This is a genomic window from Trinickia violacea (assembly GCF_005280735.1).
In the GTDB taxonomy this organism is placed as follows: domain Bacteria; phylum Pseudomonadota; class Gammaproteobacteria; order Burkholderiales; family Burkholderiaceae; genus Trinickia_A; species Trinickia_A violacea.
In genome coordinates, this window is sequence record NZ_CP040077.1 from 3,314,288 (window position 1) to 3,371,760 (window position 57,473).

The 57,473-nt window shown below is 62.1% G+C and carries 51 protein-coding genes and 2 pseudogenes (1 of these 53 cut by a window edge); 17 read left to right on the forward strand and 36 right to left on the reverse strand.

Annotated features, from left to right (window positions below; genetic code table 11):
• The first annotated feature begins 38 nt into the window (after positions 1-38).
• Positions 39-809, forward strand: a complete 771-nt coding sequence (locus tag FAZ95_RS15145) for an enoyl-CoA hydratase/isomerase family protein (protein ID WP_137333205.1) — start codon at positions 39-41, stop codon at positions 807-809.
• A gap of 57 nt (positions 810-866) precedes the next feature.
• Here FAZ95_RS15145 and FAZ95_RS15150 read toward each other — a convergent pair whose 3' ends face one another.
• The 5 genes from FAZ95_RS15150 to gloA form a co-directional block, all read right to left on the reverse strand.
• Positions 867-2,060 carry an acyl-CoA dehydrogenase family protein gene (locus FAZ95_RS15150; RefSeq protein ID WP_254699717.1) on the reverse strand — a complete coding sequence of 398 codons (1,194 nt, stop codon included), beginning with the start codon at positions 2,058-2,060 and terminating at the stop codon, positions 867-869.
• Entirely contained in the window at positions 2,057-3,244 is a 1,188-nt protein-coding gene (locus tag FAZ95_RS15155; RefSeq protein ID WP_137333206.1) for an acyl-CoA dehydrogenase family protein, read from the reverse strand. Before FAZ95_RS15155 ends, FAZ95_RS15150 begins: the two co-directional genes overlap by 4 nt.
• 113 nt (positions 3,245-3,357) lie before the next feature.
• Positions 3,358-4,467, reverse strand: coding sequence for an acyl-CoA dehydrogenase family protein (locus FAZ95_RS15160; protein WP_217497407.1), 1,110 nt, complete (start codon positions 4,465-4,467; stop codon positions 3,358-3,360).
• A 128-nt stretch (positions 4,468-4,595) separates the two neighbouring features.
• On the reverse strand, positions 4,596-5,984 hold the full coding sequence (locus FAZ95_RS15165; RefSeq protein WP_137333207.1) for an FAD-binding oxidoreductase: 1,389 nt from the start codon (positions 5,982-5,984) through the stop codon (positions 4,596-4,598).
• 6 nt (positions 5,985-5,990) lie between these two features.
• Positions 5,991-6,452: a lactoylglutathione lyase gene (gene gloA, locus FAZ95_RS15170; protein WP_137333208.1), complete on the reverse strand. Its 462-nt coding sequence runs from the start codon at positions 6,450-6,452 to the stop codon at positions 5,991-5,993.
• A 412-nt stretch (positions 6,453-6,864) separates the two neighbouring features.
• Here gloA and FAZ95_RS15175 point away from each other — a divergent pair, with 412 nt between their 5' ends.
• Genes FAZ95_RS15175 through FAZ95_RS15185 form a run of 3 tightly spaced genes read left to right on the forward strand, consistent with a single transcriptional unit; the run spans position 6,865 to position 10,075 of the window.
• A complete protein-coding gene (locus tag FAZ95_RS15175; RefSeq protein WP_254699718.1) occupies positions 6,865-7,989 on the forward strand; it encodes a phosphotransferase family protein in 1,125 nt (374 codons plus the stop codon).
• 15 nt (positions 7,990-8,004) lie between these two features.
• Positions 8,005-9,231: an acyl-CoA dehydrogenase family protein gene (locus FAZ95_RS15180; protein ID WP_137333210.1), complete on the forward strand. Its 1,227-nt coding sequence runs from the start codon at positions 8,005-8,007 to the stop codon at positions 9,229-9,231.
• 25 nt (positions 9,232-9,256) lie between these two features.
• Positions 9,257-10,075, forward strand: coding sequence for a tyrosine-protein phosphatase (locus FAZ95_RS15185; RefSeq protein ID WP_137333211.1), 819 nt, complete (start codon positions 9,257-9,259; stop codon positions 10,073-10,075).
• A gap of 75 nt (positions 10,076-10,150) precedes the next feature.
• On the opposite strand, the gene FAZ95_RS15190 is transcribed toward FAZ95_RS15185, so the two are convergent.
• Complete coding sequence (locus tag FAZ95_RS15190; RefSeq protein ID WP_137333212.1) at positions 10,151-10,939, reverse strand: SDR family NAD(P)-dependent oxidoreductase; 789 nt, start codon at positions 10,937-10,939, stop codon at positions 10,151-10,153.
• Between the two features lie 362 nt (positions 10,940-11,301).
• Between FAZ95_RS15190 and FAZ95_RS15195 the strand changes: the two genes are divergently transcribed.
• Positions 11,302-12,663 (forward strand): alpha/beta fold hydrolase, encoded by a 1,362-nt coding sequence (locus FAZ95_RS15195; RefSeq protein WP_137333213.1) that lies wholly within the window; start codon positions 11,302-11,304, stop codon positions 12,661-12,663.
• 170 nt (positions 12,664-12,833) lie between these two features.
• Here the strand turns inward: FAZ95_RS15195 and FAZ95_RS15200 are convergent, their stop codons facing one another.
• The 8 genes from FAZ95_RS15200 to badH all read right to left on the reverse strand — a co-directional run bounded on the left by FAZ95_RS15200 (position 12,834) and on the right by badH (position 21,426).
• Entirely contained in the window at positions 12,834-13,076 is a 243-nt protein-coding gene (locus tag FAZ95_RS15200; RefSeq protein WP_137333214.1) for a hypothetical protein, read from the reverse strand.
• A gap of 805 nt (positions 13,077-13,881) precedes the next feature.
• A complete protein-coding gene (locus FAZ95_RS15205) occupies positions 13,882-14,841 on the reverse strand; it encodes an electron transfer flavoprotein subunit alpha/FixB family protein (RefSeq protein WP_137333215.1) in 960 nt (319 codons plus the stop codon).
• Positions 14,842-14,857: 16 nt separating this feature from the next.
• Positions 14,858-15,607, reverse strand: coding sequence for an electron transfer flavoprotein subunit beta/FixA family protein (locus tag FAZ95_RS15210; protein ID WP_137333216.1), 750 nt, complete (start codon positions 15,605-15,607; stop codon positions 14,858-14,860).
• Between the two features lie 109 nt (positions 15,608-15,716).
• The gene (locus FAZ95_RS15215; RefSeq protein ID WP_137333217.1) at positions 15,717-16,886 is read right to left on the reverse strand and encodes an acyl-CoA dehydrogenase family protein; all 1,170 of its coding nucleotides are present in this window, start codon (positions 16,884-16,886) and stop codon (positions 15,717-15,719) included.
• Between the two features lie 38 nt (positions 16,887-16,924).
• Positions 16,925-18,583 carry a cyclohexanecarboxylate-CoA ligase gene (gene aliA / locus FAZ95_RS15220; RefSeq protein WP_137333218.1) on the reverse strand — a complete coding sequence of 553 codons (1,659 nt, stop codon included), beginning with the start codon at positions 18,581-18,583 and terminating at the stop codon, positions 16,925-16,927.
• Between the two features lie 48 nt (positions 18,584-18,631).
• A complete protein-coding gene (gene aliB, locus FAZ95_RS15225; protein WP_137333219.1) occupies positions 18,632-19,783 on the reverse strand; it encodes a cyclohexanecarboxyl-CoA dehydrogenase in 1,152 nt (383 codons plus the stop codon).
• A gap of 66 nt (positions 19,784-19,849) precedes the next feature.
• A complete protein-coding gene (gene badI, locus FAZ95_RS15230; RefSeq protein ID WP_137333220.1) occupies positions 19,850-20,632 on the reverse strand; it encodes a 2-ketocyclohexanecarboxyl-CoA hydrolase in 783 nt (260 codons plus the stop codon).
• A 26-nt stretch (positions 20,633-20,658) separates the two neighbouring features.
• Positions 20,659-21,426: a 2-hydroxycyclohexanecarboxyl-CoA dehydrogenase gene (badH, locus tag FAZ95_RS15235; protein ID WP_137333221.1), complete on the reverse strand. Its 768-nt coding sequence runs from the start codon at positions 21,424-21,426 to the stop codon at positions 20,659-20,661.
• A 221-nt stretch (positions 21,427-21,647) separates the two neighbouring features.
• Between badH and FAZ95_RS15240 the strand changes: the two genes are divergently transcribed.
• Positions 21,648-22,082, forward strand: coding sequence for a MarR family transcriptional regulator (locus FAZ95_RS15240; RefSeq protein ID WP_137334570.1), 435 nt, complete (start codon positions 21,648-21,650; stop codon positions 22,080-22,082).
• A 115-nt stretch (positions 22,083-22,197) separates the two neighbouring features.
• On the opposite strand, the gene FAZ95_RS15245 is transcribed toward FAZ95_RS15240, so the two are convergent.
• Positions 22,198-22,878 (reverse strand): energy transducer TonB, encoded by a 681-nt coding sequence (locus FAZ95_RS15245; RefSeq protein ID WP_217497408.1) that lies wholly within the window; start codon positions 22,876-22,878, stop codon positions 22,198-22,200.
• Between the two features lie 299 nt (positions 22,879-23,177).
• Between FAZ95_RS15245 and FAZ95_RS40070 the strand changes: the two are divergent.
• Positions 23,178-23,447, forward strand: a pseudogene (locus FAZ95_RS40070) (lipocalin family protein); the annotation flags it as partial.
• 137 nt (positions 23,448-23,584) lie between these two features.
• On the opposite strand, the gene FAZ95_RS15255 reads toward FAZ95_RS40070, so the two are convergent.
• A complete protein-coding gene (locus tag FAZ95_RS15255; RefSeq protein ID WP_137333224.1) occupies positions 23,585-25,126 on the reverse strand; it encodes a DHA2 family efflux MFS transporter permease subunit in 1,542 nt (513 codons plus the stop codon).
• A 119-nt stretch (positions 25,127-25,245) separates the two neighbouring features.
• Here FAZ95_RS15255 and FAZ95_RS15260 point away from each other — a divergent pair, with 119 nt between their 5' ends.
• Both FAZ95_RS15260 and FAZ95_RS15265 read left to right on the forward strand, forming a co-directional pair.
• Positions 25,246-25,707: a MarR family winged helix-turn-helix transcriptional regulator gene (locus FAZ95_RS15260; protein WP_137333225.1), complete on the forward strand. Its 462-nt coding sequence runs from the start codon at positions 25,246-25,248 to the stop codon at positions 25,705-25,707.
• Between the two features lie 212 nt (positions 25,708-25,919).
• Positions 25,920-26,780, forward strand: a complete 861-nt coding sequence (locus FAZ95_RS15265; protein WP_254699719.1) for a D-2-hydroxyacid dehydrogenase — start codon at positions 25,920-25,922, stop codon at positions 26,778-26,780.
• A gap of 312 nt (positions 26,781-27,092) precedes the next feature.
• Here the strand turns inward: FAZ95_RS15265 and FAZ95_RS15275 are convergent.
• Together FAZ95_RS15275 and prpR are read right to left on the reverse strand one after the other, a co-directional pair.
• Positions 27,093-27,242: pseudogene (locus FAZ95_RS15275) on the reverse strand (IS5/IS1182 family transposase); the annotation flags it as partial.
• 334 nt (positions 27,243-27,576) lie between these two features.
• Entirely contained in the window at positions 27,577-29,550 is a 1,974-nt protein-coding gene (prpR, locus tag FAZ95_RS15285) for a propionate catabolism operon regulatory protein PrpR (RefSeq protein ID WP_137333227.1), read from the reverse strand.
• A gap of 203 nt (positions 29,551-29,753) precedes the next feature.
• Between prpR and prpB the strand changes: the two genes are divergently transcribed.
• From prpB to panD, 6 genes are all read left to right on the forward strand, one after another.
• Positions 29,754-30,647: a methylisocitrate lyase gene (gene prpB, locus FAZ95_RS15290; protein WP_137333228.1), complete on the forward strand. Its 894-nt coding sequence runs from the start codon at positions 29,754-29,756 to the stop codon at positions 30,645-30,647.
• 28 nt (positions 30,648-30,675) lie between these two features.
• Entirely contained in the window at positions 30,676-31,845 is a 1,170-nt protein-coding gene (gene prpC, locus FAZ95_RS15295; RefSeq protein WP_137333229.1) for a bifunctional 2-methylcitrate synthase/citrate synthase, read from the forward strand.
• Between the two features lie 292 nt (positions 31,846-32,137).
• Positions 32,138-34,732: a Fe/S-dependent 2-methylisocitrate dehydratase AcnD gene (acnD, locus tag FAZ95_RS15300; protein ID WP_137333230.1), complete on the forward strand. Its 2,595-nt coding sequence runs from the start codon at positions 32,138-32,140 to the stop codon at positions 34,730-34,732.
• Between the two features lie 92 nt (positions 34,733-34,824).
• On the forward strand, positions 34,825-36,042 hold the full coding sequence (gene prpF, locus FAZ95_RS15305) for a 2-methylaconitate cis-trans isomerase PrpF (RefSeq protein ID WP_137333231.1): 1,218 nt from the start codon (positions 34,825-34,827) through the stop codon (positions 36,040-36,042).
• Between the two features lie 24 nt (positions 36,043-36,066).
• The gene (gene panC / locus FAZ95_RS15310) at positions 36,067-36,900 is read left to right on the forward strand and encodes a pantoate--beta-alanine ligase (protein WP_137333232.1); all 834 of its coding nucleotides are present in this window, start codon (positions 36,067-36,069) and stop codon (positions 36,898-36,900) included.
• 75 nt (positions 36,901-36,975) lie between these two features.
• Complete coding sequence (gene panD / locus FAZ95_RS15315; protein WP_137333233.1) at positions 36,976-37,359, forward strand: aspartate 1-decarboxylase; 384 nt, start codon at positions 36,976-36,978, stop codon at positions 37,357-37,359.
• A 325-nt stretch (positions 37,360-37,684) separates the two neighbouring features.
• Here the strand turns inward: panD and FAZ95_RS15320 are convergent, their stop codons facing one another.
• The 4 genes from FAZ95_RS15320 to FAZ95_RS15335 all read right to left on the reverse strand — a co-directional run bounded on the left by FAZ95_RS15320 (position 37,685) and on the right by FAZ95_RS15335 (position 41,755).
• Entirely contained in the window at positions 37,685-38,122 is a 438-nt protein-coding gene (locus tag FAZ95_RS15320; protein WP_137334571.1) for an SET domain-containing protein, read from the reverse strand.
• Positions 38,123-38,428: 306 nt separating this feature from the next.
• Positions 38,429-38,704 carry an HU family DNA-binding protein gene (locus FAZ95_RS15325; protein ID WP_137333234.1) on the reverse strand — a complete coding sequence of 92 codons (276 nt, stop codon included), beginning with the start codon at positions 38,702-38,704 and terminating at the stop codon, positions 38,429-38,431.
• Positions 38,705-39,761: 1,057 nt separating this feature from the next.
• Positions 39,762-41,321: a tripartite tricarboxylate transporter permease gene (locus tag FAZ95_RS15330; RefSeq protein ID WP_137333235.1), complete on the reverse strand. Its 1,560-nt coding sequence runs from the start codon at positions 41,319-41,321 to the stop codon at positions 39,762-39,764.
• An 8-nt stretch (positions 41,322-41,329) separates the two neighbouring features.
• Entirely contained in the window at positions 41,330-41,755 is a 426-nt protein-coding gene (locus FAZ95_RS15335) for a tripartite tricarboxylate transporter TctB family protein (protein ID WP_137333236.1), read from the reverse strand.
• A 450-nt stretch (positions 41,756-42,205) separates the two neighbouring features.
• On the opposite strand from FAZ95_RS15335, the gene FAZ95_RS15340 reads away from it, so the two are divergent.
• Entirely contained in the window at positions 42,206-43,855 is a 1,650-nt protein-coding gene (locus FAZ95_RS15340; protein WP_137333237.1) for a thiamine pyrophosphate-binding protein, read from the forward strand.
• A gap of 469 nt (positions 43,856-44,324) precedes the next feature.
• On the opposite strand, the gene FAZ95_RS15345 is transcribed toward FAZ95_RS15340, so the two are convergent.
• The 10 genes from FAZ95_RS15345 to FAZ95_RS15390 all read right to left on the reverse strand — a co-directional run bounded on the left by FAZ95_RS15345 (position 44,325) and on the right by FAZ95_RS15390 (position 52,810).
• Positions 44,325-45,281, reverse strand: coding sequence for a Bug family tripartite tricarboxylate transporter substrate binding protein (locus FAZ95_RS15345; protein WP_254699720.1), 957 nt, complete (start codon positions 45,279-45,281; stop codon positions 44,325-44,327).
• A gap of 137 nt (positions 45,282-45,418) precedes the next feature.
• Positions 45,419-47,149: an L-aspartate oxidase gene (locus tag FAZ95_RS15350; RefSeq protein WP_137333239.1), complete on the reverse strand. Its 1,731-nt coding sequence runs from the start codon at positions 47,147-47,149 to the stop codon at positions 45,419-45,421.
• Entirely contained in the window at positions 47,146-47,760 is a 615-nt protein-coding gene (locus FAZ95_RS15355; protein WP_137333240.1) for a fumarate hydratase C-terminal domain-containing protein, read from the reverse strand. The genes FAZ95_RS15350 and FAZ95_RS15355 overlap by 4 nt, the downstream gene beginning before the upstream one ends.
• 1 nt (position 47,761) lies before the next feature.
• Complete coding sequence (locus FAZ95_RS15360) at positions 47,762-48,637, reverse strand: fumarate hydratase (RefSeq protein WP_137334572.1); 876 nt, start codon at positions 48,635-48,637, stop codon at positions 47,762-47,764.
• A 69-nt stretch (positions 48,638-48,706) separates the two neighbouring features.
• Positions 48,707-49,060: a succinate dehydrogenase, cytochrome b556 subunit gene (gene sdhC, locus FAZ95_RS15365; protein ID WP_137333241.1), complete on the reverse strand. Its 354-nt coding sequence runs from the start codon at positions 49,058-49,060 to the stop codon at positions 48,707-48,709.
• A complete protein-coding gene (locus tag FAZ95_RS15370; protein ID WP_137333242.1) occupies positions 49,060-49,407 on the reverse strand; it encodes a succinate dehydrogenase/fumarate reductase transmembrane subunit in 348 nt (115 codons plus the stop codon). Before FAZ95_RS15370 ends, sdhC begins: the two co-directional genes overlap by 1 nt.
• On the reverse strand, positions 49,407-50,123 hold the full coding sequence (locus FAZ95_RS15375) for a succinate dehydrogenase/fumarate reductase iron-sulfur subunit (RefSeq protein WP_137333243.1): 717 nt from the start codon (positions 50,121-50,123) through the stop codon (positions 49,407-49,409). Before FAZ95_RS15375 ends, FAZ95_RS15370 begins: the two co-directional genes overlap by 1 nt.
• Before the next feature lie 115 nt (positions 50,124-50,238).
• Positions 50,239-51,513: a C4-dicarboxylate transporter DctA gene (gene dctA / locus FAZ95_RS15380; protein WP_137333244.1), complete on the reverse strand. Its 1,275-nt coding sequence runs from the start codon at positions 51,511-51,513 to the stop codon at positions 50,239-50,241.
• Positions 51,514-51,679: 166 nt separating this feature from the next.
• Positions 51,680-51,961 carry a UxaA family hydrolase gene (locus tag FAZ95_RS15385; RefSeq protein WP_137333245.1) on the reverse strand — a complete coding sequence of 94 codons (282 nt, stop codon included), beginning with the start codon at positions 51,959-51,961 and terminating at the stop codon, positions 51,680-51,682.
• A 57-nt stretch (positions 51,962-52,018) separates the two neighbouring features.
• On the reverse strand, positions 52,019-52,810 hold the full coding sequence (locus FAZ95_RS15390; protein WP_175425621.1) for a sulfite exporter TauE/SafE family protein: 792 nt from the start codon (positions 52,808-52,810) through the stop codon (positions 52,019-52,021).
• A gap of 105 nt (positions 52,811-52,915) precedes the next feature.
• Here FAZ95_RS15390 and FAZ95_RS15395 point away from each other — a divergent pair, with 105 nt between their 5' ends.
• Complete coding sequence (locus FAZ95_RS15395; protein WP_254699721.1) at positions 52,916-53,920, forward strand: LysR family transcriptional regulator; 1,005 nt, start codon at positions 52,916-52,918, stop codon at positions 53,918-53,920.
• A gap of 25 nt (positions 53,921-53,945) precedes the next feature.
• Here FAZ95_RS15395 and FAZ95_RS15400 read toward each other — a convergent pair whose 3' ends face one another.
• From FAZ95_RS15400 to FAZ95_RS15415, 4 genes are all read right to left on the reverse strand, one after another.
• A complete protein-coding gene (locus FAZ95_RS15400; RefSeq protein WP_137333247.1) occupies positions 53,946-54,947 on the reverse strand; it encodes an Ldh family oxidoreductase in 1,002 nt (333 codons plus the stop codon).
• Position 54,948: 1 nt separating this feature from the next.
• Entirely contained in the window at positions 54,949-55,884 is a 936-nt protein-coding gene (locus FAZ95_RS15405) for a hydroxyacid dehydrogenase (protein ID WP_137334574.1), read from the reverse strand.
• A gap of 35 nt (positions 55,885-55,919) precedes the next feature.
• Positions 55,920-57,260, reverse strand: coding sequence for a C4-dicarboxylate transporter DctA (gene dctA, locus FAZ95_RS15410; RefSeq protein WP_137333248.1), 1,341 nt, complete (start codon positions 57,258-57,260; stop codon positions 55,920-55,922).
• A gap of 187 nt (positions 57,261-57,447) precedes the next feature.
• Positions 57,448-57,473, reverse strand: partial view of a UxaA family hydrolase gene (locus tag FAZ95_RS15415; protein WP_137333249.1) — the end only. 1,150 nt of this gene lie beyond the right edge of the window; 26 of the gene's 1,176 nt are visible here — the last part of the coding sequence; its start codon lies beyond the right edge, outside the window; it ends in the stop codon at positions 57,448-57,450.

The window sequence follows — 57,473 nt, forward strand, 5'->3', positions numbered from 1 at the left end:
ATGGCCGGCCAACATACTGACGGACCTTGGAAATCACCATGTCAAACACCGACTTCGCCACACTCGAACTGTCGGCCCACGAAGGCGTCGCTCACATCCGGTTCACCCGCCCTGACCTTGTCAACCGGTTCGACGATCTGGCCCATGAAGAATTCGCCACCGCGCTGGAAATCGTTACAGCCGACGAAAACGCTCGAGCGCTTGTGATCTCCGCCGAAGGCAGAGTGTTCTCTGCCGGCGGCGACTTCGACGAGATCATCGAAGCGAGGGCGTCCGCCGCCATGCGTCAGCGCATGGCGCGCAACGCGAAGCGCGTGTTCGGCTCGCTGGTGAACCTGCATGTCCCGGTCGTCGCCGCCGTCCAGGGAGCGGCTGCCGGAATGGGAGCGACCATCGTCACCCTGTGCGATATCGTCGTCGCGTATCGCCACGCGAAAATCGCGGATCCACACGTTGCCGTAGGCATCGTCGCCGGGGACGGCGGAATCATCGGCTGGTCGCAGGCTATCGGCGTGACACGTGCCAAGCGCTTTCTGCTCACGGGCGACGCCGTCACCGCGGAACAGGGCTTCGCGATGGGGCTCGTCACGGATCTCGCGGACTCGGCCGAAGACGCGCTCCCCATCGCACAAGGTATTGCAAAGAGAATTGCCGCCCTGCCATGCGCAGGCGTGCAGGGAACGAAACGAGCGTTCGCGCGGTTGACGCAACAGGCCGCGCTCGCTGCATTCGATCTCGGGCTGGCGTATGAGATGGAGAGCATGACCCGCCTCGAGGTAGCCGAGGCAATCGCCAAACTCAGGAAATAAGGCGCCGTCGAATACCGGGCGGACCTGGTCCGCCCGGCGCAGCAATGTCCGGTGTGGTCAGGCGTCGTTGCGTCGATGGCTGAGCAGCGAGCCTGTTCTGTCGCGCGCCGCAGCGAGCAGAACCGGGGCCACGCGATCCTTCCTCTGTTCGGCGGATCCCCCCAGCACTTCATTCATGCGAGCGCGTTTCAAGAACAGGTGGCAGGGGTGCTCCCAGGTAAAGCCAATGCCGCCGTGGAGCTGGACGGCCTCCTCGGTGACGTTCCGATAGACCGAGCCTGCGTAGAGGCGGCTGCACGCCGCCATCGTCCGCCACTCGCCCTTGCAATGCGAATAGGCCGCACAGCTCGCTTCCACCAGCGCGCGCGAACCCTCCATGGCGGTTTTCAGATCCGCGCAGCGGTGCTTCAACGCCTGGAACGACGCAATGGCCCGATTGAACTGCCGGCGCGTCGCCATGTACTCCAGTGTCTCGCAAAAAATTCTGTCAGCTCCGCCGACCGCATCGCATGCGAGTGCCAGATCTAGATGGGTACCCATGCGCGTCAACGCGTCAGCCGCCGCCGGCCCCCGCAGAACGATGCTGTCCGCTTGAATCGCAACCTCGGTGAACCTGATGTCGAAAGCCAACTGCGTGATGTCCCAACTCGGCCGCGCCGTAACCGTTACACCGGACTGCGGCAATTCCACGAGCGCGATCGCAACCTCTGGTTGCTCGATCGGCACGAGCAGGTGCGTCGCCGCGCCGGCACCGGGCACACAACCATAGCTTCCGTCGAGCACGAAGCCAGACTCGCTCGACCGTACGTCGAGCGTTCCGATGCCCGTAGCGGCAGCGACTACGATCGCTTCCCCCGCGATGCCCGCTGCGATCAGCGGGCCCGCTTGCTCGCTCGCGCCATCCGTGCTCAACATGTCCAAGCCGATGGCCGCGCTCGCGAAGGAGGAAGCCAGCAGCGACCGGCCGAACTCCTGATAGAGAATCGCAAGGGCAGTGAACGGTTGCCCGAGCCCGCCGTGCGCTTCGGGGACAGCGAGGCCCAGCCAGCCCAGTTCCGTCAGTGTCTTCCACAACGTGGCGTTCAGTTGCGGCACAGCGGACGGATCCCTGAGCATGCTCTGCCGATCCGCGAGATCGTCGAGTACGCGCCTGACCGAATCACGTAGTTCGTCCAGTTCAATAAGGTTTTCCAAGCCAATATCTCCCGTTATACAGGTCTCGCGACACGTCGCGCGGCATGCCCCGCTCACGCCGCCCTTTCGCGGGGCATGCCGAGCATGCGTTCGGAAACGATGTTGCGTTGAATCTCGTTGCTCCCGCCCGCGATGGTCCACATGAACGAGTTCATGTAGTCGAACCACCAGTTGCCCGTTTCATGGCCGGCGCCGAGGGTAAATGGTGTCCGCAAATGCGACGTCGACGCGCCTCGCACACCGAGCGCCGTGTATTCACGAAGCACTTGCGCATAGAGGAGTTTGACAATGGAGGCGCTAGAGCCGGTGTCTTCACCGGCCACCAGCCTTTTCATCATTTCCTTGACCAGCGCACTCAACGCCTCGATCTTGGTGAAAACGTCGACCATCTCCCGCCTCAGCTGATCGTCCACGATCGAACCACCTGTGTTGCCGCCCATCGCTTCGATCAGCCGCCAGCGCGACCACGAAAGCCGCTCCGACAGTTCGAAGATCGTCAGGCCGCGCTCGGAGTTCAATGTCGTCTGGGCGATTCGCCAGCCGGCGTTCTCCTCGCCGAGCCGGTTCGCCACCGGAACGCGAACCCCAGAGAGAAAAATCTCCGCGAATTCCTCATCGCCGGTGATCTGGCGAATTGGGCGGCATTCGACACCCGGTGACTTCATGTCCATCAACAGGAATGTGATGCCGGCCTGCTTGGGCACGCTCGCATCGGTTCGCACGAGCAAGAGGCAATAGTCCGCATGCTGTCCGAGTGTCGACCAGATCTTCTGCCCATCGATAACGTAGTGGTCGCCATCGCGGACCGCTCTCGTGGTCAACGACGCCAGGTCCGAGCCCGCATTAGGCTCGGAGAATCCCTGGCACCAGATTTCGCCATTGAGAATCGCCGGGAGATGCCGGGCTTTTTGTTCTTCCGTGCCCCATTCCATGAGCGTCATCGCTGCGTGATAGAGCGCCACGAAATAGAGCAGCAGACGCGGCGCATCCGCGCGCGCCATTTCCTCGACGATGACGATCTGCTCGTCCAGTGATCGTCCGCCGCCCGGCCACTGCGCCGACCAATGCGGCGTGGCCAGCCCGGCAGACACCACCTTGCCCATCCACTCGCGCTGAAACGCAGTGAATTCGTCGGCGCTGGCCCCGGTCATTCTGGCACGCCAGCGGTGCGGAACGTTCTGCGTCAGCCACGACCGGACGTTCAGCCGAAAATCTTCCAGGCCCTCTCGTTCAACTGTCATAAGTAGGATTCCAAATTTAATTTACACTACTTCACCTGCGGTGATTCGCGTTCCCGCATGTCCTATGACACTACGGGGACGCCGCTACGGACTCAACTTGCGATCCACCATCGTTACAGGCTGCGTGCGATCAGCAGTTTCATGATTTCGTTCGCACCGCCATAGATGCGGTTGACGCGAACATCCTTGTACAACTGAGCGATGGGATACTCGAGCATGTACCCGTATCCTCCGTGCAACTGCAGGCATTCGTCCACGATCCTGCAGCAGACCTCGCTGATCCAGTACTTCGCCATCGATGCGGTTGTGGTATCGAGGGATCCTTCCAGCAGGCGCTCGGTGCAATGATTCAGGAATACCTTTGCGATGGTTGCCTCGGTTTTGCATTCGGCCAGCTTGAACTGCGAGTTCTGGAAGTCGAGCAACCGTTTTCCGAATGCCTTGCGCTCTTTGACGTAATCGATTGCGCCGGCAAGCGCGCTCTCGATCGCCGCCATGCTCTGCCAGGCGATCACCAGGCGCTCCTGCGGCAACTTCTGCATCAATTGTGCAAAGCCGTGTCCCTCGGCGCCGCCGAGCAGATTTTCCGCGGGCACTCTCACGTCATTGAAGAAGAGCTCAGTCGTGTCGCGCCCTTCCTGTCCCAGCTTGCGAAGCAGCCGTCCCCGCTCGAAGCCCTCGACGTTCTCGGTTTCGACCACGAACAATGAAATATCCTTGGCATTGCCCTCTCGACCGGTCTTGCAAGCCACGACGATGATCGATGCACTTAGGCCGTTGGTGATGAACGTCTTCTGTCCGTTGATGACGTAATGATCGCCGTCCCGTTTCGCCGTGGTCCGGATGCCCTGCAGATCCGATCCGGCCGCGGGCTCGGTCATCGCGACGGCCAGGACCGCTTCACCGGATACGACCTGCGGCAGCCATCTGCGTTTTTGCTCTTCGGTGCCGTAGCTGACCAGATAGGGCGCAACGACTGCGTTATGCAACGGCAACGCGAATCCCTGTACACCCCGCAACCCCAGTTGTTCCATCAGCACGACTTCATGCCGGAAGTCACCGCCCGCCCCACCGTATTCCGCCGGCACGCTCGCGCCCAGCAACCCCGCCTCACCCGCCTTGAGCCACAATTCGCGATCCACGACGCCATTGTTCCGCCAGCGCTCGACATCTTCAGGCCGCGCATGACGGTCGATAAAGCGGCCGACCATCGTCTCGAACATCGCCAGCTCGTCGTTTGCCAGCGTTGCCGGTTTGCTTACATTGAGTACTGACACGATAGTTGACTTCCACTCTGGAAACGGATTTGACGGTGCATGCCTGACGGTTGAAGCAACAGTCGCCGGCACGCCTAACAAAGCACATCGCGATTGAGCAACCGCGATGGATCGAGCACGTCTCGAAGCCGGCGCATGAGATCCATTTCCGCGGGCGACTTCTGCTGCGCGAGGAACTCGCGCTTGAACTGCCCGATGCCGTGCTCCGCCGTGATCGCACCGCCATAGCTGGGCAGCGCGTCGTAGACGATTTTCTCGATCTCGTTCCCGCAAGCCAGCGTCTCTCGGCCGATGGTCACGCCGATATGAATATTGTTGTCGCCTAGATGACCGAACGTCACGGTCCGAGCCTGTGGAAACCGCCCGAGCAGAGAAGCGCGGACTTCGGCCAGATAGGCGTCGACTCTCGGGATTTCGATGCTGACGTCGAACGACAGGAACGGCGACATTTCCCGCACGATCACCTCGGAGCCTTCGCGAATGCGCCATAGATCCTCGCGCTGTCGATCCGATGTCGCCAACACCGCGTCGACAATCAGGCCGGACTCCAATGCTGCCTCGAGGAATGCGACGAACATCGCTTCGTCGATATCCTTGTTGTAGCCAAGCGCCTCGACGAGGATATAAAACGGTTGACCGGGCGCGATCGGCGGTTCCGAAACATGGCTCGCAATCAACGTATAGAAGTCGCTCCACATGACTTCAAACGCGCTCAGTGTCGGAAGCTGGCGGGCCCTCGCCAGCAGTTCGGTCACTCGCTCATAGTTCGATACCGCGACAAAGGCGACCGACTGCGACGTCGGCATCGGCACGAGTTTCACCACGGCACGCGTCACGACACCAAGGGTGCCCTCGGAGCCGATGAACAGATGCTTGAGGTCGTAACCGGTATTGTTTTTCAACAAGCGGTTCATGCTCGACACGACCGTGCCGTCCGGCAGCACCGCTTCAAGACCCAGCACGTTCTGCCTTGTCATGCCCCAGCGGATGACGCGATTGCCGCCAGCGTTGGTGGCGATCGTGCCGCCCACCGTCGCCGACCCCTTCGAGCCGAGATCGATTGGGTAGAACAACCCCTTTTCCCGCGCGGCTGCCTGCAGCGCTTCGATCGTGACGCCTGCTTGAACGACGGCGGTCTGACCGACCGTGCAGATGTCCTCGATGCCGGTCATTCGTTCGAGCGAGACGATGATGTCGGTGTCCCGGCAGTAGGCGCCGCCCGATACCCCGGTCCGCCCGCCATGCACGACCACCGTCTGATTGCGCTGCGTACAGAGACGAAACACTTCAGCGACTTCCTCGGTATTCGCGGGCCTCGCAATCACGCGTGCCGGGACCGGCACCGAACGCAACGGATCGCAGGACCGGGCATGGACGTCGCCGTCCGTCAGCACACCCGGCGACCCGATCGACTTGCGCAATACGTCTGCGATGTCCGCCTCGCCCTGATTCGATGATGTCATGTCGCCTCACTCATGCCGGGTCTGAATCAACTCGATCGCATATCCGTCAGGGTCCTTGACGAAAGCGAGTTCGGGCGCGCCTTCCACCATCGTCTTGGGACGCAGCGATACGTTCCCGCCGAACTGCTCCAGTCTGTCGCACATCGCATGGATGTCGGGAACGCCGATCGCGATGTGACCGAAGCCGCTGCCGTGGGAATAGTCCTCGACAACGTCCCAGTTGTACGTCAATTCGATCGCGGGCCCCGCGGCAAATTCCGTGTAGGAGATGAAGAGCAAAGAGAAGCGTCCCTTTTCGCTGTCGAAGCGGTTCATGACTCGCATGCCCAAGCCGTCGCAATAGAACTTCAGCGAACGGTCGAGATCACGGACACGGACCATCGAGTGCAGGATCCGTGGCTCCGTCTCATGCATGCCCCAAATCCACAGGCTCTCATCCAGCTTGGCTTGCTCGCCGTTCTCGCTCATACAGTGTCCTTTGTCTCGTTGTTCGTCCGCTTCGTCAACGCGACTCAATGGGTTGTGGCCGCACCGATCGCAATCGCCCTGGCGTCGATCCCCGGCATTGCTCCGCGAAGTAGACCAAGGTCGTGCGAACGAATTTAAGGCATCGTCGGGCGGCCAGCTTGTCCATCTTCGTAACGCAAGTAGCCGCCATTGGAAGACTGGAAGCGTCGTCCCACGAACTGAGCAGAGGATGTCTCGACCGGCGAACCTGATACGGAGGTACGGAGGTCCAAGCTCGCGGCCAAAAGCAAGCGGTAAGCGCGGGTTCCGCCTCGGACAATTCCTGCGGTCCCGGGCGGCTATCCTCTCTCGCAGAGATGGGGTGTCAAAAAATGAGATCGCGCCGCGGTATGAGGCTGCATATCCACGCCCCTTGAAACAGAACATCCGTCAGGGTCAGGAGGCCAGGCGCACCGTGAATCAATCGTCTTCATCGGCAGCTCGTGAATATCCTCGTATCGACCCGCACTTCGGATTTTCCTATCTGGCCGCGCTCGACGACTGGATGGAGATGAAGGGACTCGGTAGTGGGCGCATATCCGATGTCACGCCCCTCACGGGCGGTACGCAGAATATTCTGCTGCGCTTCCGACGGGGTGAACGAGAGTTCATCTTTCGGCGGCCGCCTCTCCATCCTCGGCCCGAAAGCAACAAGACCATGTTGAGGGAATCGCGTGCGCTTGCGGCACTGGCCACGACCGCGGTTCCGCATCCGGCATTGATCGAGCGATGCACCGATGAAAGCGTGCTCGGTGTCGTCTTCTACCTGATGGAGCCGGTGCAAGGCTACAACGCCACGGTCGCGCTGCCCCCACGCGCCAGGGAGTCGCCCACACTGCGGCACGCCATGGGGCTATCGCTGATAGACGGCCTCGCCGCCATCTCGCGAGTCGACCACGAAGCGGTCGGCCTCGCGGATTTTGGGCGCCTCGATGGCTTTCTCGAACGGCAGTCCGCCCGCTGGGCGGCCGAACTGGAAACGTACCACCGCTTTCCCGAATGGACCGGACGCGCCGACCTCGGCGATGTGCCCGTCATCGGCGCGTGGCTTGACCGTCATCGTCCTGCGCGCTGCGTGCCCGGCATCATCCACGGCGACTATCACATCGGCAATGTGCTTTACCGCGACGATGGAAGCCTTTCGGCGATCGTCGACTGGGAGATGGCAACGATCGGGGACCCGCTGATGGACCTGGGCCGCTTGCTCGCCACATGGCCCGATGACGATGGCCCGGAGGCTCTTTATATGCGCGTCGAGAAAACCGCCGGCTTTCCGACGCGGCAGGAGATGACCAAGCATTACGCGACGGCAACGGGCCGAGACTTGGCAGATCTCAAGTGGTTCGAGGTTCTAGGCAACTACAAGCTCGGCATCCTTTTCGAGGGAACTTACGCGCGCGCGCAAGCCGGTAAAGCCGACCCTGCGACCGGCGCACGCCTGCATACAGCGGCGGTCGCGTTGCTGGACCGCGCACGCCGCCGGATCGAACGAGATTGAGGAACGACGCTCCACATGAATTTCAACTACTCGGAACGACAGCGTGAAACGCTCCAAGCGGTCACGGCATTCATGGATACGCACGTGCTGCCTGCGGTGCCGGCATACTACCGCGAGCTAGTGGCGAACCGATGGCGGCAGCCGGCGGTACTGCAAGAACTGAAAGCGAAGGCGCGAAAGGCGGGCCTATGGAATCTGTTCCTGCCGCCTTCGCCAGACCACGATACGGACGAGTTCCGCGGCGCCGGACTGAGCAACCTCGAATATGCGCTCGCCGCCGAGGAAATGGGCCGCGTCACCTGGGCATCGGAGGTCTTCAATTGCTCGGCGCCTGATTCCGGCAATATGGAAGTGCTGCACCGGTACGGCACCACGGCACAGAAGGAGCGCTGGCTACGCCTGCTCCTGAAAGGCGAGATCCGCTCGGCGTACGCGATGACGGAGCCCGACGTTGCCTGTTCCGATGCCACGAATGTTCAGACGAGAATCGAGCGGACCGGCGACGAGTACCTGATCAACGGGCAGAAATGGTGGATATCCGGAGTCGGGGATCCGCGCTGCAAGCTGCTCATCGTCATGGGAAAGACAAATCCCGAAGCACCCCGCCACGAGCAGCAGTCGCAGATCATCGTGCCGCTCGATACGCCAGGCGTGCGCATCGGGCGCATGCTGACCAACTTCGGCTACGACGACGCACCCCACGGGCACTTCGAAGTCACGTTCGAAAATGTACGGGTCCCTGGCGAGAACCTGATCCTCGGTGAGGGCCGTGGTTTCGAGATTTCTCAGGGCCGGCTCGGGCCGGGCCGCATTCACCATTGCATGCGAATCATCGGTATGGCGGAAGTCGCACTGGAGAAGATGACCCGCCGGTTGCTGGATCGACGGACCTTCGGCAAGACGATTGCCGACCATTCGATCTGGGAGCAGCGTGTGGCCGAGGCCCGCATCGACATCGAGATGACGCGGCTTCTGACCTTGAAAGCCGCTGACATGATGGACAAGGTCGGCAACAAGGTGGCCCGGCTCGAAATCTCGATGATCAAGGTGGCGGCGCCTCGCGCGGCGTTACGTATCATCGACAACGCGATTCAGGCATTCGGTGCCGGCGGGCTCGACAGCGATGCAGGTACCGCCGCGCTGTTCGCCCGGGTGCGCGCGTTGCGCATCGCGGACGGCCCGGATGAAGTCCACGCGCGCACGATAGCGCGCCTGGAATACGCCAAGTACAACCGCACATGACAGTGCGTGCAGAAAATGCCATGACATGACCGCGATTGAACGACACATTGAGCTTGAAGGTTCATCGAACTTGCGCGACATCGGAGGCTACCCGGCCTGCGACGGCCGACAGGTCCGCTGGGGCATGGTCTATCGATCAGGCGCGATGTACCGATTCACGGATTCCGCCTGGCGATGGATGGCCGAGCGTGGAGTCCGCGTGGTTTGCGACCTCCGCTCGTCGGAGGAGCGAGAGCTCTCGCCTACGAACTGGCAGGGGGGCGACCATACCCGGCATGTCGGTATCGCTTACGGCGCGAAACTCCTGCTGGCCGAATTGCAGGAATCGGGCGAGGCCGGCGTCAACGAAATGCACAATTCGCTCTATTGCATCTTTCCGAAGCTGCTTGCCCCATCCTTCAAAGCGATGTTCGAGGCGCTGCTTGAACAGCAAACGCCGCTCGTCGTCCATTGTTCGGCAGGACAGGATCGCACCGGGCTTGCCATCGGGTTGCTGCTCAGCGCGCTCGGCGTACCTCGAGACACTGTCGTCGCGGACTATCGGCTTTCGACGCAATGCCGCCGTGTCGAGAACGAAATCAATCTCGACGAGCTCATCGCCGCCTCCGAACGGAACGCGTTCGCCCGCTTTTATGCGCAGGTGCTCAAGAGACGTGGGAAGGCGGCGTTGAGGCCACGCGACCTCGTCAACCGCAACGGACAACCGCTCTTGTTCGATGCCTTCAATGCCATTGACGCTCAATGGGGATCGCTGGCGGCTTATCTGGAAGCCGAGTTGAACCTGCGGCACGAGGATCTCGCACGACTGCGGGAGCTCTGTTTGACAGACGCCTCTGCACAATGAGCCTCCCCACCCTGTTCGTTCGCTGACTGCGGCCGTGAGACCGACATTTCCGGCACGCAGCCGTGCTTCGAAGCTCTACGCTCCGCTCGTCGGATCGACTCCGGCCAGGGCAGGCCTCTCGTCGGTCCGCGGGAAACGGGTAAGCTGATTGCCTCCGCTTACCGGCAAGTTGAGTCCGGTAACGAAGGCGTCTCCTGCAAGCCATAGCGCCGCATCGGCAAAGTCTGCAGGCGTCCCGATCCTGCCGAGAGGACTCTCCCCAGCCCAGCTCTGCTCCATGCCCTCCACGGACCAAAGTGGTGCCGACATTTCGGAACGAATGGCGCCGGGCAGTATGGAGTTCACGCGTATGCCGCGTGCGCCGTGTTCGATTGCCGCATAGCGCACGAGGCAATCGACGGCGGCCTTCGCGCAGGCATAGGCGAATACATGTTCGAGCGGGTGCGTCGCGGCCATGGACGAGAACAGGGTGATCGAGCCTGCGCGCGACATCACCCGGGCCATGTGCTTCACAAAGAAGACGCTGCCGTAAAAATTGAGTTCTATCGAACGGACGATATCCGCATGCGGCGTGTTGGCGATGGTTCCGCCGAGCGGCAGCCCCGCCGCATTCACAGCGATGTCCAATTGCCCGAACCGATCGATAGCCGATTGCGCCAACGCGGCAACCGCGTCCTCGTTTCCGACGTCGCACGCCTGGGCAACCCCGCCGATCTTGTCGGCAAGCCGACGCAGATGGGCTTCGCGACGAGCTGCCACGATGACCTTCGCCCCCTCCGCAGCAAAGCGCTCGGCGATCGCCCAGCCCGTACCCGCCTGCGCGGATGCGCCCAGAACGACCGCAACCTTTCCCTTCAATTTCATGGTTGTTTCCTTATTGCTTGGAGCCGGCGAACTCACCCTCTCGCATTTGACGGCGGTCCCGCGTGCTCAACTGCCTGCAAGTTCCTTCAAGCCGCAAGCCGGCAGGCATTGAACAGACCAAGATATACGCCCTGCGTTGCCCTGTCAGTTGTCTGCAACTGCCGGCCGGATTGCCCATAACCGAGGCCCGGCCGGTGGGTCCGGCCCACGATTGGGAGCGAGACCCCGGGCGAACGAACAAGCCCGAACGAAGCGCATGCAGACAGTCCCTGTTGACAAATGGGAGTGCACCCCAAGAGCAGACGTCAAATGGCGAGTTGATAGATTAGGTCCATTGACATTCCGTCCATGGAAACTCGAACATGACCTCGCGCTTCACCGGTTTTGATGGCGTCAAACTGGCCGCCGACGTCGGCGGCGACCCCGCCGATCCCGCTGTCCTGCTCCTCCCCGCCTTCGGCCAGACTCGGGCGGCGTGGGCCCGCGCTGCAAGGGCTCTGATTGCCGCCGGCCGCTTTGTCGTCACGGTCGACCTGCGCGGACACGGCGAGAGCGACTGGTCCCCGGATGGCAGCTATGAACTGGGGGACATTGCTCAGGATGTCGCCGCTGTCATTGCGCAAATGCCGTCTCAGCCGGCGGTGGTCGGGGCGGGTTTAGGCGGTCTCGCCGCATTGACTGCGATCGGAGAACATGCCGGTCCTGATCCGATCGCGAGCGCGCTGGTTCTCATCGACGCCGCCCCGCGCATGGCTCCCAAGGGACTCGACCGAATCACTGCATTGATGACGGTCGACATCCCCGGCTTCTCATCCGTCGAGGAAGCGGCAGCGGTGGTTGCCGAGCATCTTTCGAATCGTGAGCGGCTCGATATCGGGGAAGTGCAGCGTCACCTTCGTCGAGCGGACGATGGCCGCCTCCGCTGGCATATCGATCCTGCCTATCAGGGATTCAAGGCGGACGCGGCCATGCGCCGGGCTGCGCAGCGGCGCCTGACGGCGGCGGCGGCCACGCTCGATATTCCCATTTTGTTCGTCCACGGCGAGGCCAGTGCGAAGATCGATCAGGCGAGCATCGACGCTTTCCGCGAGCTCGTTCCCCACGCCGAGTTCATTGACATCGCCGGGGTTGGTGACATGATCATCGCCGATCGCAACGACGCTTTCGATTCTGCGATCCTCGACTTCCTCGAGCGGGTTGTGCCGCGGCGCGCATCGCGCCCCCAGGGCGGCGTGACTGCGCGAATGCTGCGCGATGCGATGGGTTGCTTTGCAACCGGTGTGACCGTGATCACCACGACGGGCGTCAACGGGGAACCGGTGGGCTTTACCGCCAACTCATTCACATCGGTTTCCCTCGAGCCGCCGCTCGTGTTGTTCTGCGTCAAACGCGAGTCGGCGAGCGTCGCAGCGTTGAGAGCGTGCGGCGCGTTTGCCGTCAATATTCTCCATATCGGCCAACAGGCCGTCTCGACCCGATTCGCGGGCAAGACCGGCGACCGGTTCGCGGAAACCGAGTGGGACGAGTGGGATCACGGCGTGCCGATCATCCTTGATGCGATGGGAAATTTCGAGTGCCTGATCCGCGAGATTCACGACGGCGGCGATCATCTCATCGTGGTCGGGTCTGTCAAACGGGTCAATTTCGATCCGGCGCGCGATCCCCTTTTGTTCATGCAGGGCAAGTACAGGCGTGTGCACGTTACCCGTGAGGAACTGAACTGAAGATGTTCTCTGCGCCGGCGCAGCCGACCTGTTCAAAACGGTCGGCGAACGCCCTATGCTTAGCGCGAGCGCCGTGGCGCGCAGTCTGGCCGTACAACGATCGAGCGGAACGATGCTGGGTCAGCCATCCGATGAGCCCGAACCGGTACCCCACCCGGTAGAAAGATCGGTCACGTCGCGTGTTGCGCAATGCCCATTGCCGGACGTTCGGTTTCTGGCGGGAAGACGTTCCAGGTGCCGTCATCATGACGGAAGAAGAAGATCGTGTGCACCGTCCCGGATCTCAGGAGCGCAACTTGCACGTAGCGCCTCGATCGTGCGCGGCCAAGCCGGGTGACACGAACCGAATTGTCGGTCGTGCGCCCTACCCATTTGTCGAAAATGGAACCCAACGACATTTCACCACGGACCATCACCAACCCCTTCGTCAGCTAACGATTCGCGCTGCATGCGTGCCGCCCTTCATACTCCGCGAACAAATAGAATCACGGCGCCCACGATTCCGGCCAGAAACACCCAGAAATGCATGCGCTCGACCCCGGCTGGGCCGAAAAGCTTCATACATAGGAGTCCGGCACTTCCAATTCCGCCAAAGTAGACCAGAACGTCACCACACATAGGCGCTACGAGACCGGCCATCGTCGAATCGGCTTCCGTAGGCGCCCATATCCTCAACATCAGACCGAGCACGCCAATACATGCGAGGGCGCCAAATAGCCGCCGCTCCATTCCGATAATTCCCATCGCTGTTTGCTCAGGTGATGTTTAATCGCCAATCTGCGCCGCGCAGTGATTCCAATCATGCACACCGCATCGAGGCAGGAATGGCATTCGACAGCACACAATCGTGCCGCTTGCGGCGCCTACGCGCTCAATCACGAGGACTCGCAATAACGGACCCAAAAATCTGAATGGACATCCCGGAGGTGGCCGATCAGTGTTTTCATCGTAATCGCAGTACCCTCGCCGGTATTGCCCGGCTTGGTGATGGAATTTGCCTCCAAAGGCGGCACCGCGCATTCGTGACCACTCAACACGTGCGCTGAATTCAAGAACGAGTGTTCTAGCGACGATCCGGGAATCGATCGTCGAAATTGGCTTCACGCCGAACGACGTGATTGGTGCATCATCGGTAGGCCAACGGTTCACGTTCGCTCCCGCTTTCGCAATCGGGCGGCTGGGGCGGCCTGGAGCGGCTGCGGGCGCAATCCGTGCCGGCTAAAGTGCCGCAACCAGTTCCGGAACCAGCGCGAACAGATCGCCGACGAGGCCGTAGTCGGCCACGCTGAAGATCGGCGCTTCGGGATCCTTGTTGATCGCGACGATCACCTTCGAATCCTTCATGCCGGCCAAGTGCTGGATCGCGCCCGAGATGCCCACTGCCACGTACAGCTGCGGCGCGACGATCTTGCCCGTCTGACCGACCTGATAGTCGTTCGGCACATAGCCCGCATCGACGGCCGCGCGCGAGGCGCCCATTGCGGCGCCGAGCTTGTCCGCCAGCGGCTCCAGCACCAACGCGAAGTTCTCGCCGCTGCCCAAGCCGCGACCACCCGAGACGATGACGTTGGCGCTCGTCAACTCCGGACGGTCCAGCTTCGTCACTTCGCGGCTCACGAACTGCGAGATGCCTGCGTCGGCTGCAGCCGCGATCGACTCGACCGCCGCGCTGCCGCCTTCGGCCGCCACGGCGTCGAAGCCCGTCGCGCGCACCGTGATCACCTTGATCGGATCGTCCGACTGCACCGTCGCGATCGCATTGCCCGCGTAGATCGGGCGCTCGAACGTGTCGGCCGAGACCACGGCCGTGATTTCGCTGACCTGCGCGACGTCGAGCTTGGCCGCCACGCGCGGAGCGATGTTCTTGCCGTAGGCGGTGGCCGGCGCGAGGATGTGCGAATAGTCCTTGGCGATGTTCAGCACCGTCGCCTCGACGTTCTCGGCGAGGCCTGCGGCCAGTTGGGGCGCATCGGCCAGCAGCACCTTGGACACACCGGCGATCTTCGCGGCCGCGTCAGCCGCCGCTTGCGCGTTGTGGCCGGCAACCAGTACGTGGATGTCGCCACCGATCTTCTGTGCGGCCGCGACGGTGTTCAGCGTCGCGCCCTTGATCGAGGCGTTGTCCCCCAAGGGGACTTCCTTCGGGGCGTCGTGTTCGGCAATTACCAGAATCGTCATTTCGTCTGTCTCCCTCTTACAGCACCTTGGCTTCGGTCTTCAGCTTCTCGACCAGCGTCTTCACGTCCGGCACCATCACGCCGGCGCTGCGCTTCGGTGGTTCGACGACTTTCAGCGTCTTCAGGTGCGGCGCGACATCCACGCCGAGGTCTTCGGGCTTCACCGTCTCGAGCGGCCTCTTCTTCGCCTTCATGATGTTCGGCAGCGTCACGTAGCGCGGCTCGTTCAGGCGCAGATCGGTGGTCACCACGGCCGGCAGCGTCAGCGACAGCGTTTCCGCGCCGCCGTCCACTTCGCGGGCAACGGTTGCACGGCCGTCGGCGATCGTCACCTTCGACGCGAAGGTCGCCTGCGGCAAGCCCGCCAGCGCGGCCAGCATCTGACCGGTCTGGTTGCTGTCGTCGTCGATCGCTTGCTTGCCGAGGATCACGAGCTGCGGCTGCTCTTTATCGACCACTGCCTTGAGCAGCTTCGCCACCGCCAGCGGTTGCAGCTCTTCGCTCGATTCGATCAGGATCGCGCGGTCCGCGCCGATCGCCAGCGCCGTGCGCAGCGTCTCCTGCGCTTGCGCCACGCCCGCCGACACGACCACCACTTCCGTCGCCACGCCCGCTTCCTTCAGGCGCGCGGCCTCTTCCACGGCGATTTCGTCGAACGGATTCATCGACATCTTCACATTCGCAATGTCGACGCCCGTGTTGTCCGACTTCACCCGGACCTTCACGTTGAAGTCGACCACGCGCTTGACGGCTACCAACACCTTCATGTCTGCTCCTTCACTGCCTGGAATGGATTCGAATCAACGCACCATCATGGGCAACCGATTAGGATTGCTATTTTTAAAAATAGAAATACCGGCTTCCTTGCGCCCCGGTTCATTCGCGCATCAGCTCGCGGCCGATGATGATTTGCTGGATCTGTGTCGTGCCCTCGTACAGGCGCAACAACCGCACATCACGATAGAAACGCTCGACCTTGGATTCACTCATATAGCCCGCGCCGCCATGCACCTGTACGCCGCGGTCCGCAACGCGGCCCACCATCTCCGTGCAGAACATCTTGGCGCACGACGCGCGCATGCTCACATCCGGGTCGGGCCGGTCAACGGGTTTCGCGTCGTAGCGCCGCGCACAGTCCTGAACCATCGACCAGCCCGCATAGAGCTCCGCCTGGCTGTCGGCGAGCATCGCCTGCACCAGCTGGAAATCGCCAATGCGCTGTCCGAACTGTTTGCGCTCGCGCGCGTAGGCGACTGACTCGTTCAGCACCCGCTGCGCCACGCCGCACGCAAGCGCCGACACATGAAGGCGCCCACGGTCGAGCACTTTCATCGCCGTCTTGAAGCCTTTGCCTGGCACGCCGCCGATGAGGTTGGCGGCGGGAACACGCACGTTATCCAAAACGACATCGCACGTTTTCGTGCCGCGCTGGCCCATCTTCTTGTCCGGCTTGCCGAGGCTGACACCGGGCAGATCGGCCGGCACGACAAACGCCGACACGCCGTTAGCACCCGGACCGTCGGTGCGTGCCATCAAAGTGAAGGCACCGGCGCGCGGCGCGTTGGTGATGAATCGCTTCGTACCGTTGACGACGTAGAAATCGCCGCTGCTGTCCGTGACGCGTTCGCCGCGCGTCCTGATCGCCGCGGCATCCGAACCGGCGTCAGGCTCGGTCAGAGCAAACGACATGATCAGCTCTCCGCTCGCCACGCGCGGCAGAAACGCCTGCTTTTGCGCTTCGGTGCCGTCCATCAGGATGCCCTGCGAGCCGATGCCGACGTTGGTGCCGAACACCGAGCGAAAGGCCAGCGCGGTCTGCCCCAGTTCGTAGGCCACCGCGCACTCCTGAGCCATCGACAAGCCGATGCCGCCGTACTCCTCCGGAATTGAAAGGCCGAACAGGCCCATCGTCTTCATGTCCTCGACGATGTCGGCCGGCACATCGTCGAGTTCTTCGACCGTGTCCTCGGCGGGGACCAGCCGTTCTCCGATGAAACGGCGCACGGAGACGAGCAAAAGCTCAAAAGATTCGCTATCGAGGGCCATGGGTGTTCTCCAATGTGTTGCAGTGTTCGACTTCGGTTTCAAGCCTCGCGGCCGCGCATCGCATCGCGCAGCTTGAATTTCTGCACCTTTCCGGACGGTGTGGTCGGCAGCGCATCGAGTAGCAGCAGCCGTTCCGGCATGTATTGCGGGGCAACCTTCTGCGACTTCAGAAACTCGACGAGTGCAGGCAAATCGATATGCTCGCCACGTCGCTCGACGATTACGGCACAGGCCCGTTCGCCGAGGCGCTCGTCCGGATAGGCCACGATGGCCACCTCCGATATGGCCGGGTGGCGATATAGCAGCGCCTCGATCTCGACCACTGGGATGTTCTCCCCGCCGCGAATGATCACGTCCTTGCTGCGGCCAGCAATGCGGATATAGCCGCGCTCGTCGACGTATGCGAGATCGCCGCTATCGAACCAGCCGTCGGCGTCGGTTCCGTTCAGATGTGCGCGCTTCAGATACCCGCCGAAGCTGGAGCACGAGCGCACTAGCAGCCGGCCCGTCGTGTGAGCGGGCAACGGCAGGTCGGCATCGTCGACCACCTTCACTTCAACCCCTGGCAGCGGACAGCCGTCGGTCGAAAACGAGCGCTCGTCGTCATCGTCGAGATTCGTCAGCGTGACGGCGCCCATTTCCGTCATGCCCCACGCCGACACGATTTTCGCTCCGATCGCCTTTCGCGCCTGCTCGACGAGCGGACCGGGAATCGGTGCACCAGCACACAGGAAGGTGCGCAGCGTGGACACGGCAAGTCCGGTTTCCGTCACCGTGTTGGCGAGATCGGTCAGGAACGCGGTCGACGCCATCGTGAAGGTCGCGCCCTCATCGACAATCAGCTCGATTGCGGCTTTCGCCTGCCATATGTCCTGCAGCACTGCACTGGCGCGCAGCACGATGGGCATCATGAGGCCGTACATGAAGCCGGTCTGATGAGCCATCGGAGATGCCATCAGTACGATGTCGTGTCCGCCCAGGCGCATGGCCTCTGCGTAAGAGAGAATGTTGGACATCAGCGTATTGGCCGTGTGCATCACGCCCTTCGGCTCACCGGTCGTTCCCGAGGTATAGAGCAGTTGCGTGACGTCGTCGGGGCCGGGGCGGTTGCGGGTCAGGATCGCGTGCGCATCCGGTTCCTGCTCCCAGCTTGGACCGGACAGCAGTGCCTCGAAACTGTTGGCGCCGGGCTGCCCGTCTGATCGGCCGCCGACCACCACGATGTGCTCGAGCTCCGGCAGACCGGCCTTCAGGCCGTTCGCCATCTGCTCGAAGTCGAAGCCGCGAAACCGCTTCGGCACGATCATGACCTTGCTGCCGCCGTGCTTGAGCATGAACGACAGTTCGCGCTCGCGGAAGATGGGCATCAGCGGGTTCAGCACCGCACCGATCCGCGAGCAAGCCAGATAGGTGAGCGTGAGCTGCCACGAGTTCGGCAGCTGCAGCGACACGACGTCATTGCGTCCCACACCAAGGCGCGCGAGCCCCACTGCAATCCGGTCAGCCATCCGCGCCATCTCGCGGTAGGTGAAACGCGTTGTCGTTCCGTCCTCGACCTGTATCGACGTGAGCGCCGTCTTGTCCGGGCACTCAGCCACACACGCGTCGAGTTCGTCGTTGATGGTCCGCCCGGGCCACCATCCATTCGCAACGCTCGCCGCGCGCCGCGGCTCGATCAGAACGGCGTCGAACTCCATGTCGTGTCTCCGGTGTTGTCGTTTGTTTCCGGGTTGGATGCGCCAGGCTCACGCCGGCACCGCATCGCGTCCGGCTTGCGTGCGGGCAATGATGGTCTTCATGATCTGGGCTGTGCCGTCGCCGATCTGGAAGCCGAGCACGTCGCGCAGACGCTGTTCCATCGGGCCGCGGTCGTAACCGCCGTGTCCAAACGAGAGCAGACACTGGTGCACCACGTCGTAGGCGAGCTTGGGCCCCCACCACTTGCACATCGCAGCCTCGGTCGTGTGCGGCAAACCGCGATCCTTCAACCACAAGGTCTGCAGGCACATCAGGCGTGCCGCTTCGACCTGGGTTTCGTACTCGGCCAGCGGATGCGACACACCCTGGAACGCCGCCAGCGGCTTGCCGAACGCCTCGCGCTGCGCGACGTAGCCCCAAGTCTCTTCCAGGCTGACCTTCGCCACAGCCAGCACCTGCAGGCCGATCAGCGCCCTGGAGAAGTCGAAACCCTGCATCACTTGGACGAAGCCTTTTCCTTCTTCACCCAGCCGGTGGCTGACCGGCACGCGCACATTCTCGAAAAAGATCGAGCCGCGACCGATGGCGCGCTGGCCGTGGCAATCGAACCGATTGCGGGTAATGCCCGGCAGGTCCATCGGCACCAGCACCGCCGAGACGCCGCGCGCACCTTCATCTACCGTGCCGGTACGGGCAAAGACGACGGCTGCGTCTGCCTGATCGGCGGCGGAAATCGACGTTTTTTCGCCGTTCAGGACGTAGTGGTCACCTACACGCTCCATCTTCAGGCGCAGGTTCGCCGCGTCCGATCCACCGCGCGGCTCGGTCAGCGCGATGGCAAGCAATGCCTCACCGCGGGTCAGGCGTTCGAGCCAAGGTTTGGCGATCTCAGGAGCAGAGTGCTGGGCGAGGATCTGTCCGTTTAGCGACGCAAGCAGATTGATATAGGACAAGCTCAGGTCGGCGCGCGCGATCTCCTCATGAATCACGCCCGCGGCTAGGCAGCCCAGGCCCTGGCCGCCATATTGCTCGGGCAGCTCGGGCGCAATGAAGCCCATTTCGCCCATCTCCCGCATCAACTCGCGATCGAGCACGCGCGTCCTGTCGCGCTCCTGGAAACCGGGCGCGACGCGTCCCTGCGCAAAGCGCCGAGCATGTTCGCCCAACACAGCAAGGTCTTCGTCAAGATAGGGATTCATGAAATCTCCTGGATAGGGTGAGCCCGGGCGCGCGCATTACGATGCTTGTGCTTCGGGACAGCCGCGTTACTTCGCGTACTTGCGGAATTCAGGCTTGCGCCTTTCCTGGAACGCCTTGACGCCTTCGCGCGACTCCTCGGTGTCGTAGTAGAGCTTCAGCGCATACATCCCCATGCCTGCGATGCCGGCCTGGTGCGCGGTGTCCATGTTGAACGAGCGTTTGGCGATCGCAATCGCGGTCGGGCTTTTCTCCATGATCTCGTCACACCACTTCTGCACTTCGGCGTCGAGCTGATCGTGGTGCACGACTGCGTTGACGAGGCCCATCGCGAGCGCCTCGGCTGCGGAGTAACGGCGGCATAGGTACCAGATCTCGCGCGCCTTCTTCTCGCCAACTACGCGTGCGAGGAATGCCGTACCGTAGCCCGGATCGACAGAGCCGACCTTCGGCCCTGCTTGCGCAAAAACGGCCTTCTCCGATGCGATCGTGAAATCGCAGATCGTGCACAGCACGTTTCCGCCACCGACCGCGAAACCCTGCACCCGCGCAATCACCGGCTTGGGGACGTCGCGAATTGCGTTGTGCAGCTCTTCCATCGGCAAGCCGATGGTGCCGCGACCGTCGTATTGGCCTTCATGCGCCGACTGGTCGCCGCCCGTGCAAAAGGCCCGGTCGCCGGCGCCCGCGAGCACGATGACGCCGACCTCCCGTGAATAGCCGGCCTTGTTGATCGCGTGGATCAGCTCGTCGCAGGTTCGCCCTCGAAAAGCGTTCATCTTGTCGGGGCGGTTGATGGTGATCCACGCAGCGCCGTTGCGGACTTCGTAGAGAATGTCTTCGTAGTTCATGATGAATTCCTTGCAAAGAGGGGGATTCAGCCAGCCATCGTCAGGCCGCCGGACACGCTCAGCACCTGACCCGTGATGAAGCCGGCGTCGTCGCTGGCGAAGAAGACGATCGCGCCCGGCAAGTCGTCGGGCTGGCCGATACGGCCGAGCGGGATCGAACGCTGGAACGCTTCAAGCAACTTCTCGGGGTTGCCCGCGCCCTCCTTGTATTCCGCGAAGAGGGCTGTGTCGGTCGGCCCGGGGCACACGACATTGACCGTGATGCCGTGACGGGCGTGCTCGCGAGCGATCGTTTTCGAAAACGACACGAGACCGCCCTTGCACGCTGCGTAGACCGCCTCGCCGGACGAGCCCACGCGTGCCGCGTCGGACGCGATGTTGACGATCCGCCCCGCCCTGCGCTGCACCATGCCCGGCAGCACCGCGTGGTGCATGTGCAGAGCCCCGGTCAGATTGATCGCGATCAGCCGGTCCCACTGTGCCGGCTCGGTTTTCGTGAACGGCTTGAAGACGTCCCAGCCGGCGTTGTTGACCAGCACGCCGACCGGACCAAGCCGGGACTCGGTCGCCGCCACGGCCGCGTCCACATCGGCGCGGTTCGTGATATCGCAGCGGATCGCCTCGGCGCGGCCGCCTGCCGCACGAATCTCACCGGCCACTCTCTCCGCTGCCTCGAGCGAAAGGTCCAGCACGGCCACCCGTGCGCCTTCCGTTGCGAAACGGCGGCACGTCGCTCCGCCGATGCCGCCACCACCACCGGTCACGATGACCGTCTTGCCTTCGAGTCGTTGCACAGTCGTCTCCATCAGTTGCCAGGGGTACCATTGGCCCTTCGAGCGAATGGTTCGTGTCGCACATATATGTCAATATATTGACGTATATTAGTTTCACGGAACACAGAAGACAAGAACCGCCGCACTAGGAGAATCCCTTGGTAAATTCGCAGCAAAATACAAATCCCATCAAGACCGAGCTGGCTAACAGATTGTTCTTTCGCCTCTATCAATGTGCAAATATGTTGCATAAAACAGGAACCCGAGCGGTCGCAGACGAGGGGCTGACGACGCAGCAGTGGGCCGTCCTCGGCGCGCTGTCGCGGGAGGAGGTTTCAGGCGGAATGAGCGTGGGGGATCTGGCCCGCTACCTGATGGTGAGCCGGCAGAACCTTTCTGGGCTGATCAGCCGGATGGAGCGTGATGGACATCTGTCCGGTGCGGCGGACGGCCGGGATCGCCGTTCCCGGCTGATTACGATGACCGAGTCAGGCCGCAGACTTTGGGCTCAGCAAGCGACACCGAAGATCCATGAATACTACGAGCAGGTACTGGAAGACTTTTCCGTCGACGATGTCACTCATACGCTGCACTATCTGCTCAAGCTGCTCGACAGCATGAAGCGGCTGGACGACGCAGCCCAGGCTACAGGGGCAGGTGACGGCGAAGAAGCGTGATGCCACTGCGCGCGATCGTCCTCCGCGACTCAGCGGCGATGCCCCCGTCTGCGGCTCGCTGCATTGCGCGTGTGAACCGTCGCCGAGGCGAGACGGCCTGAGGGGCCGGTCCGCCTCAGCCCTTGGGTTGAAACGCAATCAGAAAGCTCGTCGGTGTAGTGCCGTCTAGATCCGCCGGCATCGGGTCGGTTTTTTCCACGGCGTTGAGCGCCGCGCTGTCCCATTGCGGATTGCCGCTCGAACGTCGGAGCGTGACGCTCAGCAACGCACCGGTGGGAGCACACGTGACGGCGATAACCGCAGACCGATCGCCCCGGATAGCGAACGGCGCGAGGACATTGGCGCGCACGCGCTTGGCCACCTTATCCGCATAGCCGGGCGATACTGAGCCGACGTTTTCCGTCCGCGGCAGGCCGCCCTCCAACGTTGGGCTGCCTGCAATGGATTGCAAGAACGCCAGCCGCGTTGCGCGCTCCCGATCAATCGGCCCGTCCGGCGGCGGTGCGCTGCGTCTCACCACGGCGAGGTGCGTGCGGTGCGTCGCGGCGAAGCGCGCGGCGAGCGCGGCCTCGACGCGCGCGTGCCGTTGCGTCAAGCGGTTGCCGTGCTGCGGCGCAACGCTCGTCGGTTCGTTGCTGGCTGCGAGCCGAGAAGTTTGGGTCGGGACGTGTGACATCGGCGGTTGAGACGCGATGCGCGGGAGCGGCGAGGCAATCGGCAATGACGCCAGCCGACCGGTCACCACCGTATTCGAAGCCGCGGCCGGGCCTTGCGGTCCGTGCGCGCCGGAGATCACGAGCGTTGCCAGCGCCGCGTGGAGTGCCAGCGCCAGTCCAAAAGCGCACCAGACGCCGCGCTCGCGTGGCGGCCTGAGCCGCAAACCCGATTTCGTGCCCATTGCGAATTGACGCCGACCCGAGCAAACCGGCGTCCCGTTGGCTACTGATACCAGTTTAGACCTGTTCGCATGGCGAATCATCGTCCGGCGCCGCGGCGATGCGGCCGCTCCGGCCGTACTTATTCGGCGAAAAGGTCCGGACCAAACACCTCGTAGTGAATGCGGGCTTCATGGATGCCGAGTTCTTTTAGCGTGTCGTGCCGCATGCGCATAAAGGGGATCGGACCGCAGATAGCGTTACCTTCACTCCGCTGCGCTGGTGGCGCTCGCCGCACACCGGTGCGCGTTACCCGGTAGCGATGCGCGTCGACGCAGCGGGCGCGTATCTGACGCTCGTGCCTTTGATGGACGATCAGGAGTTCGACAGCCGCGCGAGCACCGGCGCCGTGTACTGGGAGGGTGCCGTGACGGCCCTGCGGCCAGCAACGGACGCACATGCGGCGAGCGCGCTCGCTGAGCCCGGGTCGAGCGGCGCAGCAAGTGCGGCACAGAAGCTGGGACGCGGCTATCTCGAACTGACCGAATATTTTCAGCGGCTGGATCTTTACTGGTCGCGACCTCGGACAAACGGATGGGCGGTTCGTCCTATCGCTGTTCGACGTCCTCAGTCCATCGCCGCATGCGCCAGCGTGTCATCGTGCGTATGGCGCGCCGGCCGGATCAGCAGCAGCAACGGCACGACGAGCAGGGTCGCGACGAACATCAGCTTGAAATCGTTGAGATAGGCGATCATCGACGCCTGCTGCGTGATCGACTGGTTGAGCATCGCCATGTCGTAGTTCGACCCATGCGCGAGCATCGGCTGCAACGCCGGATTGAACGCGTTCACGTTGGCGGCGAGATCGGCATGAGCGATCTGCGTGTTGCGCGTCATCAATGTCTGCACGATCGAGATGCCGATGCTGCTCCCGATGTTTCGCATCAGGCTGTAGGTTGCTGTGCCATCCGCTCGGAGCGCGGGCGTGAGCGTCGAGAACGACAGCGCGCTCAACGGCACGAACACGAATCCAAGGCCGAAACCCTGTATTACGCCGGGCCAGACGATATCCGATTCGGACAACACAATCGTGTAATGCATCATCTGCCAGAGCGCGAAGGCGGAGATCAGGAAACCCGAGAGCAACAGGAGCCGTGCATCGATCTGCCTCTGCAGCAGGCGCCCGGCGAGCATCATCGCGAGCATCGTGCCCGCTCCGCTCGGCGCCGTCACGAGCCCTGTCGTCGCGACCGGATAGTTCGTCAGCGTCTGCAGCATCGGGGGCAGCAGCGCGCGCGTCGCGTACATCACCGCACCGATGATGAAAATGAAGCACACGCCCGTGGCGAAGTTGCGGTCCTTCAGCAACGCGTATCGAAAGAAGGATTTCGCCCCTGCCGTCGCCGTGTGCGCGAGAAAGAATATGAAACTGATCGCGGCCACCAGCGCTTCAATGCGGATTTCGAACGAGCTGAACCAATCGAGTTGCTCGCCGCGATCGAGCAGAGCCTGGAACGCTCCGATCGCAAGACCGAGCGTGGCGAAGCCGAAGCCATCGAACTCGATGGCGCGCTCCGGCGACCGAGAGGGCAGAAACGTCAACACACCGAAAAGCGCCAGCGCGCCGATCGGCACGTTGATGAAGAATACCCAGCGCCAGTCGTAACTGTCGGTGAGCCAGCCGCCGAGCGTGGGCCCCAGAATCGGGCCGACCATCACGCCCATGCCCCAGACCGCCATAGCCTGGCCCTGTTTTTCGCGCGGGTTGATGGCGAGCAGGATCGATTGCGACAGTGGTACGAGCGCGGCACCAAAAATACCTTGCAGCAGGCGCGATGCGACAATTTGGACGAGCGACTCCGAAAAGCCGCAGAAAGCCGACGCGACGGTGAAGCCGGCAATGGAGATGGCGAGCAGCCGCTTCACACTCAGCTGGTCGGAAAGCCATCCGGTGAGCGGCGTGGCGATCGCGGCCGCCACGATGTAGGACGTCAGCACCCACGTGATCTCGTCCTGCGAAGCGGACAGGCTGCCCTGCATGTGCGGCAGCGCGACGTTCGCGATCGTGCTGTCGAGCGTCTGGATCAAGGTCGCGAGCATGATCGAAGCGGTGAGCATGGCGCGGTTGAGCGGCACTGCTGCGCTCGCTGCCGGGACTTCGGAAGACATAAACAGGATCGTCCGCACAATAATAAGCATGCTTATTATACGCACGAACGGAAGTCCGGCAAGATGGGAGCGATGGCCCTTCTAGCGGCCACCGGTACCAACCTTCGTATAATCGCGTGATGGAAACACAACTCGACAAGCGCTTCGGCTTCTTGATATCGGACGTTGGCCGCCTCAGCGGCAAACGCTTCGACGACCTTGCGAAGTCGTCTCTCGACCTGACACGCGCGCAGTGCCGCGCACTTGCCTATCTGGCGCATCACGGGGAGGTCAATCAGGCCCGTCTCGCCGATTTGCTCGAAGTGGCGCCGATATCGGCCGGCCGCTTGCTCGACCGGATGGAAGACGGCGGCTGGATCGAAAGGCTGCCTAACCCGCAGGATCGCCGTGAGCGACAAGTGCGCATGACGGCGAAAGCCCACAAGGCGCTGGAGAGCGCACGTCGCGTAGGCGACGAGGTAGCCGTCGAAGCGCTGAACGGCTTGAGCCAGCTTGAGCGCGAACAATTGATCGACCTGCTTCAGCGAGTACGCGCCAACCTGAGCAGGATCGTCGATGCCGATCCAGCGTCCCAAAGGTAACCCTCGCCGAGAGTCGAGCCATCTTTGCGATTTCGCCATTCGGCGGATCGCCACTCGCAAACGCGTTCGGCGAGGGTTCGAGCGGCACGGTCAGGATCGCGTGTCTGCCTACCTTCGCGGCGAGTACGTTACCCGATCTGATACGGGCGCTTCCTGGCCTCAGAAAGCGTCAAGTCAGGATAGGGCGGCTTCGAGAGCGACAAGTTCTCGCCGTGGTTCGCGGCGCCTCACGCATCCGGCACGCTGATTTCGTCATCACAAACAAGGTTCGCCTGTCCGCCGGCGACATCGACCAAGCCGAGAACCTCAAGATGGTCGCGATCGCCGCGACCGGCACCGACAACGTGGATTTGCAGGCGTGTGCGGCCCGCGGCGTGACGGTCAGCAACGTTCGCGCCTATGCGGTCCAGACCGTTCCCGAGCATACGTTTGCCCTGATTTTCGCGCTGCGAAGAAGCCTCACCGCCTATCGGGACGCGGTTTGCGCCGGACGCTGGCTCGCAGCGGGCCAGTTCTGCTTCTTCGATTTTCCAATCCGGGATCTAAAGGGCTCGACGCTCGGTGTGATCGGCGACGGCGTGCTCGGTCGCGCTGTTGCGGACATGGGCAAGGCGCTCGGCATGCGGGTGCTGATGTCGGCGTACAAAGGACGTACCGATATGGGGCCGCTGTACACACCGTTCGACACCGTGCTCAAGCCATCCGATATCATCACCCTTCACTGCCCGCTGACTGCCTCAACGCGTAATCTGCTCGACGAAGACGCGTTCGCAGGATTACGTCGAAAGCCGCTTATCGTGAACACCGCATGCGGAGGTCTCGTAAATGAATCGGCACTAGTGGCTGCATTGAAGCAAGGGAAAATCTCGGGCGCGGGGTTTGATGTCGTCACGCAGGAGCCGTTGCCGGACGATCACCCATTCAATGAGATTCTCGATCACCCTGCATTTATCCTGACGCCGCATGTTGCATGGGCCAGCACCGAGGCCGTCCAGTCGCTGGCTGACCAGCTGATCGAGAACATTGTGGCATTTTACGATGGCAAGCCAATCAATGTAGTTTTGCCAGTCTAACGCGATTGCAGGTTTTCTCCGAGTAGCCACCACGGTGACCATCCGAAATCTGGCTAAAAACGATCAGCATCCGCAGTCAAGCGTTAATGATGTCCGACGTGTGACTTTAGTCTTGCGACCGCCGCATCAACCATGAGGTGGTATCGATTCGCGTTCCACGCCACCGCAACTGTAACCATCACTACTCGTTCATTCAGCGGTCGGACGACCACATTCTCCGGTGCGAGCTTGCTTATTGACGAAGGTACGAGCGCCACCCCTTGGCCGCAACCAACATAGACAACCTGCGACATCGCGCAACTCCGGACTTACTTAGATACGGTTTCGTAAAGACTGCTGAACTCGCTGGAAGGTGTTCCAGCAGATCAGGCAACAGCCAAGTTTGAGAAATGCTTCGTGAATGTCGGCGCGACATTCGAAGTGGATACGAAGACGGCGGAAATGATGCAACCAGGCATGCGTTGCGCCTGCTTGTAGACCGCGTGCATCAACAGCGTCGTGTTGCGGAAGGGAGGGAAGAACTTCGAATAGACAAAGGTCGCGACGAGTTCGAGTTCCTCGATCAGCGGACGTATGATGAGACCCTGACCGTCCGCAGCGAACGCCCCGACAATCGCGAGCCCGAGACCGCCCTTTAAAAGCGGCAGCGCCTGATCCGCGCGGCCAATGCCGTCACCTTTCGACGCCTCTCAAGCATGTCACGTCGCTGATACGCGCGCCGCGCCTATCGCGGCTAGAGGCAGTGAGTCAGGCCATCATGCGTATGGAAAGTAAGGCGCAGTTATCTTCGCCCCGATCACGCCGTCGACGTATTCAATCTGCGCCACAACGTTGTTTTGCTGATGCCAAGCTTCCGACACGCAGCGTCGCGATCGCCGTTGCATGCGGCGAGCACCGCACGGATTTCGTCCGCCTCGACGTGGCGGCTACGTTCGCGCAAGGTCATCGGCATGTCATCGCCACGCGAAGACACGTCAAAGATTTCCGGCGCGATCGCTTGCAATTCGTCTCCCGTGAGCGCCTGCGTCGGCACAAATCGACGGTCTTTGCGCAGCGCGTCGTGGACGACATCTCTATCGGCCAGTTCAACCGCGATCCGTTCAATCACGTTTTGCAGTTCTCGCACATTGCCTGGCCACGTATGGCGCCGTAGCGCGTCCTCGACGCTCACGAGTAAGTGCTCGGCCGCGTCGCGATCGGGAACCTGCTCCGCAAGACGCGGATCGCGGCACGCTGCCTGCCACAGCAGTTCGGCAGCGAGCGGCAGCAGATCAGTGGAACGTTCGCGCAATGGAGGCAGCGCGATGTTAAGGATGTTCAACCGGTAATAAAGGTCCGCACGGAACGTGCCGACTTCTACTGCATGGGTCAGAGCGCGGTGCGTTGCAGCGAGCACGCGTATGTCGACACGTGTCGGCTCAGTCGCACCGAGCCGCACCACTTCGCGTTCCTGTAGTACGCGCAGCAGGCGGCTCTGCAGCGGCAATGGCATCTCGCCGATCTCGTCCAGGAACAGCGTGCCGCGATGCGCCGCTTCGATCAGGCCCGCCTTGCCGCCTTTGCGCGCGCCGGTGAATGCGCCCTCGTCGTAGCCGAACAGCTCGCTCTCGAGCAGCGCCTCGGGAAAAGCGCCGCAATTGATCGCGACGAACGGAAAGTCTCGGCGTACGCTCAGCCTATGCATGCTCTGCGCGACCATTTCCTTGCCGGTTCCACTTTCACCGAGAATTAGCACGGTTGCATCCGATTTCGCGTAGCGCCGCACCAACGTTCGGACGCGTTCCACAGACGCACATTCTCCAAACAGATCCTCGAGTTGATACCGCGCGGTGAACTGCGGCGCGCGTTGTCTGGAGCGCAGCGTGCGGTCGAGACGCTCGACCGCACGCGATTCCTGGAAGGTCAACACCGTGCCGCTGCTGGCGAGCGGCCCGCGGTGCACCACGTAGCTCACGCCCCGGACCGAGGCGGGCGAATCACCGTCTGCGTCCGGCAATACGCCAGCAAGCTCGGGGGCGAGTTCAAGCAGCGGCTGGCCGATAGCTTTTGCAGCGTCGATATCAAGCACTGCGGCAAGCCGTTGGTTGATCGCTTCCACTCGACCGTGTGCGTCAAGCGCGACGACGCCGTCGCGCAGATGTTGCAGGAGGTTATCGAGCCGCTCGCGGCGCACCGCCTCCTGGCGGGTTGCCTGTGCAACCTCCAGCGCCGTCTCGAACGCGGCACACACTGACGCACGCGAATAGAGAAATACGGCGCTCATCCCCGCCCGGGCGGCGAGATCGGCTACGAGGCCGGGACCGACGACCGCACCGATGCCCCGATCGCGCAGATCAAGCACGCAAGCCTCGGCGTCCTGCGCCGACTGATACGAAGCGAACACGACATCCAGGCCGAATGCCGCAGCGAATCGACGCACTTCGTCGGGGGTATCGCCATGCGTGACGAGCGCCACCGACGTCGTGTCGCGCCGCGCCCGTGCAAGCGCATGCATCACATCGAAACCAGTCGGACTGATCAGCACAACAGGGACCGCGACGCGGGTCTTCAGATACGCCCCGTTCGCCCCTCCTGCGACGACAACCTCCGGACGTTCGGCACCCGCGGCGGCAATCTCATGTACTGCATCCTCAAAGCCGCGTGACACGACACGCACGTCAGCCCGCCCTTCATACTCGCTCGCGATGCCGAGAAAGAGATCACCCAGGCGACTGATGCCCATCGCCCAGATGCGGGGGCGCGAACTCGAGTCAGACGGGGGAATATTCATCGGGGGCGGGCTTGCAGCTCGATCATAGAGGTCCCTCATTATGCGCTCGCCGGTTCTAAATTGAAATCTGAATTTTCACTATTGAAATCAAGCCCCCCCAAAAACAGGTATCTGTATCAGCATTAAATCAATGACTTAGCTCCGCACGCCGATGCTGGCCCAATTTCTGCTGTATCGATTCCGTTTTTTAACAGGAGCCAGAATTGAGCAAAGCCCAACACCCAGTTAGCGCCGGCGCGAAGTTCCGTGTCGCGGTGGCTGAAGGACAGCCGTTGCAGGTGGTCGGCGCGATCACCGCTTACGCCGCGAAAATGGCCGAGGCCACGGGCTTCAAGGCCGTCTATCTGTCGGGCGGCGGGGTCGCCGCGAACTCGCTCGGCGTGCCCGATCTCGGCATCAGCGCGATGGAAGACGTGCTGATCGACGCGCGCCGGATCACCGACGCCTGCCCGCTGCCGCTGCTCGTCGACATCGATACCGGCTGGGGCGGCGCATTCAACATCGCGCGCACGATCCGCTCGTTCATCAAGGCGGGCGTCGCCGCCGTGCATCTCGAGGACCAGGTCGGGCAGAAACGCTGCGGCCATCGGCCCGGCAAGGAAGTCGTGCCGAAAGAGGAGATGGTCGATCGCGTGAAAGCGGCCGTCGATGCGCGCACCGACGATCAGTTCGTCATCATGGCGCGCACCGATGCGGCGGCGGTCGAAGGTCTCGACGCGGCGATCGAGCGCGCGGTCGCCTATGTCGAAGCGGGCGCGGACATGATCTTCCCCGAAGCGATGGGCACCCTCGACGACTACCGCCGCTTCAAGGCCGCGGTCAAGGTGCCGATCCTCGCGAACCTGACGGAATTCGGCTCGACGCCGTTCTTCACCACCGACGAGTTGAAGAGCGCGAACGTCGACATCGCGCTCTACTGCTGCGGCGCGTATCGCGCGATGAACGCGGCCGCGCTCAATTTCTACGAGACCGTCAAGCGCGACGGCACGCAAAAGGCGGCTGTCGAAACGATGCAGACGCGCGCGGACCTCTACAAATATCTCGGCTACCACGCGTATGAAGACAAGCTCGATGCGCTCTTCGCCGCGAAGAAATGACACCACTTTGAATCTGGAGGACGACACGATGAGCGAAGCAGACAACAGCACGGCAGGCACGCCCGGCTTCAAGCCGAAGAAATCGGTGGCGCTCTCGGGCGTGACGGCGGGCAACACGGCGCTGTGCACGGTCGGGCGCACCGGCAACGACTTGCACTACCGTGGCTACGACATCCTCGATGTCGCCACGACCTGCGAGTTCGAGGAAATCGCCTACCTGCTCGTGCACGAAAAGCTGCCGACGCAGGCCGAACTCACCGCCTACAAGACCAAGCTCAAGGCGCTGCGCGGCCTGCCCGCGAACGTGAAGGCCGCGCTCGAGTGGATCCCGGCCTCGGCGCACCCGATGGACGTGATGCGCACCGGCGTGTCGATTCTCGGCACCGTGCTGCCCGAGAAAGACGACCACAACCTCGCCGGCGCACGCGACATCGCCGATCGCCTGATGGCCTCGCTCGGCTCGTTGCTGCTCTACTGGTATCACTACTCGCACAACGGCCGCCGCATCGAAGTGGAGACCGACGACGACTCGATCGGCGGCCACTTCCTGCACCTGCTGCACGGCAAGGAACCGTCGAAGGCGTGGGTCGACGCGATGCACACCTCGCTGAACCTCTACGCCGAGCACGAATTCAACGCCTCGACCTTCACCGGCCGCGTGATCGCGGGCACGGGCTCGGACCTCTACTCGGCGATCACCGGCGCGATCGGCGCGCTGCGCGGCCCGAAGCACGGCGGCGCCAACGAAGCCGCGTTCGACATCCAGACGCGCTACCAGACGCCCGATGAAGCCGAGGCGGACATCCGCCGCCGCGTCGAAGCGAAGGAAGTCGTGATCGGCTTCGGCCACCCGGTCTACACGATCTCGGACCCGCGCAACAAGGTCATCAAGGAAGTCGCGAAGAAGCTCTCGAAGGACGCGGGCAACCTGAAGCTGTTCAACATCGCCGAGCGGCTCGAGACGGTGATGTGGGACGTGAAAAAGATGTTCCCGAATCTCGACTGGTTCAGCGCCGTGTCGTATCACATGATGGGCGTGCCGACGGCCATGTTCACGCCGCTGTTCGTCATCTCGCGTACCTCGGGCTGGGCCGCCCACATCATCGAGCAGCGCATCGACAACAAGATCATCCGCCCCAGCGCGAATTACACGGGCCCGGAAGATTTGAAATTCGTGCCGATCGAAAAGCGCGGCTGACAGAACAGAGTCGTTCCTCATCGCAAGCAACGAGAGCGCTGCGATGACATTGGACCTTGGTTCACGTGATCCGTGAGCCAAGGTCGCTTTTTCCGCAAGTTAGGTGTCAATGCATTGCGCTCGTGACGGGGTGCAGTGTTTACCCCTCGGCTTTGCAACCGGAGCCGGGGGGCCTTTTGGGAATGACCACGGGCGCGCGATTCGCGAAGCACCAGTCGAACGACGATCGGTCGATCATAAGGCCTGACCACTTTCCGCAGCGCCTGAACATTACTCTTTTAGTCCTCAGGTCATGAACACCGCAAACCGCAAACCCCTGCCCGGCGCCGCGCTGGATTACTTCGACACGCGCGCAGCCGCCGAAGCGATCGAATCCGGCGCCTACGACAAGCTGCCGTACACCTCGCGCGTGCTCGCCGAGAATCTCGTGCGCCGCTGCGATCCGGCGACACTGACCGCGTCGCTCAAGCAGATCATCGAACGCAAGCGCGAGCTCGATTTCCCGTGGTTCCCGGCGCGCGTCGTATGCCACGACATTCTCGGCCAGACCGCGCTCGTCGACCTCGCCGGCTTGCGCGATGCGATCGCCGAGCAAGGCGGCGACCCGGCGCTCGTGAACCCGGTCGTGCCCGTGCAGCTGATCGTCGACCATTCGCTCGCCGTCGAATGCGGCGGCTTCGACCCGGATGCGTTCGCGAAGAACCGCGCTATCGAGGATCGACGCAACGAAGACCGCTTCGACTTCATCAACTGGACCAAGAAGGCGTTCAAGAACGTCGACGTGATCCCGCCCGGCAACGGCATCATGCATCAGATCAATCTGGAGCGGATGAGCCCGGTGATCCACGCCGTGAACGGCGTGGCCTACCCCGACACGCTGGTCGGCACCGACAGCCACACGCCGCACGTCGACGCGTTGGGCGTGATCGCCATCGGCGTGGGTGGGCTCGAAGCCGAGAACGTGATGCTCGGGCGCGCATCGTGGATGCGGTTGCCCGATATCGTCGGTGTGGAGCTCTCGGGCAAGCGCCAGCCCGGCATCACCGCCACCGACATCGTGCTCGCGCTGACCGAGTTTCTGCGCAAGGAAAAGGTGGTGGGTGCGTATCTGGAGTTCCGTGGAGAAGGCGCGTCGAGCCTCACGCTCGGCGACCGCGCGACGATCTCGAACATGGCGCCCGAATACGGCGCCACGGCGGCGATGTTCTACATCGACGAGCAAACCCTCGCTTACCTGCGCCTGACGGGCCGCGCCGAGGAGCAGGTCAAGCTCGTCGAAACCTATGCAAAAACCGCCGGTCTGTGGGCCGATACGCTGCAGCACGCCGAATACGAACGCGTGCTCGAGTTCGACCTCTCGACCGTGGTCCGCAACATGGCGGGTCCGTCGAATCCGCACAAGCGGCTGCCGACTTCCGATCTGGCCGCGCGCGGCATCGCCGGCAAGTGGGAAGACGTGCCCGGCCAAATGCCCGACGGCGCCGTCATCATCGCGGCCATCACGAGCTGCACGAACACGAGCAATCCGCGCAATGTGATCGCGGCGGCCCTGCTCGCGCGCAACGCCAACGCGCGCGGCTTGACGCGCAAGCCGTGGGTCAAGTCCTCGCTCGCGCCGGGCTCCAAGGCGGTTGAGCTCTACCTCGAAGAAGCAAAGCTGCTGCCCGAGCTGGAGCAGCTCGGCTTCGGCATCGTCGCGTTCGCGTGCACCACGTGCAACGGCATGTCGGGCGCGCTCGATCCGGCGATCCAGCAGGAGATCATCGACCGCGACCTGTACGCGACCGCCGTGCTGTCGGGCAATCGCAACTTCGACGGCCGCATCCATCCGTATGCGAAGCAAGCGTTCCTGGCCTCGCCGCCGCTGGTGGTCGCTTACGCGATTGCCGGCACGATCCGCTTCGACATCGAGCAGGACGCACTCGGCACGGATCAGGACGGCAAGCCGGTCTATCTGAAGGACATCTGGCCGAGCGACGAGGAGATCGACGCGATCGTCGCGCAAAGCGTGAAGCCCGAGCAATTCCGCAAGGTCTACGAGCCGATGTTCGCCGTCACGGCCGCCGGCGGCGAGCCGATCAATCCGCTTTACGACTGGCGCGCGCAGAGCACCTACATTCGCCGTCCGCCGTACTGGGAAGGCGCGCTGGCGGGCGAGCGCACGCTGCGCGGATTGCGTGCCCTCGCCGTGCTGGGCGACAACATCACGACCGATCACCTCTCGCCGTCCAACGCGATCCTCGCGGATAGCGCCGCCGGCGAATACCTCGCGAAGATGGGCTTGCCGGAGGAAGACTTCAACTCCTACGCGACTCACCGAGGCGACCACCTCACCGCGCTGCGCGCCACCTTCGCGAACCCGACGCTCGTCAACGAGATGGCGGTGGTCGACGGCCAGGTGAAGAAGGGATCGCTCGCGCGCGTCGAGCCGGAAGGCCGCGTCACGCGCATGTGGGAAGCGATCGAGACCTACATGGACCGCAAGCAGCCGCTCATCATCATCGCCGGGGCGGACTACGGCCAGGGCTCGTCGCGCGACTGGGCGGCCAAGGGCGTGCGTCTGGCGGGCACGGAAGCGATCGTCGCCGAAGGGTTCGAGCGCATTCACCGCACGAACCTCGTCGGCATGGGCGTGCTGCCGCTCGAGTTCAAGCCCGGCGTGAATCGCGTGACGCTCGGCATCGACGGCACCGAAACGTTCGACGTGATCGGCGAGCGCAAGCCGCGTGCGGACCTCACGCTCGTCATCCATCGCAAGAACGGCGAGCGCGTGGAAGCGGCCGTGACCTGCCGGCTCGACACCGCCGAGGAGGTTTCGATCTACGAAGCGGGCGGCGTGCTGCAGCGCTTCGCACAGGACTTCCTCGAGTCGTCGAAGGCGGCTTGATGAAAGCTGAATAACAGCACGGTCAGGCATCATCTGCGGGCGGCGCAAAAAAGTGCCGCCCGCCGTTTCCGTTTCATCAGGACACCCACCCCATGCCCCACGTACCCCAGATCAAGATTCCCGCCACCTATATGCGCGGCGGCACCAGCAAAGGCGTGTTCTTCCGCCTGCAGGATTTGCCCGAAGCGGCCCGCGTGCCGGGCGCGGCGCGCGATGCGCTGCTGCTGCGCGTGATCGGCAGCCCGGACCCGTACGGCAAGCAGATCGACGGCATGGGCGGCGCGACGTCGAGCACGAGCAAGACGGTCATCATTTCGAAGAGCAGCAAGCCCGATCACGACGTCGATTACCTGTTCGGACAGGTCTCTATCGATAAAGCCTTCGTCGACTGGAGCGGCAATTGCGGCAACCTCTCCGCCGCTGTCGGGCCGTTTGCGATCAGCGCGGGGCTCGTCGATTCGAGCCGTGTGCCGCAGAACGGCGTGGCCGTCGTGCGCATCTGGCAGGCCAATATCGGCAAGACCATCATTGCGCACGTGCCGATCACCGAAGGCGCCGTGCAGGAAACCGGCGACTTCGAACTCGACGGCGTGACCTTTCCCGCCGCCGAAGTGCAGCTCGAGTTCATGGACCCGGCTGCCGAGGAAGAAGGCGCCGGCGGCGCGATGTTCCCGACCGGCAACCTGGTCGACGACCTCGACGTGCCGGGTGTCGGCACGCTGAAAGCCACGATGATCAACGCGGGCATCCCGACGATCTTCGTGAACGCCGAGGCCATCGGCTACACGGGCACCGAGCTGCAGGACGCGATCAACGGCGATGCCGACGAGCTCAAGAAGTTCGAGACCATTCGTGCCAACGGCGCGCTGCGCATGGGTTTGATCAAGGACTTGAACGAAATCGCGACGCGGCAGCACACGCCGAAAGTCGCGTTCGTCGCGCAGCCCGCGGACTACGTCGCGTCGAGCGGCAAGCGCGTGGCGGCCGCGGATGTCGATCTGCTCGTGCGCGCGATGTCGATGGGCAAGCTCCATCACGCGATGATGGGCACGGCGGCGGTCGCGATCGGCACGGCTGCTGCGATACCGGGCACGCTGGTCAATCTCGCGGCCGGCGGCGGCGAGCGCAACGCGGTGCGCTTCGGCCATCCGTCGGGCACTTTGCGGGTCGGCGCCGAGGCCGCTCAAGCCAACGGCGAATGGACCGTGACGAAGGCCATCATGAGCCGCAGCGCGCGCGTGCTGATGGAAGGCTGGGTGCATGTGCCAGTTCCAACCACCCTCGCGCCTAATGCTGACCGTAATCAGTGAATTCATCCCTGCACACCCGTTTCCATGAAGATCATTTCCTCGATTGATGAGCTACGAGGCCAGATGCGCGGCCAGAATCGCACGGCGTTCGTGCCGACGATGGGCAATCTCCACGAGGGGCATCTGTCGCTGATGCGGCTCGCGCGCCAGCACGGCGACCCGGTCGTCGCGAGCATCTTCGTGAACCGCCTGCAATTCGGCCCGAACGAGGATTTCGACAAATATCCGCGCACGCTCGAAGCCGATATCGAGAAACTTCAGAAGGAAAACGTCTACGTGCTGTTCGCGCCGACCGAGCGCGATATGTACCCGGAGCCGCAGGAATACCGTCTGCATCCGCCGACCGATTTGGGCGACATCCTCGAAGGCGAGTTCCGCCCGGGCTTCTTTACCGGTGTCTGCACGGTCGTGATGAAGCTGATGTCGTGCGTACAGCCGCGCGTCGCGGTGTTCGGCAAGAAGGATTACCAGCAGCTGATGATCGTGCGGCAGATGTGCAGCCAGTTCGCGCTGCCGACCGACATCGTCGCCGCCGAAACGGTGCGCGACACCGACGGCCTCGCCCTCAGCTCGCGCAACCGCTACTTGAGCGAGACGGAACGCGCCGAGGCGCCGATGCTGGCCATCACGCTCGGACGCGTTCGCGAGGCCGTGCTCTCGGGCAACCGCGATTTCGCCGCGATCGAGAAGGACGCGATGACGAGCCTCGCCGCGCGCGGCTGGAAGCCCGATTACATCGCGGTGCGCAAGCGCTCGAACCTGCTGCCGCCGGCCGCCCACGAAATCGAGGCGCCGCTCGTCGTGCTCGCCGCCGCGAAGCTCGGCGCGACGCGCCTCATCGACAACCTCGAAATCTGACGGGCAGCGCCGGGCATCACGCACCGATCCGCCGCCCCGCCGCTCTCAAGTCAAACGAAGTCCGAAGGAAAGATCATGCAGCGCCATATGTTGAAGTCGAAGATTCACCGGGCCGCCGTCACGCACTGCGAACTGCACTACGAAGGCTCGTGCGCGATCGACGAAGACCTGCTCGAAGCGGCGAACATCGTCGAGAACGAGCGGATCGACATCTGGAACATCAACAACGGCGAGCGTTTCTCGACGTATGCGATCAAGGGCGAGCGCGGCACCGGGATGATCTCGCTCAACGGGTCGGCGGCTCGGCGTGCGCAGTTGGGCGATCTCGTGATCATCGCCGCGTTCGCGATGGTCGACGAAGCGGAACTCAAGGCCGGCTGGACGCCGGACCTGGTGTTCGTCGACGAGAACAACAAGATCAAGGGAAGCCGCGGCCACGTGCCGGTGCAGCGGTGGTAGATCTGTGCGTTGGATGTGCCTGTGCGGGACCCGCTTTCATGTACGCGACCGTCCCGGGAACGTGACACCGGCAGGGGTGCAACGTGCTGGTACCTCCCGAGTAGACGGACCATCTCGAAAGCCTACAGCAGGCTCTGAATGAAATGGTGCAACCACTGTTCGTGCTGCATGGGAGCCTGGCGAAGAAGGCTCGCGCGTCGCTCTCGGTGCACTGTCCGATCTCGCGCCGCCCGTCGTGCTTGCGACCGGTAAGTTGGTTGGGGCGGTTTTTACCATCCGGCGGGGAATGGTAAATGGCGCGATCCGCTATCAACCGAACACGCCGTCAGTCCGAGAGCATGGTGCCGCGACAGCCGGCTGCACGACAGCTGCACGCATACGCTCGTGTGACCCCCGCAGTCCCGCGCCCTTCGACCTGCAACTGATAATCGATGTAAAGCTCAGTGCCTTTTTCGACAGGTTGGGTCGTCCGGATGAACACCCGATCCCCGTCCTGTTCGGCCTCACAGTTTGGAGAGCAACTATGATTGAGCCACCTGGCAGAATTCCCTCCCTGCGCGCCATCAATTACGCGGCCATCGTCCAGCCCGAAATAGAAAGTGTGGCCATGCTCAGCAACGGACCGTGCATGGTCACGTTGTGCACGCCTCCACGAGACCAGCTTTCCTTTGTATTCGAGTATCAATGTCCCGGTCTCGATATGGGCGACCGCGAAGACACCGCGGCCATGCACGGGGGAACTACGAACGACGATACGGCGCATAACGGTATGTTTGAAATGGCAATGAAACGGGCGGATTCCCGGACGGGCGCCGCTTCGCCATGATGCAGCAGCCATAAAGCGCGGTCACGCTCATGACCGTTTTTTTGTCCGCGCAGCCAGAAAACGCAGGCTAGTACGCGGTACGGTTGCCGGCCATCGGCATCGCCCTATCGACGTGCACCGACGAAGCTAGGGTGCTGCGTGGGGGTTCCGCGCAATCCAATCGGACGGTGCCGCACGCGGTGAAGTGGAGCAATCCGCCAACCCCGTGCGATGTCGGGTCCGTGAAACGGTCATTGCCGACGCTTACTGGTTGACCGCATCCTTGAACGCCTTCCCGGAGGTGAACTTTACGGTCTTTGCGGCGGGGATCTGGATCTCTGCACCCGTCGCCGGGTTGCGGCCCACGCGCGCGGCACGCGCGCCAGTTGAAAACGAGCCGAAGCCAATCAGTTGAACGGTCTCGCCTTTCATGACAGCATCGATGACCGCCGCGATGAACGCATCAATCGCTTCGCCCGTTGCGGCCCTGCTTCCGCCCGTTGCTGCGGCGACCGCTTCGACCAGTTCCTGTTTGTTCATTGACGCTCTCCTGTTGACTGAAGGCGTCACCCTACCGGCCGCCGCTCGGTCGCGCAATGGCGGAAGCGCGGGAACAGAAAATATTCCCCCGCGCGAAATTGATAGAAATTCCACCGGACGCCGGCGCAGTGAATATCATGGAGACGTGACCCGTGTTAGCGACACGTGACCGCAAAACGAGACGCAGACGGGGCTGGCGGTTGACTGGCCGCCCGCCTGCGGTCCACCCGAAACGGGTCCGCCAGGGTGCGGGCCGTTTTTTTTGCAATTGTTCAAGGCGCGCCCGTTCCATATCCGGCCCGGCTCGCATGCAAGGGTCTTCTGGCGGGACCGAATCGCCCTGTCGAGAACTACACCCGCGTCTGGCCTCGACCACCCCGATCCGCGAGTGCGGGTTCGGCTAGCCGAAGTAACTGCCGTTATCACCGCAATCGGCTGCCCGACTCGCAAGAGTCTCAAATCCGACCGGCGCCTTCGCAATCCACTCCAACGCCGGTCCTGTACCAAGTCGGAGGCGCTTTCCGATCAATGCCGTCAGGCGGGTTGTCGGCCGAAGTGGCCATTCGCTGATCGACATTGGCGCCTCCGCTAGGGAGCGCTGACCGGTCATCCGCCATCCAGATGCGCCGAGTGTCCGGTGGATGCTGGTCGGTGTGAGAGGATGCCCGATCAAACGGGATGCTGGATGGGCTCTGACGCCGTGACCTCGTCGGGAACCGCGCGGCCGCCGTCGGCCGAATCCCGCTCGCCGCGTGTAGGACCAAGGTCCAATTGCCGACGTGCAGCACTTCTCCTACGTTCCATTTCATACCTAAACGCAGGCGTGGCCAGGGGTAATCGTACTGTTCGTGCAATTTCTGGCGGTTTGATCCTTAAATCTCATATGGATCAACGATTTGCACATTCTTCGATTGCGCGAAAACTATGGCGCCGCCGAGCCTTGCTGCGGGAGGCTCTGCATGCGACTACCGCCAGATTTCGCACGAAAAGTACGATTACCCCGATCGGCGGTACCGTCCGGGAAAATTGCGGCCGAACGGTACCAATGCCGCCCCGTTTAATCGCTGCTTGCCCGAGGCATTTCAGCTGGCGCTGCGCCTGAATGCCTGCGTTCCGTCTTGCTTGCGCGGTGGCGGTTGCGTTGCGCAGATAGCGTGACCATCACGACGAGCAACAGCGAGGCAACGAGAAATCCGCAGCTGATGGGCCGATCCACAAAAATGGACATATTCCCGTGCGAAATGAGCAATGCGCGGCGGAAGTTTTCCTCGATCATTGGCCCGAGAACGAAGCCTAGCAGGATCGGCGCAACGGAGAATCCAAGGTAGTTGAAGACGGTGCCGATCAAGCCGAACGCCAGAACTTGCCACACTTCGAAAAGGCTGTTCTGGGTGCTGAATACGCCAACGGCAATAAAGAACATCGCGGACGGAAAGAGATAGCGGTAGGGCAACCGGAGCAATTTGACCCACACGCCGATCATCGGCACGTTTAGCAAAACGAGAAGAATATTTCCGATCCAGAAACTTGCAATGAGCCCCCAGAAGATATCGGGATGCTCGGAGATCAACTGAGGTCCAGGCGTGATGCCCTGGATGATGAGCGCGCCCAGAATGAGCGCCATCACGGGATCGCCGGGTATACCGAGGCTCATCGTCGGAATGAAGTCGACCTGCGTTTTCGAGTGCGACGACGCTTCGGGCGCCGCGACGCCGGCAATCACACCGGTGCCGAACGCCTGAGGATTCCTGGAGAGCTTACGCTCCAGCGCATAGGCGACGAACGTCGTAATCGTCGGGCCAGTTCCGGGCATGGCGCCGAACAGCGCGCCCACGGCCGTCCCGCGTGTCATTGGCCAGAAGGTGGCTTTGAGTTCCTCACGCGTGGGGCGCATGTCCTTGAAGCGCACGCTGAGCGACTTGCTCGACACCTGCATTCTGTTGACGTTGCAGAGAAAATCGGCCACGCCAAAGAGTCCCATGGCGATGGCAACCAGTTCGAGCCCGTCGTTCATGTCGGTCAGGCCAAACGTGAAGCGGAACGTGCCCGTGTTGACATCGGTGCCGACCATGCCGCAAAGCAGGCCGAAAAGCGTCATGGCGACGCCTTTGAGCGCCGAGCCCCGCGACATCGTCGAACCGGCGAGCAGACCCAGCAGCATGACGGAGAAGATTTCCGCGGGGCCGAACTTGAATGCCATGGCCGTGAGCAAGGGCGAAGCGAAAATCATCAGAATGATGCCGGTCGAGGCCGCAAAGAACGAACTCAGCATCGTGATGCCAAGCGCCGCGCCGCCTCTGCCGGCCTTGGCCATCGGATACCCGTCGAGGCAGGTAATCGCATGCGGAGGGTGAGAGGGAAGATTGAGCAGAATGGCGCCGATCGCGCCGCCATATTGCGATCCGTAGAAAATACCGGCGAGCATCAGGATCGCCGGTACAGGGTGCATGACATAGGTCAGCGGCAACAGGATGGATATGGCCGACAGCGCGCCCATGCCCGGCAGCACGCCCACCATGTTGCCCACGAGGACGCCGAAGAACGACCACATCAGGTTGGTGCCTTGAAGCGCAACCGAGAAGCCGTATAGAAGGTCGTGCAAGGATTGTTCGATCATGTTGCTCACTATCCCCAGGCAAACGGCGCCAACTGAAGTTTTAGCGCCCATGAGAAGACAACGAGGGCGATCGCGCACATGACGATCGACAACGCAGCTGCGCGAAACAGGGTATTGGTGCGGTCTCCGAGCGCGGAAATGAAGACGATTGCGAATGTGGCGGGAATCAAGCCGCCGTATTTGCCGAGCAGGATGAAGGCGAGCGTGCCTGTGATGATGCAAACGGCGCCGCGCAGGTCGGGCATTCGCGAGTGCGCGTCCGGCGGGCTCGAAGCGGATTCGGGCAGATCCTTCGCGGCCACCGCGATCAGAATGCCGACAACGGCCAGAAGCGTGCCCACTGCCACGGGGAAGAAACCCGCACCCATGTTCGTCAGCGATCCGATATCATAGGACATACCGGCGTATGCGGCGCTCACACCGATGACGACCATCAGTGCGCCCGCGTAGTAATCCTTACTGAAAGAAAGTCTGAGGTTCAACGCACACCTCCGCCGCCTGAGCGATTGGCATTCGCAGCGCCGCCCGGCGCATGAAGTCTGGAGAGCAAGATCCGGCAGCGTAGCCCGGCCCATGCGCGGCCGGGCAAAAGGTAGCACTACGAATCGAAGTGGGCTGTGTCAGCGGCGCGCGTAAAGCGTCGTAAGGAGCGTTGCCTGTTCGACACAGTCATACAACTCATATGTATGAGTGGAAATGTAATGTGTTAGCCTTGGGATTGCCATCAGGGAAAACATGGGTGTCTGCGCATCGCGCGCGAGATGCAGCAGATCTTGGGTTGACTTCAAGAATTACTGACTTTTCGCCGTGATCGATGACGCGAATAATTCACTCGACACCCATTTAACGCGGGACTCAACAGGTCATGAACAGGAGATATCGCAATGTCGATTGCATGCCGTGGCGCTGACGCGCTGGTCAAGGCGTTGTCGAAAGCAGGGGTGAAGCACATCTTCACCTTGTCGGGAAACCACATCATGCCGGTGTTCGACGCATGCATTGGCGCGGGTATCGAGTTGTTCCACACGCGCCATGAGGCCGCGGCCGTGCACATGGCCGACGCCTATGCCCGGTTGACGGGCAAAGTGGGCGTGGCGTTGGTGACTGGCGGCCCCGGTCACGCCAACGCGGTTTCGGCGCTCTATACGGCGCAGATGGCGGAGTCGCCGGTTCTGCTTCTCTCCGGGCACGCGCCGCACGACCAGTTGGGCATGGGCGCATTTCAGGAGATGCGGCAGGCGGATGTCGCAGCGCCGCTCGTGAAGATGGCGGCCACCGCACAGCATCCGCATACTCTCGCCGATGAACTGGCCCACGCGATTTGCGCCGCGCTGGCAGGGCGGCCCGGGCCCGTTCACCTGAGCCTTCCAACGGATGTACTGGAGGGCGCAGCGCACGTGCACGATGAGGTCAATGGCGAATGTTTTTCGCCGGTGAGGCAGGTGCTTGACGACACAACGGCCGCGCGCCTCGTCTCAAGCCTGGCCGACGCATCGCGCCCGCTGATCCTCGTGGGTCCGGCATGCATGACCCGCGCTGGCCGCGAACGGATCGGCACGCTCGCGGCGGCGCTTGGCGTGCCGGTCGTTGGCATGGAGAGCCCGCGAGGCATCAACGATCCGAGCCTCGGCGCTTTCGCCGAAATGCTCGCGCAGGCCGACCGCGTGATGTTGCTGGGCAAGCGGATGGATTTCACGTTGGCCTTCGGAAAATCGCCCGCGTTTGCGCCGGACTGCACGTTTCTCCAGATCGACCCGGAGCCGCAAGAGATTGCGCGCACGCGTCGCGCAGTGGCTGAGCGATTGATCGGTACCGCTGTCGCGGACAGCTTCCCCGCACTCGACATGCTGGCTACCGTTGGCCGCAATGCCGGCAAGTGCGATGAACGATGGGCGCGCGACGTACGGGGCGCGATTGCATGGCGGCCCGAGCAATGGCGCACGGCGTCATCGTCGCTCGAAAAACGTGTTCATCCTGTTCAGGCGCTCGCGCCGTTCCAGGCGTTGCTCGACAGCCATCCCGATGCCGTTTTCGTCTCGGACGGCGGCGAATTCGGGCAGTGGGCGCAAGCGTGTCTGCGCGCGCCCAATCGCGTGATCAATGGCGTTGCCGGGGCGATCGGCGCTGCGCTTCCGTTCGCGCTGGCTGCTCGCGTTGCGCACCCTGAAGCACCCGTGGTTGCCGTAATGGGGGATGGCACGTTCGGCTTTCACGCGGCAGAAATGGATACCGCGGTGCGTTATGGATTACCCTTCGTCGCCGTGGTTGGCAATGATGCGCGCTGGAACGCCGAGTATCAGATCCAGTTACGCAGCTATGGCCCTGAGCGTTTGATCGGCTGCGAGTTGCTGCCGGGACGCTACGATCGCGTAACCGAGGCTTTCGGTGGTGCGGGTGCGTTCGTCGAGCGTGCTGACGACCTGAAAGATGCGGTCGAACAGGCGCAGGCAGCACAGCGCTCGAAGCTGCCAGCATGCGTGAACATCATGATCGAAGGGGTTGCAGCGCCGTCTTTCAAAAGCCGCGCTTCCTAAACGCTTTTCGCTCCCCGCATTGCGCTGGCAACGCCGATCTTTCGAAATGGGGTAATCGTACTTTTCGTGCGAAATCTGGCGGTAGTCGCATGCAGAGCCTCCCGCAGCAAGGCTCGGCGGCGCCATAGTTTTCGCGCAATCGAAGAATGTGCAAATCGTTGATCCATATGAGATTTAAGGATCAGCCCGCCAGAAATTGCACGAACAGTACGATTACCCCTGGATGCTCGAGTTGCATGACGACGTCAGCGATCTGAAGGCGGCCGTCAATCGGAGCGCGATTCCGCACTAACGTCCCGGCCTGGCCATTGCGCTTGCGATACGGGCCGAGAAACACCCGACGAAATGAAAAGCCCGCCAGGATATGGCATCCGGCGGGCTTAACAACAACGAAATTCAGTAATCAGAAGTTCAGGCGAGTACCTTTTTCATATCGCTCCATCAGCCGGCCCGGTACTGGGGATGCGCTTCAATTTGCACTGATATGGCTCGTGCTCACGACCTTTTGCCACTTCGCCGATTCCGTGGCTATCCTGGCCTGAAGTTGCTGAGGTGTGTCGCCCACGGGGTCCATACCGAGCACGGCCAGGTGTTGCCGAGTGTCAGGCTGTGCGAGCACTTTCACGGTATCTTGCTGAATCTTGTTGATGACGTTCGCTGGCGTGCCGGCCGGCGCCACGAGGGCGAACCAGCCCGTCACATTGAAACCGGGCAACCCGCCTTCGCTCACGGTCGGAATATCGGGCCACGCAGTTGAGCGATGGTCGCCGGTCACGGCAATCACCTTGATCGTCTTGCCCTTCATGAAGGGCATCGCCGCTGCGATGTTGGGCAACACGACCTGCACGCGGTCCGCCATCAGATCGTTCAGCGCAAGCACCTCGCCCTTATAGGGCACGTGAACCATTGGAATGCCCGCCGCGCCCGAGAACGCTTCGTCGGCCATGTGAACCTGGCTCCCGATACCGGCCGAACCAAAGTTCAACTTTGGATGTTGCGTTTTCCCATATGCAATAAGCTCTTTTACATTCGAAACGGGCAGCGAGGGCGCAACGGCAACGACCATCGGATTGCTCGCGACCGTCGTGATATAGCTGAAATCCTTGGCCGTGTAGGGGAGCTTTCTGTAGATATATTGATTGACGGTGAACATGCTCCCCGACGCCAGCATCAACGTATACCCGTCAGGCGCAGACTTCGCCTCGACTTCAGCCGCAATCATGCCGCCTGCGCCGGGACGATTGTCGATCACGACGGACTGCTTCCACATCGTCCCCAATCCCTGGCCGATCGTTCGGGCCAGCACATCAGTCGAACCGCCGGCAGAGAAGGGAACAATGATCCGGATCGGCTGGGAAGGCCACGCGTCTTCTGCATGAGCGGCCGACTGCGCTTGCAGGACAGTAGAAAGTGCGGCAGCGAGCACGAACCCGCGCCGAAGTGTGCGAATGAAATTGGGGGGCATTGCGTTGTCTCCGTTAGAAATAGTATGGATCGGCACTGGCTCGATTCAAGCTGGATAGCAAAGCAGTATTCGGAAATGCGCTGACAACGCGGCACCGCTCATTGCGTGATCTGCTCGCAAAGAATCGTTTCTCCCGGCCGTACCCGGCTAAATATCACTGGCTCCTGTTTGATCTCGACGTCTCCATCACGTTTTTGAATCGTCGTGTAAGCGGACATCTCCAGATCGCCGGCGTCCGGATAATCTTCACGGAAATGAGCGCCCCGCGAATTCTCGCGGGATATGGCCGCCTCGGTGATGATCTGGCTCACTGCAATCAGGTTCTTCAGGTTCAGCCAGTCGTGCCACTGTGCGTTGAATGCGCGATCGCCATCGACGACGCCAGTCAGCATCAAACGCTCGAACAGTTCGCCCAGGGCCCTGCGTGCCCGCAAGAGTCCATCGCGATCGCGAATGATGCCGACGTGCGTCCACATGCATTCGTAGAGCGACTCCCGGATGCCCTCAAGGCCTTTTCCGTTTTTGGTGAAGGGGGTTTCGGCATCCTTGATTGCGCTTTCGATGGCAAGCGAATCGGGTTCCCGAAACTGCCCTTGCGCTTTTGCCCACTTCGCCATGTTCTCGCCTGCAATGCCGCCGAACACGGTGGAATTCGCCACACCATTGCCACCCAGCCGATTCGCTCCGTGCACGCCGCCCGTGTCTTCTCCCGCAGCGAAGAGCCCGCGCAACTCGGTGCTGCAGTCCGGCTGGAACGTGACGCCGCCCATCATGTAGTGCGCGGTCGGCACCACTTCGACGAGCCCACCCGCGAGGTCGAACCCGCAATCCGCGCAACGCTCCACCATGCCCTTGAACTGCTTGCGGACCTTGTCCGGGCCGAGGTGACTCATCTGGATGTATACCCCGCCATTGGGCGAAGTTCGCCCCGCGCGCATTTCGGAATAGATGCCGCGCGAAACGATGTCGCGCGTCGCACGTTCGCCGCGCTTGTCATAGCTATCCATGAACCGCGCTTTCGAGCCGTTCAACAGGTGCCCGCCTGCGCCGCGGAGTCCTTCCTCAAGCACCGTTCCGGTCATCCGCGTGTGACTGCCGGCAAGCAGACCCGTAGGATGGAACTGCACCATTTCCATATCGCGCAGCGTGAGGCCCGCGCGCAACGCCATCGCGAGTCCATCGCAACTCTTGTCCCCCGACGGCGTATGGAACTTGTACATCGTCGGACCGCCGCCCGTTGCGAGCAGCACCGCCCTCGCCTGCACGAATACGAACCTGCCCGTGCGCATGTCGATCATCAACACGCCCGCGATATGCTTGCCGTCGGCGGTCTTGATCAGCTCGATGGCCCGGTGCTCCTCCAGGCGATGGATGCCGCGGCTCCACACCTGCTCGGCCAACCGGTTGATGATCTCGATTCCGGTCAGGTCGCCTTTGTGGACCGTTCTATCGAACGTCTGACCCGCGAACGCTTTCTGATGAATCGACCCGTCCGGGTTGCGGTCGAAAAAACATCCGAGCTCGTTTTCGAGTTCGCGCACGCGCTCGACTGCCGTGCTCACCAACGCCCAGGCGAGGTCCTGGTTGGACAACCATTTGCTTCCTTCAATCGTGTCCATGAAGTGACGCTCGACCGAATCGCCAGGGGCCAGCGCGACGTTGTAGCCGCCCTGCACCATGCGCGTGCAGCCGCACTTCCCGAGCAGCCCCTTCACTGCAACGGTGATGGAAAGATCCGGCGCCGCTTTGTGCGCGTGAAGCGCGGCAAAGAGACCCGCGCCGCCCGATCCCAGAATCAGGATATCTGTCTTGACGCGCTCAATATTCATTTTCTCTGGACTCCCAGGCTTTCGAGCACTTCCGCGCGCCGCGAGGCGGTGTTGCCCTTGACTTCGTCGTAAAGGCTGCTGCCATGACTGTCCATGGCCACGAGCAGCGGACCGAAGCCACTGATCCTGAATTTCCAGAGCGACTCCGGATTGAGGTCGTCCAGATCGACGGCTTCGATCTTCTTGATCCACGTCGTTTCGAGCGCCGCAGTGCCGCCGATGATCGCCAGGTAGACGCCGCCCAGCTCCTGGAACGCCGACTTCGATCCTTCGCGCAAGCCACCTTTTCCAACGATCATGCGTACGCCGTACTGCTCCATCAGCGGGCGCGTGAAGCGCTCCATGCGGTCCGACGTGGTCGTGCCTATGCAGACCGGTTGATATCCCGCCGGAAATTCTGCGCTCGGCGCTACCTTGCGCACGTTGGGGGCGGTGTGAATGACCGCGTGCCCGCGAAGGTCGAATTCCGTCGTGCGCCCTTTGTCGAACAAATGGATCTGCGTGGCATCGCGAATGCCGAAAAGCGTTTGATGCAATGTCACCGTATCGTTCACCCGCAGCTTGCGGATCTGCGACTCGTCGACGGGGGTATAGAGGTCGTAGTGAGCCATTTCAGAACCCGTAAGTGAGACCGTCTTTGGTAAGCAGCACCTTCGCGCGTCGCGCGGAGTGACATTGCATGTTGACCGCAATGGGATTCATCGTGATGTGCGTCGATGCCAGTTCGATATGCACTGCGAACGCCGTACTATCTCCCCCCAGACCCTGCGGCCCTACCCCGAGACGGTTCACCGCTTCGGTCAGCTCGCGCTCGAGCGTTGCGCCTTCGGGATCTGCGCAACGGGTGCCCAGCGCGCGCGTGGCGGCGCGCTTGGCCAGCGCAATAGATAAATCGGACGTGCCACCGAGGCCCACGCCCACGATAGTCGGCGGACACGTCTTGCCGCCTGCCGAGATCACACAGTCGACGACAAACATCTTGATCGCGTCGATACCCTCGGCGGGCACTGCCATCTTCAGGAAAGAGTTGTTCTCCGAGCCGCTTCCTTTCGGCACCATCTCGATGGTTGCGGACTCGTTCTCGTCCGTGAAGTCGACGTGAATGACGGGAACCTCGATGCCGCACGACGTGTGATTGTTCTTGCGCGTGAGCGGATGCACGACCGACGAACGCAGCGGGTGCTCCCTTGTGGCGCGCTCGCAGCCTTTGCGAATAGCGGCTTTCAATTCGAATCCGTCGAATTCAACATTGCGGCCAAGCGCGACGTTGTAAATGGGGATGCCCGTATCCTGGCAAAGCAGGTTCTCCGTATCTTCGGCCACACGGATATTGGTGCGCATCGTCTCGAGAACCCGCTGTGCTACCGGCGACGTTTCACTAGCGGAAAGTCGTTCAATGCCATCTTTCACGTCGGGCGGGAGCAACTTGAGGGCGCGGATATACAGTTCCTTCGAGGCTTCCTCGACGATGTCGAGATCAAGTTTCATGACCGTCTCTTCCGGATTGGTAAAACTGATTGTGGGGTTTGGCCTGATGTGGACGCTCAAGACACGGCACTAATGAATCAGCGCGAGCAGGAATGCGAGGCCCGTGCAGGTGCTCGCTCCCAAACCAAAGGCGAGCCAGTTTTTCCTCAAGCCTGTCCACGGCAGAAATTCGATGAGCAGCAGGCGAATGCCGCCCATCATGTGAAGCGAGAGGAGAACCACGAGTCCCCACTCGCCAAACTTGAAGAGCGGCAGGTCGGTCACATGCAGAAAGCCGTCGAGAGAGGCCTCTCCCGCTATGGCATGCCCGAGTGCCCAGAAGTGAACCGGCAAGAACAGGGCCAGCGCGAGACCCGAAAGGCGATGCACGAGAAAGGCCCACCAGGCAGGATGCGTGCGGGCACGATAATCGTTCTTTCGCATCACAATATGACTCCATAAACAGCCCGCAACCCCATCAGCGCGAGGCCTGCTGAAAACGCGAGACAGGTGACCTGTGCAGGCTTTCCGCGCCAGTGCAGCCATTCTTCCGCGATTCTGAGCAGACCGACAGGCACATGGATCGCGCACGCCACGACGAATACCGTATAGAAGGCGCCAAACAGCAGGTTTCCGCGCGTGCGGCCGAGGATGGCCGATGCGCTCAATCCGCTATGAACGGCATAGATGATGACGCCCAGATGAACGAAGACGCAGAGCGCGAGCACACTCGCACTCATGCGCTGCCAGTACCAAAGACGAGCCTGGGTGCGAAGCGATATCCCTTGCATTACAGGTCTCCTTCGCGCGCCGCCTTCATCGTCATCCGCTTGAGGCCGGCAATCCCGGCTGTCGGTGAAAGATGCTTCGGACAACGTTCCGTACACGTGGCCTGTGTATGACACGAGTGACAGCCCGCATCGCCGGCCACGGCGCGCAGGCGTTCGAGCGTTTGCGTGTCGCGTTCGTCGTTGACGAGCGTCCATGCGCGGTTCAGCGCAGCCGGCCCCAGGTAATCCGGACGCCACGTCACGACGTCGCAAGACGAATAACACACGCCGCAACCGATACACTCGATTCCCGCGTCCGCTGCCTTACGTTGCGTGCTCTCGGGACTCACCGTGGCGAAATCGTCGTGGCGCGTACGACTTCCCGAAAACTGCCCCTTCGCCCGGCTCCACTTGTCGAAGAAGTCACTCATGTCGGTCACGAGGTCCTTGATGACGGGCAGGTTCGAGAGCGGCGCGATCTCCAGTTCATCGTTCACCGCAACTTTCGAAACGTGCGTGCGGCACGTCCAGCGTGCCTTGCCGTTGACGTTCATCGCACAGGACCCGCACATCCCCACGCGGCAGGCAAACCGATATGCAAGGTCGGGCTGCAATTGCCGCTGAATGAACGTCACGACGTCCAGCACCGTCTGACTTTCGTAGCGCGGCACATCATAGGCGGCAAGCCCTGCGGTTGCACTTCTCCAGACTCTGACTCGAAGTTTGTCGGTATTCACGATGCCTCTCGATTGGCTGCTGACGCAGTACGATTGAACGGGTTTCGTACATCGATTGTTCAGCAATTTGTCATCAAGAAAAATCGAATAATTCTGGCGTTCAGACAAAGATTTCCTATGCCTCACTGCGCACGCGCCGAAGCTTCAGCACGGTGGCCATTTGTGCGTTGTCGCGCTCTTTTTCGAGTCCGGAAACCACGAGCGTGGCAACGGCATTGCCTATCATGTTGGTGACGGCCCGCACTTCGGAAATAAAGCGGTCCACGCCTAGAATGAGCGCTGCGCCTTCAATAGGAATCTGTTTGAACGCCGTGAGCGTGGCGAGCAGCGTGACGAATCCTGCGCCCGATACACCGGCCGCGCCCTTCGAGCTGATCATCGAAAGAACCATCAGCCCGATCTGGTCTCCCCAGGACAACGGCACGTTATAGGCCTGAGCGATGAACATCGCGCAGATCACCTGGGCCACGCAGGTTCCGTCGAGGTTGAAGGAATAGCCCATGGGCATCACGATGCCGACGACCTGCTTCGGGCACCCCATGCCTTCGAGCTTTCGGATCAACTGTGGGAACACCGATTCAGACGACGTCGTGGCAAGAACGAGAAGAATTTCCCCCTTCAAATAATTGAGCAATCGAAGCAGCCTGAAACCGCTCATCCTGCAGATGGTGCCCAGCACGACCACGAGGAAAAATATCGTTGCCACATAAATCGTCACGAGTAGCATGCCGAGCGAATTCAATGCAGACAATCCATATTTCCCGACTGCAAAGCCCATCGCTCCCAACGCGCCGAGCGGTGCAAGCTTCATGATGAAGCCGACAATCTTGAAGAGCACCTCCGACACCGCTTCGAAGAACGTCAAAACGGGCTGCCCCTTCTCGCCGATATAGGACAACCCAACTGCGAACAAACAGGCAATCACGACGATCTGAATCATGTCGCCCGAAGCAAACGGACTCAGGAAACTCGAAGGGATGATGTTGAGGAAGAAGCCCGTGAGGCCGCCACCGTGGTGCACTTCCGTCTGGTATTGCGCCAGCACGTGAACATCAGCCGTGCCTGGCTGGAGATTCATGCCGACACCCGGGCCAATCAAATTCACCATCAACATGCCGATGAGCAAGGCAAGCGTGGTCACGACCTCGAAATAGATAATCGTCTTGCCCGCGATGCGCCCCAACGTTCGCATCTCTCCAATCTGCGATGCTCCGCATACGATCGTGGTGAAGATCAGCGGCGGCGTAATCATCTTGATCAGACGGATGAATGCGTCGGACAGCGGCTTCAGGGATTGGGCAAATGTCGGGAAAAAATGTCCGACTGCGATCCCGATCAGGATGGCGATCAGGACCTGAACGTAGATATGCCTGCAAAAACGACGCAACATGGTGTCTCCTTGATCTCACCGCACGCCGCGTACACGCGACTTTGGCGAGAAAGATGCCGGGCCGCGCAGACCCAGCACTCTGACCAGTTGTGGCAACAACCTGGCGATCGCCTCTACCGGGCGAATGGTTCCAGGCCGTCTCATGCATTCAATTTTGACTGCCGCTTTACCAGCGCTTCGTCTTGATGTTGTGGACGTGAGCGTGCTCGCCCGCCTTGATGGGTGCTACAACCTTGCCGATATCGACGCCATATTTGTAGACGGTGTCGCCCACGGCCATGTCCTTGAGCGCCACCTTGTGACCGATCGGAATGTCCTGTTGAGCGACGATGGCGACTACCTCGTCGTCGTCCATGATCCAGGCACTCAATGCCAGGCCCGCCTTGATGCCCTCCACCACGGCAACGCCAACCGTGTCTTCGCGCTCATGCGATACCGCGTGAATCATCGTCTACTCCTTGTTTAAGTTGAACCGGGTGTGAATCGGCATCAGCGAGGAAGTGGCCTAGCCGAACAAAGCAGGTACGGAACGAATGATCAAATTGACAGCCGCGACGATCAGAACGATCCAGAGCAGCGTCAGGACGCGCGACGCCGAAATGGCGCTGCGCAGCCTCGCGCCCGCGAGCAATCCGACTGCGCCACAAGGCAACAGAAAACTGGCGAGCGGCAGGACAGCAGGGTTTTTATAGAGTCCGGAGACCGCGAAGAGCGCGAGCCGCGCGACAGCCGTAGCGGTAATCAGTGTGCTGATGGTTGCACGTCGCTGGTCGGGGTCGCGCAGACGACCGGTCAAATAAATCGTATAGACGGGACCACCGGTACCAAATACTGCGGTCAGGCACCCACCCAAAAAGCCCAGGGGAAGTGCCCAGCGCCCGCCTATCTCGCGAAATTCGCTGCGCGACGTGACCCTCCAGAGCGAGTAGCCCAGCAGGCACACGCCGAGTACAAGTTCGAGCGGCTTCTCCGGCACCGAAACCAGCACGCTCACACCGAGCAAAAGCCCGATGCACAGCCACGGTCCAAGCCGTTTCAGTTCCTGTGTCTGAACAGACTGAAGGTTGCGCATGCCTACGAGCATCCCGGCGACGAGGTCCAGCACCAGCATGACGGGGGTTGCCGTGCGCAGAGGCACCAGTTGCGTGAGCAACGGTATGGCAACGATGGACGAACCAAAACCCGTCAGCCCGTACACCAGATACGCGATCGCCACGACACCTCCCGCCACTGCGATCGAACTGACACCGATTCCGATGGCGCAGGCAGCGATGTGCGCATTCAACCAGGCTGTCATTGATGAAGGGTCTCGGTGCGACTTGTGGCGTTGTGGGGAAATGCGGGGGATGCGGTAACAGCACAGGCCCTGAAATTTCGGCCGCGTTGCTGCGTCCATTGTCGCTTGCAGCTTGCTAAAGATAAACGCAGTAATGGTTTTCCTGAGACCAGGAAATACTTTAGGTTGCGTAAAATTTCGCGTATCGAATCGAGCATGACTTCTGCGCGGAACGCGAGAAAAACGCGAGCAATGCCATCCATTCGCACCCTCAAAATATTCCTCTCCGTCGCGCGATGTGGCACCTTTGCCGCCGCCGGCAATAAGGTGGGGCTCACCGCAGCCGCCATCGGCCTTCAAATACGCGCGCTCGAAAGCGATCTCAATGTTCAGCTTTTTGACCGCAACGCACGCGCCGCCGTGCTGAATCCGGTTGGCCGCGCCCTCATTCCCGAGATCGAAGAAATCGTTCGCCGCTACGAACTCCTGGAGGTCTCCGCGGGCGGCGACGAAATGTCGGGTACGGTCGTAATCGGCGCACTCGTCTCCGCGCTGATGGGTGCGTTCGCGGATGCCTTATGGTCGATACGCGGGCAGCATCCGCGCCTCGATGTGCATCTGCTAGCAGGCATGTCCAGCGATTTCGCTCACCAGGTCGAAGTCGGCGAACTCGATGCAGCGGTCGTCACGCAGTCACCGCATCCCCTCGCGTCCACGCTCCTTTGGACGCCGCTGTATTCGGAACCGATGATCCTCATCATGCCAACCGCGCCGCACTTCGATCTGCCGCCGGATCAGGATGAAATCCTCCACAATGCGCCGTTCATGCGCTTCGACCGCAGCACGTGGACCGGGCACCTTGTGCAGAACGTGCTCGATCAATGCAAAATCGAGGTCGACGAGGCCATGGAACTGAACTCGGTCGAAGCGATCGTCGCGCTGGTACGTCAGGGCTTCGGCATTTCGATAGTTCCGAAACTCGCGAACGTTGATTTCGACAACGATCGCGCCATCCGCGTCATGGCGCTCGACGGCGTCGACGTGCGCCGCCACGTTGGCCTGCTCGAACGCGCCAGGCACAGCCGTACAGCATTCACCGACGCGATCAAGCGTTATTTCACCGAGACCTGAGACGTGCGGCGATCGCCGCACGCGCTCACGCCGCCAACGCTCGCAATTGATTGAGCAGGCTGTCGGGAACGTCGATGCCGTCACGCGCGGCGGTATCTGCGAGTTCGCCCCGCCGTTGCCCCGGCAGCCGCACATCGGCGTCTTGCAGCATCACTTCGATCAACGCCTCGACGCGTGACAGATACGTCGCGTTACCCGCCAACGCACCCGGATCGATTGCCCAAAACAGGTGGCCTACGCGCGACTTCTCGCCCGCTTCGGTCAGGAACGAACCTGCCTCGTAGCCAAAGTTCGCCCCTGCCAGCGCTGCCGCGAGCAATTCGACCATCAGCGCGAGCATTGCCCCTTTCGTGCCGCCGAATGGCAGCATCATGCCTTCCAGCGCGGCCTTCGCATCGGTCGTCGGCCGGCCGTCGCGCGAAGTCGCCCATCCTTCGGGAATCGGTTTGCCTTCGCGGGCGGCGACCATGATCTTGCCGCGCGCGACATTGGACAACGAGAGGTCGATCATCAATGGCTTGCCGTCGCGGCGCGGGAACACGGCCGCCAGGGGATTGGTGCCGAAAACGGGGTGCCGTCCGCCCCACGCCGGCATTGCAGCGGGCGTGTTGCTGAACGCAAGCCCCACCATGCCGGCCGCGCCGACCGGCTCCAGATGCCAGGCACCCGCGCCGAGATGGTGGCTGCGCTTCACGCTCACGACTGCGCTGCCGTGAGCCCGTGCGCGGTCCACGAGCGTTTCGATGGCGAGTTCGCAAGCGGGAAACGCCATGCCGTCCGCGGCGTCGATCAACACGGCTGCGTTGCGCGACTCGACGATCGCCGGCTTTGCCTTCGCATCGACACGGCCGTTTCGCAACTGCGCGACATACATCGGCAAACGAGCGACACCATGCGAGGACAGCCCGCGTTCGTCGGCATAGACGAGCGCGCGTGCGGTGGCCTCGGCCGTGCGCGGCGTGGCGCCCGCGGCGAGCATCGTGCGCGTGGCAAGGTCGTGAAGATCGCTGGACGAGATCCGCGTCATATCAGAGTTCCTTCGTTGTCGTTGAGTCATGCTCGCCCGCGAGCAACGCATCCATCACGCGCGAGGCGACCAGCGAGCTCACGCGTGCGTTCGATTGCATCGTCAAGCCCGCAATGTGGGGCGTGAGAATCAGGTTCGGCACGCCCGCAAGCGGCGAACCGGCCTTGAGCGGCTCGTCGGCGAACACATCGAGCGCGGCGCCGCCAAGGCGGCCCTGTCTCAGCGCGTCGGCCAAGGCGTTCTCATCGATCACGCCCCCTCTCGAGGTATTGATCAGGACTGCATGGGGTTTGAGCATCTTCAGTTGCGCCGGGCCGAGCAGATTATGCGTGGTCTCGACGAGCGGCACGTGAACGGTCACGACGTCGGCGGCACGCAGCGCGTCGTCGAACGACATGCCTCGCGTGCCCGTCTCCTGCCAGCAGGCCGCATCCGCGGGAAGTTGCGGATCATAACCCACAACCCCCATGCCGATACCCCGCGCAAGCTGCGCGACGAGACGCCCGATGCCGCCAAAGCCGATCACGGCCATCGTGCCGCCCGCCGCTTCGCGCCCGTTCGAGAGCGCGCTGCGCGGCCACTGCCCCTGCGCGACGGCAGTGCTCGACAGATAAGCGCCCCGCAGCAGCAGCAGCGACGTGGCGATCACATACTCGGCCACGGCGGCCGCGTTGGCGCCCGTTGCCGGAAACACCTGCACACCGCGCTCCCTGCATGCGCCGAGCGCGATATTGTCCAGCCCGACACCGAGCCGCCCCACCACCGACAAGCGCGGCGCATCGTCGAGCAGTGCGGCAGTGACCTGGGTCCGGTTGCGCACGATCAGGGCGTCGGCTTCCACCAGAAGACCGCGCAGACGGTCGGGTTCATCGACGAGCGAGGCATCTGCAAGGACGTCGAAATGACGCCGCAACGAATCCACTGCAGGCGCATCCATGAACTCGCTGATGACGACTCTCTTGCGCTCGGTTTTCAATTTGGGCGCTCCTGTGCGTAAGCGGGCGCCTTTCTTTCGTTGACGCTCTCGACCGGTTCGGACTGCGCGTCGCTTGCGCCAGGAACGGCGCGCGGCGAGGCCAGCACCTTGCGCGCCGCTTCGGCGTCGAACGCGCCTTCCCAGCGCGCGATCACGATCGTCGCCACCGCATTGCCGATCATGTTGACGATCGCGCGAATCTCGTTGAGCACGCGGTCGATGCCGATAATCAGCGTGATACCCGCAACAGGAATGATGTTGTGCGTGGAGAGCGTGGCCGTGAGCGCCACCAGCGCCGCGCCCGCTACGCCCGCGCCGCCTTTCGAGGTCAACAGCAAAATCGCGAGCAGGCCGAGTTGCTGCAGCAGCGAAAGATGCGTATTGGTGGCCTGCGCGATGAAGAGCGACGTCATCGTGAGATAGATGGCCGCGCCGTCGAGATTGAATGAATAGCCGGTTGGCAGCACAAGACCGACGACAGGCTTCGGGCAGCCCAGGCGCTCGAGCTTTTCCATCAGGCGCGGCAGCACGGATTCCGTGGTCGAGGTGCCGAGCACGATGAGCAGCTCCTCGCGCAGATAATTGAGCAGCGGCCACAAGCCGACGCCCGCCCAGCGGCTGATCGTGCCGAGCACCAATACGATGAACAGAATGCTGGTGAGATAGAAGCACACAATCAGCAAGCCTAACTGCTGTAGCGTGCCGATGCCGTACTTGCCCACCGTGAACGCCATGGCGCCGAACGCACCGAGCGGCGCAAGCCGCATGATCATCTCGACGATACGCATGAGCGCTTCGCCGCTCTGCTCGATCACGCGCGAGAGGAAGCGGCTGCGGCGCGACATGATCGACAACGCCACGCCGAACAGCACCGAGAACAGCAGGACCTGCAACAGGTTACCGCGCGCAAATGCGCCGACCACCGAATTCGGCACGATCTCGTCGAGAAAACTTTGCGAGGCCGCCGCGTGCGCTTCGTTCACGTAGTGGCTAACGGCCTGCGTATCGAGCGTAGCCGGGTCGATATTAAGCCCTTCACCGGGATGCAGCACGTTCGCGACCACAAGCCCGATCACGAGCGCGAGCGTCGTCACGGCTTCGAAATACACGATCGTCTTCACGCCCACTCGCCCGACATGCTTGAGATTTTCCATCCGTGCGATACCCAGCGACACGGTGCAGAAAATCACCAGCGTGATGAGCATTTTGATCAGGCGAATGAACGTATCGCCCAGGGGTTTCATTTCGACGCCGAAATGCGGCCAGAAATAGCCGACGAGAATACCGGCCGCCAGTCCGATCAGGACCTGGGCATAGAGATGTCTGAGCACGCGCAAGGTGGTATCTCCTCCACTCGCTGCTGCTTGGTGAGACAGCTTCGCGCACCGCGGGCGGACTTCCGTGGTCCAGATTCGACGGCCATATCCGCATGGCCTTTTGCGCAGCGGTGCGCGCAACTGTAATGGAACTGCGTTCGCAAAGCCCGCCGTACGAGCGGGCTTGCGAGGTATGGTCTCCCGCGTTTCAGGCGCTTTCAAACAGACGCGTGA

Excerpts from the sequence above, each read along its gene's own strand:
- FAZ95_RS15145 (WP_137333205.1), top strand. The coding sequence starts at position 39 with ATGTCAAACACCGACTTCGCCACACTCGAACTGTCGGCCCACGAAGGC.
- FAZ95_RS15155 (WP_137333206.1), bottom strand. The coding sequence starts at position 3,244 with ATGACAGTTGAACGAGAGGGCCTGGAAGATTTTCGGCTGAACGTCCGG.
- FAZ95_RS15160 (WP_217497407.1), bottom strand. The coding sequence starts at position 4,467 with ATGTTCGAGACGATGGTCGGCCGCTTTATCGACCGTCATGCGCGGCCT.
- FAZ95_RS15165 (WP_137333207.1), bottom strand. The coding sequence starts at position 5,984 with ATGACATCATCGAATCAGGGCGAGGCGGACATCGCAGACGTATTGCGC.
- gloA (WP_137333208.1), bottom strand. The coding sequence starts at position 6,452 with ATGAGCGAGAACGGCGAGCAAGCCAAGCTGGATGAGAGCCTGTGGATT.
- FAZ95_RS15180 (WP_137333210.1), top strand. The coding sequence starts at position 8,005 with ATGAATTTCAACTACTCGGAACGACAGCGTGAAACGCTCCAAGCGGTC.
- FAZ95_RS15185 (WP_137333211.1), top strand. The coding sequence starts at position 9,257 with ATGACCGCGATTGAACGACACATTGAGCTTGAAGGTTCATCGAACTTG.
- FAZ95_RS15190 (WP_137333212.1), bottom strand. The coding sequence starts at position 10,939 with ATGAAATTGAAGGGAAAGGTTGCGGTCGTTCTGGGCGCATCCGCGCAG.
- FAZ95_RS15195 (WP_137333213.1), top strand. The coding sequence starts at position 11,302 with ATGACCTCGCGCTTCACCGGTTTTGATGGCGTCAAACTGGCCGCCGAC.
- FAZ95_RS15200 (WP_137333214.1), bottom strand. The coding sequence starts at position 13,076 with ATGGTCCGTGGTGAAATGTCGTTGGGTTCCATTTTCGACAAATGGGTA.
- FAZ95_RS15205 (WP_137333215.1), bottom strand. The coding sequence starts at position 14,841 with ATGACGATTCTGGTAATTGCCGAACACGACGCCCCGAAGGAAGTCCCC.
- FAZ95_RS15210 (WP_137333216.1), bottom strand. The coding sequence starts at position 15,607 with ATGAAGGTGTTGGTAGCCGTCAAGCGCGTGGTCGACTTCAACGTGAAG.
- FAZ95_RS15215 (WP_137333217.1), bottom strand. The coding sequence starts at position 16,886 with ATGGCCCTCGATAGCGAATCTTTTGAGCTTTTGCTCGTCTCCGTGCGC.
- aliA (WP_137333218.1), bottom strand. The coding sequence starts at position 18,583 with ATGGAGTTCGACGCCGTTCTGATCGAGCCGCGGCGCGCGGCGAGCGTT.
- aliB (WP_137333219.1), bottom strand. The coding sequence starts at position 19,783 with ATGAATCCCTATCTTGACGAAGACCTTGCTGTGTTGGGCGAACATGCT.
- badI (WP_137333220.1), bottom strand. The coding sequence starts at position 20,632 with ATGAACTACGAAGACATTCTCTACGAAGTCCGCAACGGCGCTGCGTGG.
- FAZ95_RS15240 (WP_137334570.1), top strand. The coding sequence starts at position 21,648 with ATGTTGCATAAAACAGGAACCCGAGCGGTCGCAGACGAGGGGCTGACG.
- FAZ95_RS15255 (WP_137333224.1), bottom strand. The coding sequence starts at position 25,126 with ATGTCTTCCGAAGTCCCGGCAGCGAGCGCAGCAGTGCCGCTCAACCGC.
- FAZ95_RS15260 (WP_137333225.1), top strand. The coding sequence starts at position 25,246 with ATGGAAACACAACTCGACAAGCGCTTCGGCTTCTTGATATCGGACGTT.
- prpR (WP_137333227.1), bottom strand. The coding sequence starts at position 29,550 with ATGAATATTCCCCCGTCTGACTCGAGTTCGCGCCCCCGCATCTGGGCG.
- prpC (WP_137333229.1), top strand. The coding sequence starts at position 30,676 with ATGAGCGAAGCAGACAACAGCACGGCAGGCACGCCCGGCTTCAAGCCG.
- acnD (WP_137333230.1), top strand. The coding sequence starts at position 32,138 with ATGAACACCGCAAACCGCAAACCCCTGCCCGGCGCCGCGCTGGATTAC.
- prpF (WP_137333231.1), top strand. The coding sequence starts at position 34,825 with ATGCCCCACGTACCCCAGATCAAGATTCCCGCCACCTATATGCGCGGC.
- panC (WP_137333232.1), top strand. The coding sequence starts at position 36,067 with ATGAAGATCATTTCCTCGATTGATGAGCTACGAGGCCAGATGCGCGGC.
- panD (WP_137333233.1), top strand. The coding sequence starts at position 36,976 with ATGCAGCGCCATATGTTGAAGTCGAAGATTCACCGGGCCGCCGTCACG.
- FAZ95_RS15320 (WP_137334571.1), bottom strand. The coding sequence starts at position 38,122 with ATGCGCCGTATCGTCGTTCGTAGTTCCCCCGTGCATGGCCGCGGTGTC.
- FAZ95_RS15325 (WP_137333234.1), bottom strand. The coding sequence starts at position 38,704 with ATGAACAAACAGGAACTGGTCGAAGCGGTCGCCGCAGCAACGGGCGGA.
- FAZ95_RS15330 (WP_137333235.1), bottom strand. The coding sequence starts at position 41,321 with ATGATCGAACAATCCTTGCACGACCTTCTATACGGCTTCTCGGTTGCG.
- FAZ95_RS15335 (WP_137333236.1), bottom strand. The coding sequence starts at position 41,755 with ATGGTCGTCATCGGTGTGAGCGCCGCATACGCCGGTATGTCCTATGAT.
- FAZ95_RS15340 (WP_137333237.1), top strand. The coding sequence starts at position 42,206 with ATGTCGATTGCATGCCGTGGCGCTGACGCGCTGGTCAAGGCGTTGTCG.
- FAZ95_RS15350 (WP_137333239.1), bottom strand. The coding sequence starts at position 47,149 with ATGAATATTGAGCGCGTCAAGACAGATATCCTGATTCTGGGATCGGGC.
- FAZ95_RS15355 (WP_137333240.1), bottom strand. The coding sequence starts at position 47,760 with ATGGCTCACTACGACCTCTATACCCCCGTCGACGAGTCGCAGATCCGC.
- FAZ95_RS15360 (WP_137334572.1), bottom strand. The coding sequence starts at position 48,637 with ATGAAACTTGATCTCGACATCGTCGAGGAAGCCTCGAAGGAACTGTAT.
- sdhC (WP_137333241.1), bottom strand. The coding sequence starts at position 49,060 with ATGCGAAAGAACGATTATCGTGCCCGCACGCATCCTGCCTGGTGGGCC.
- FAZ95_RS15370 (WP_137333242.1), bottom strand. The coding sequence starts at position 49,407 with ATGCAAGGGATATCGCTTCGCACCCAGGCTCGTCTTTGGTACTGGCAG.
- dctA (WP_137333244.1), bottom strand. The coding sequence starts at position 51,513 with ATGTTGCGTCGTTTTTGCAGGCATATCTACGTTCAGGTCCTGATCGCC.
- FAZ95_RS15385 (WP_137333245.1), bottom strand. The coding sequence starts at position 51,961 with ATGATTCACGCGGTATCGCATGAGCGCGAAGACACGGTTGGCGTTGCC.
- FAZ95_RS15390 (WP_175425621.1), bottom strand. The coding sequence starts at position 52,810 with ATGACAGCCTGGTTGAATGCGCACATCGCTGCCTGCGCCATCGGAATC.
- FAZ95_RS15400 (WP_137333247.1), bottom strand. The coding sequence starts at position 54,947 with ATGACGCGGATCTCGTCCAGCGATCTTCACGACCTTGCCACGCGCACG.
- FAZ95_RS15405 (WP_137334574.1), bottom strand. The coding sequence starts at position 55,884 with ATGGATGCGCCTGCAGTGGATTCGTTGCGGCGTCATTTCGACGTCCTT.